51 protein-coding genes and 1 tRNA gene (2 of these 52 only partly in view) are annotated in these 56292 nt (G+C 65.3%); 37 read left to right on the top strand and 15 right to left on the bottom strand.

What is annotated here, in order from left to right; genetic code table 11:
* The 6 genes from cobA to nirB all read right to left on the bottom strand — a co-directional run.
* Nucleotides 1-684, bottom strand: the 5' portion of a protein-coding gene (cobA, locus tag GOQ09_RS18055; protein WP_157614766.1) for a uroporphyrinogen-III C-methyltransferase. Its footprint begins 129 nt before the window's first position; 684 of the gene's 813 nt are visible here — the first part of the coding sequence; the start codon lies at nucleotides 682-684; its stop codon lies beyond the left edge, outside the window.
* On the bottom strand, nucleotides 681-1586 hold the full coding sequence (ybiB, locus tag GOQ09_RS18050; RefSeq protein ID WP_157614765.1) for a DNA-binding protein YbiB: 906 nt from the start codon (nucleotides 1584-1586) through the stop codon (nucleotides 681-683). The genes cobA and ybiB overlap by 4 nt, the downstream gene beginning before the upstream one ends.
* Before the next feature lie 67 nt (nucleotides 1587-1653).
* On the bottom strand, nucleotides 1654-4449 hold the full coding sequence (locus GOQ09_RS18045; RefSeq protein WP_157614764.1) for a nitrate reductase: 2796 nt from the start codon (nucleotides 4447-4449) through the stop codon (nucleotides 1654-1656).
* A gap of 22 nt (nucleotides 4450-4471) precedes the next feature.
* Complete coding sequence (gene nirD / locus GOQ09_RS18040; RefSeq protein WP_157614763.1) at nucleotides 4472-4897, bottom strand: nitrite reductase small subunit NirD; 426 nt, start codon at nucleotides 4895-4897, stop codon at nucleotides 4472-4474.
* Between the two features lie 10 nt (nucleotides 4898-4907).
* On the bottom strand, nucleotides 4908-5687 hold the full coding sequence (locus tag GOQ09_RS18035) for a type IV pili methyl-accepting chemotaxis transducer N-terminal domain-containing protein (protein ID WP_157614762.1): 780 nt from the start codon (nucleotides 5685-5687) through the stop codon (nucleotides 4908-4910).
* Between the two features lie 14 nt (nucleotides 5688-5701).
* On the bottom strand, nucleotides 5702-8158 hold the full coding sequence (gene nirB, locus GOQ09_RS18030; protein ID WP_157614761.1) for a nitrite reductase large subunit NirB: 2457 nt from the start codon (nucleotides 8156-8158) through the stop codon (nucleotides 5702-5704).
* Between the two features lie 84 nt (nucleotides 8159-8242).
* Here nirB and GOQ09_RS18025 point away from each other — a divergent pair, with 84 nt between their 5' ends.
* On the top strand, nucleotides 8243-9943 hold the full coding sequence (locus tag GOQ09_RS18025; RefSeq protein WP_157614760.1) for a bifunctional protein-serine/threonine kinase/phosphatase: 1701 nt from the start codon (nucleotides 8243-8245) through the stop codon (nucleotides 9941-9943).
* Between the two features lie 17 nt (nucleotides 9944-9960).
* Here the strand turns inward: GOQ09_RS18025 and GOQ09_RS18020 are convergent, their stop codons facing one another.
* Nucleotides 9961-11226, bottom strand: coding sequence for an MFS transporter (locus GOQ09_RS18020; RefSeq protein WP_157614759.1), 1266 nt, complete (start codon nucleotides 11224-11226; stop codon nucleotides 9961-9963).
* Between the two features lie 257 nt (nucleotides 11227-11483).
* Here GOQ09_RS18020 and GOQ09_RS18015 point away from each other — a divergent pair, with 257 nt between their 5' ends.
* On the top strand, nucleotides 11484-12776 hold the full coding sequence (locus GOQ09_RS18015; protein ID WP_157614758.1) for an ANTAR domain-containing protein: 1293 nt from the start codon (nucleotides 11484-11486) through the stop codon (nucleotides 12774-12776).
* A 25-nt stretch (nucleotides 12777-12801) separates the two neighbouring features.
* Here GOQ09_RS18015 and GOQ09_RS18010 read toward each other — a convergent pair whose 3' ends face one another.
* The 4 genes from GOQ09_RS18010 to GOQ09_RS17995 all read right to left on the bottom strand — a co-directional run bounded on the left by GOQ09_RS18010 (nucleotide 12802) and on the right by GOQ09_RS17995 (nucleotide 17511).
* Complete coding sequence (locus GOQ09_RS18010; RefSeq protein WP_157614757.1) at nucleotides 12802-13611, bottom strand: ABC transporter ATP-binding protein; 810 nt, start codon at nucleotides 13609-13611, stop codon at nucleotides 12802-12804.
* A 55-nt stretch (nucleotides 13612-13666) separates the two neighbouring features.
* Entirely contained in the window at nucleotides 13667-14605 is a 939-nt protein-coding gene (gene ntrB / locus GOQ09_RS18005) for a nitrate ABC transporter permease (protein ID WP_157614756.1), read from the bottom strand.
* Between the two features lie 22 nt (nucleotides 14606-14627).
* On the bottom strand, nucleotides 14628-15872 hold the full coding sequence (locus tag GOQ09_RS18000; RefSeq protein ID WP_157614755.1) for a CmpA/NrtA family ABC transporter substrate-binding protein: 1245 nt from the start codon (nucleotides 15870-15872) through the stop codon (nucleotides 14628-14630).
* Nucleotides 15873-16230: 358 nt separating this feature from the next.
* Nucleotides 16231-17511, bottom strand: coding sequence for a nitrate regulatory protein (locus GOQ09_RS17995; RefSeq protein WP_157614754.1), 1281 nt, complete (start codon nucleotides 17509-17511; stop codon nucleotides 16231-16233).
* A 76-nt stretch (nucleotides 17512-17587) separates the two neighbouring features.
* Here GOQ09_RS17995 and tsaD point away from each other — a divergent pair, with 76 nt between their 5' ends.
* The gene (gene tsaD, locus GOQ09_RS17990) at nucleotides 17588-18649 is read left to right on the top strand and encodes a tRNA (adenosine(37)-N6)-threonylcarbamoyltransferase complex transferase subunit TsaD (RefSeq protein ID WP_157614753.1); all 1062 of its coding nucleotides are present in this window, start codon (nucleotides 17588-17590) and stop codon (nucleotides 18647-18649) included.
* Here the strand turns inward: tsaD and GOQ09_RS17985 are convergent.
* Nucleotides 18585-19343 carry an alpha/beta hydrolase-fold protein gene (locus GOQ09_RS17985; RefSeq protein WP_157614752.1) on the bottom strand — a complete coding sequence of 253 codons (759 nt, stop codon included), beginning with the start codon at nucleotides 19341-19343 and terminating at the stop codon, nucleotides 18585-18587. The genes tsaD and GOQ09_RS17985 overlap by 65 nt on opposite strands.
* A gap of 196 nt (nucleotides 19344-19539) precedes the next feature.
* Nucleotides 19540-19911, bottom strand: coding sequence for an Hsp20/alpha crystallin family protein (locus GOQ09_RS17980; protein ID WP_157614751.1), 372 nt, complete (start codon nucleotides 19909-19911; stop codon nucleotides 19540-19542).
* 121 nt (nucleotides 19912-20032) lie between these two features.
* Here GOQ09_RS17980 and GOQ09_RS17975 point away from each other — a divergent pair, with 121 nt between their 5' ends.
* The 25 genes from GOQ09_RS17975 to GOQ09_RS17855 all read left to right on the top strand — a co-directional run bounded on the left by GOQ09_RS17975 (nucleotide 20033) and on the right by GOQ09_RS17855 (nucleotide 43978).
* A complete protein-coding gene (locus tag GOQ09_RS17975) occupies nucleotides 20033-21322 on the top strand; it encodes a branched-chain amino acid ABC transporter substrate-binding protein (protein WP_157614750.1) in 1290 nt (429 codons plus the stop codon).
* An 11-nt stretch (nucleotides 21323-21333) separates the two neighbouring features.
* A complete protein-coding gene (locus GOQ09_RS17970) occupies nucleotides 21334-22563 on the top strand; it encodes a pyridoxal phosphate-dependent aminotransferase (protein ID WP_157614749.1) in 1230 nt (409 codons plus the stop codon).
* 115 nt (nucleotides 22564-22678) lie between these two features.
* Nucleotides 22679-22945 (top strand): 30S ribosomal protein S15, encoded by a 267-nt coding sequence (rpsO, locus tag GOQ09_RS17965; protein ID WP_007837783.1) that lies wholly within the window; start codon nucleotides 22679-22681, stop codon nucleotides 22943-22945.
* 215 nt (nucleotides 22946-23160) lie between these two features.
* On the top strand, nucleotides 23161-25476 hold the full coding sequence (pnp, locus tag GOQ09_RS17960; RefSeq protein ID WP_157614748.1) for a polyribonucleotide nucleotidyltransferase: 2316 nt from the start codon (nucleotides 23161-23163) through the stop codon (nucleotides 25474-25476).
* Nucleotides 25477-25560: 84 nt separating this feature from the next.
* Nucleotides 25561-26559: an NAD(P)H-quinone oxidoreductase gene (locus GOQ09_RS17955; protein WP_157614747.1), complete on the top strand. Its 999-nt coding sequence runs from the start codon at nucleotides 25561-25563 to the stop codon at nucleotides 26557-26559.
* On the top strand, nucleotides 26553-27338 hold the full coding sequence (gene tpiA / locus GOQ09_RS17950; protein ID WP_157614746.1) for a triose-phosphate isomerase: 786 nt from the start codon (nucleotides 26553-26555) through the stop codon (nucleotides 27336-27338). Before GOQ09_RS17955 ends, tpiA begins: the two co-directional genes overlap by 7 nt.
* A 39-nt stretch (nucleotides 27339-27377) precedes the next feature.
* Nucleotides 27378-27803 carry a preprotein translocase subunit SecG gene (gene secG, locus GOQ09_RS17945; RefSeq protein WP_157614745.1) on the top strand — a complete coding sequence of 142 codons (426 nt, stop codon included), beginning with the start codon at nucleotides 27378-27380 and terminating at the stop codon, nucleotides 27801-27803.
* 117 nt (nucleotides 27804-27920) lie between these two features.
* Nucleotides 27921-28005, top strand: a tRNA-Leu gene (locus GOQ09_RS17940).
* 65 nt (nucleotides 28006-28070) lie between these two features.
* Nucleotides 28071-28430 carry an NADH-quinone oxidoreductase subunit A gene (locus tag GOQ09_RS17935; protein WP_012748607.1) on the top strand — a complete coding sequence of 120 codons (360 nt, stop codon included), beginning with the start codon at nucleotides 28071-28073 and terminating at the stop codon, nucleotides 28428-28430.
* Nucleotides 28431-28445: 15 nt separating this feature from the next.
* Nucleotides 28446-28925 carry a NuoB/complex I 20 kDa subunit family protein gene (locus GOQ09_RS17930; RefSeq protein WP_012748606.1) on the top strand — a complete coding sequence of 160 codons (480 nt, stop codon included), beginning with the start codon at nucleotides 28446-28448 and terminating at the stop codon, nucleotides 28923-28925.
* A gap of 13 nt (nucleotides 28926-28938) precedes the next feature.
* Entirely contained in the window at nucleotides 28939-29550 is a 612-nt protein-coding gene (locus GOQ09_RS17925; RefSeq protein WP_157614744.1) for an NADH-quinone oxidoreductase subunit C, read from the top strand.
* A gap of 1 nt (nucleotide 29551) precedes the next feature.
* Nucleotides 29552-30805, top strand: a complete 1254-nt coding sequence (locus GOQ09_RS17920) for an NADH-quinone oxidoreductase subunit D (RefSeq protein ID WP_157614743.1) — start codon at nucleotides 29552-29554, stop codon at nucleotides 30803-30805.
* A 10-nt stretch (nucleotides 30806-30815) separates the two neighbouring features.
* Nucleotides 30816-31373: an NADH-quinone oxidoreductase subunit NuoE gene (gene nuoE / locus GOQ09_RS17915; RefSeq protein WP_242630875.1), complete on the top strand. Its 558-nt coding sequence runs from the start codon at nucleotides 30816-30818 to the stop codon at nucleotides 31371-31373.
* Nucleotides 31373-32713: an NADH-quinone oxidoreductase subunit NuoF gene (nuoF, locus tag GOQ09_RS17910; RefSeq protein WP_157616755.1), complete on the top strand. Its 1341-nt coding sequence runs from the start codon at nucleotides 31373-31375 to the stop codon at nucleotides 32711-32713. Before nuoE ends, nuoF begins: the two co-directional genes overlap by 1 nt.
* 17 nt (nucleotides 32714-32730) lie before the next feature.
* Nucleotides 32731-34896, top strand: coding sequence for an NADH-quinone oxidoreductase subunit NuoG (gene nuoG, locus GOQ09_RS17905; protein ID WP_157614742.1), 2166 nt, complete (start codon nucleotides 32731-32733; stop codon nucleotides 34894-34896).
* Nucleotides 34893-35969 (top strand): NADH-quinone oxidoreductase subunit NuoH, encoded by a 1077-nt coding sequence (gene nuoH, locus GOQ09_RS17900; RefSeq protein WP_126749727.1) that lies wholly within the window; start codon nucleotides 34893-34895, stop codon nucleotides 35967-35969. The genes nuoG and nuoH overlap by 4 nt, the downstream gene beginning before the upstream one ends.
* Before the next feature lie 17 nt (nucleotides 35970-35986).
* Nucleotides 35987-36508 carry an NADH-quinone oxidoreductase subunit NuoI gene (gene nuoI, locus GOQ09_RS17895; protein WP_055805171.1) on the top strand — a complete coding sequence of 174 codons (522 nt, stop codon included), beginning with the start codon at nucleotides 35987-35989 and terminating at the stop codon, nucleotides 36506-36508.
* A 38-nt stretch (nucleotides 36509-36546) separates the two neighbouring features.
* Nucleotides 36547-37215: an NADH-quinone oxidoreductase subunit J gene (locus GOQ09_RS17890; RefSeq protein ID WP_157614741.1), complete on the top strand. Its 669-nt coding sequence runs from the start codon at nucleotides 36547-36549 to the stop codon at nucleotides 37213-37215.
* Nucleotides 37212-37520: an NADH-quinone oxidoreductase subunit NuoK gene (gene nuoK, locus GOQ09_RS17885; protein ID WP_012748597.1), complete on the top strand. Its 309-nt coding sequence runs from the start codon at nucleotides 37212-37214 to the stop codon at nucleotides 37518-37520. Before GOQ09_RS17890 ends, nuoK begins: the two co-directional genes overlap by 4 nt.
* 7 nt (nucleotides 37521-37527) lie before the next feature.
* Complete coding sequence (gene nuoL / locus GOQ09_RS17880; RefSeq protein WP_157614740.1) at nucleotides 37528-39564, top strand: NADH-quinone oxidoreductase subunit L; 2037 nt, start codon at nucleotides 37528-37530, stop codon at nucleotides 39562-39564.
* A 25-nt stretch (nucleotides 39565-39589) separates the two neighbouring features.
* Nucleotides 39590-41065 carry an NADH-quinone oxidoreductase subunit M gene (locus tag GOQ09_RS17875; protein ID WP_157614739.1) on the top strand — a complete coding sequence of 492 codons (1476 nt, stop codon included), beginning with the start codon at nucleotides 39590-39592 and terminating at the stop codon, nucleotides 41063-41065.
* A gap of 24 nt (nucleotides 41066-41089) precedes the next feature.
* The gene (gene nuoN / locus GOQ09_RS17870; RefSeq protein ID WP_157614738.1) at nucleotides 41090-42577 is read left to right on the top strand and encodes an NADH-quinone oxidoreductase subunit NuoN; all 1488 of its coding nucleotides are present in this window, start codon (nucleotides 41090-41092) and stop codon (nucleotides 42575-42577) included.
* Nucleotides 42578-42593: 16 nt separating this feature from the next.
* Nucleotides 42594-42908 carry a DUF2818 family protein gene (locus GOQ09_RS17865; protein WP_157614737.1) on the top strand — a complete coding sequence of 105 codons (315 nt, stop codon included), beginning with the start codon at nucleotides 42594-42596 and terminating at the stop codon, nucleotides 42906-42908.
* Complete coding sequence (locus GOQ09_RS17860; RefSeq protein ID WP_157614736.1) at nucleotides 42901-43506, top strand: NUDIX domain-containing protein; 606 nt, start codon at nucleotides 42901-42903, stop codon at nucleotides 43504-43506. Before GOQ09_RS17865 ends, GOQ09_RS17860 begins: the two co-directional genes overlap by 8 nt.
* A gap of 7 nt (nucleotides 43507-43513) precedes the next feature.
* Nucleotides 43514-43978 carry a DUF1178 family protein gene (locus tag GOQ09_RS17855; RefSeq protein ID WP_157614735.1) on the top strand — a complete coding sequence of 155 codons (465 nt, stop codon included), beginning with the start codon at nucleotides 43514-43516 and terminating at the stop codon, nucleotides 43976-43978.
* A gap of 30 nt (nucleotides 43979-44008) precedes the next feature.
* Here GOQ09_RS17855 and GOQ09_RS17850 read toward each other — a convergent pair whose 3' ends face one another.
* On the bottom strand, nucleotides 44009-45793 hold the full coding sequence (locus GOQ09_RS17850; protein WP_157614734.1) for an ABC transporter transmembrane domain-containing protein: 1785 nt from the start codon (nucleotides 45791-45793) through the stop codon (nucleotides 44009-44011).
* A 76-nt stretch (nucleotides 45794-45869) separates the two neighbouring features.
* Here GOQ09_RS17850 and GOQ09_RS17845 point away from each other — a divergent pair, with 76 nt between their 5' ends.
* The 4 genes from GOQ09_RS17845 to GOQ09_RS17830 are packed head-to-tail and all read left to right on the top strand — an operon-like array spanning nucleotide 45870 to nucleotide 50845.
* Entirely contained in the window at nucleotides 45870-46406 is a 537-nt protein-coding gene (locus GOQ09_RS17845; protein WP_157616754.1) for a MarR family winged helix-turn-helix transcriptional regulator, read from the top strand.
* Nucleotides 46399-47880 carry an efflux transporter outer membrane subunit gene (locus GOQ09_RS17840; protein WP_157614733.1) on the top strand — a complete coding sequence of 494 codons (1482 nt, stop codon included), beginning with the start codon at nucleotides 46399-46401 and terminating at the stop codon, nucleotides 47878-47880. Before GOQ09_RS17845 ends, GOQ09_RS17840 begins: the two co-directional genes overlap by 8 nt.
* A gap of 34 nt (nucleotides 47881-47914) precedes the next feature.
* Nucleotides 47915-49252, top strand: a complete 1338-nt coding sequence (locus GOQ09_RS17835) for an efflux RND transporter periplasmic adaptor subunit (RefSeq protein ID WP_157614732.1) — start codon at nucleotides 47915-47917, stop codon at nucleotides 49250-49252.
* Nucleotides 49253-49279: 27 nt separating this feature from the next.
* Nucleotides 49280-50845, top strand: coding sequence for a DHA2 family efflux MFS transporter permease subunit (locus tag GOQ09_RS17830; RefSeq protein ID WP_157614731.1), 1566 nt, complete (start codon nucleotides 49280-49282; stop codon nucleotides 50843-50845).
* 45 nt (nucleotides 50846-50890) lie between these two features.
* On the opposite strand, the gene GOQ09_RS17825 is transcribed toward GOQ09_RS17830, so the two are convergent.
* Nucleotides 50891-52090, bottom strand: a complete 1200-nt coding sequence (locus GOQ09_RS17825) for an AGE family epimerase/isomerase (protein WP_157614730.1) — start codon at nucleotides 52088-52090, stop codon at nucleotides 50891-50893.
* Between the two features lie 223 nt (nucleotides 52091-52313).
* Here GOQ09_RS17825 and GOQ09_RS17820 point away from each other — a divergent pair, with 223 nt between their 5' ends.
* The 5 genes from GOQ09_RS17820 to GOQ09_RS17800 form a co-directional block, all read left to right on the top strand.
* Nucleotides 52314-53084 (top strand): ABC transporter ATP-binding protein, encoded by a 771-nt coding sequence (locus GOQ09_RS17820; protein ID WP_157614729.1) that lies wholly within the window; start codon nucleotides 52314-52316, stop codon nucleotides 53082-53084.
* A gap of 1 nt (nucleotide 53085) precedes the next feature.
* Nucleotides 53086-53793 (top strand): ABC transporter ATP-binding protein, encoded by a 708-nt coding sequence (locus GOQ09_RS17815; protein WP_126749713.1) that lies wholly within the window; start codon nucleotides 53086-53088, stop codon nucleotides 53791-53793.
* A 57-nt stretch (nucleotides 53794-53850) separates the two neighbouring features.
* A complete protein-coding gene (locus tag GOQ09_RS17810) occupies nucleotides 53851-55047 on the top strand; it encodes an ABC transporter substrate-binding protein (protein ID WP_157614728.1) in 1197 nt (398 codons plus the stop codon).
* Between the two features lie 143 nt (nucleotides 55048-55190).
* Nucleotides 55191-56066 (top strand): branched-chain amino acid ABC transporter permease, encoded by an 876-nt coding sequence (locus tag GOQ09_RS17805; protein WP_157614727.1) that lies wholly within the window; start codon nucleotides 55191-55193, stop codon nucleotides 56064-56066.
* A 5-nt stretch (nucleotides 56067-56071) separates the two neighbouring features.
* Nucleotides 56072-56292 carry the 5' end (the start) of a branched-chain amino acid ABC transporter permease gene (locus tag GOQ09_RS17800; protein WP_157614726.1) on the top strand. Its footprint extends 766 nt past the window's final position, so only the first 221 of its 987 coding nucleotides appear in the window; it begins with the start codon at nucleotides 56072-56074; its stop codon lies beyond the right edge, outside the window.

The raw sequence follows: 56292 nt of genomic DNA, 5'->3' as shown, positions 1-56292 counted from the left end.
GTCGAGCGTGGCCGTGACGTGGCGCTGCTGCGGCAGGCTCGCGTGCTGGATGACCGCCACTGGCGTGTCGCCGGGCAGCCCCTGAAGCAGTTCGCGTTCGATGTGGCCCGCGCCCGCCACGCCCATGTAGATCACGAGCGTGAGCCGCGCGCTGTGCGCGGTGGCGGCCAGCGCACGCCAGTCGGTGGCGTCTTCATGCGCGCTGGCACCGGTCTTGGCGTGGCCGGTGACGAACACCACGCCCTGCGCGTGGTCCCGGTGGGTGAGCGGCACGCCCAGCGAGGTCACTGCGGCAAGGCCGGCCGTGATGCCGTTGATCACCGTGCACTCGATGCCGGCTTCGCGCAGGTGCTCGACCTCTTCGCCGCCGCGACCGAAGATGAACGGATCGCCGCCCTTGAGGCGGACCACAGTTTCGCCGTCGCGCGCCGCGGTGATCATGAGCCGTTCGATGAACGCCTGCGGCGTGCTCTTGCAGCCGCCGCGCTTGCCCACGTGCACGATCCGCGCATCGGGCCGCGCATACGAGGCCAGGATGCTCTCGCTCACGAGGTCGTCCACCAGCAGCACGGTGGCGGCCTGGATTGCCTTCACCGCCTTGATCGTCAGCAGTTCCGGGTCGCCCGGGCCGGCGCCCACCAGCGTGCAGCTTCCGGCGGTGAATGGGGAGATGGGTGCGTTCATGCGTGGGCTGCTAGTTGGGTGATGTGCCTGACCTGGGTGGCAATGGCTTCCGGCACGGGAAGCTCGCCATTCAACACGCGGCGCGTGTAGTCGGCCGTGGTCGCGACGTCGATCTCTTTCGGCAGCCCCGGCACCTCGTTCGACGTGCCGGCGGCCTGGGCCTGCAACTCGCTGCGCACGCCGCGCACAAAGCCGTCGATCTGCGCGGTGCGGCGCGGGTCGGAGACCACTTCGCCTTCGAGACCGCGCGAGAGCAGGGCGGTCATGCCCATGAGCTCGAACGTTTCTGCCATGGTGCGCGCGTATTCCGGATGGGTGTAGCTTGCCACGACCACGCAGGGCCCTGTGGTCGGCTGCATCAGCTTGACCACGCTGTGGCCAGGGTTGCGCAGGCCCACCACGCGGCGCACGTCGAGCAGCCGTTTGAGCGCGGGGTTGAGCAGTTCGGTCGGCGCAAAGCCGACCTCGCCGCATGCAATTTTTCGGACGGCCGTGAGCATGGGGATGTCCAATGCCTCCAGCACGTTCGATGCCAGCACGCGCGATGTTTCGGTGGCGCTGCCGTGCACCAGCACCGGCAGTCCCTCGCGGGCGAGCAGCAGCGCGAGCAGCGGCGTGAGCACCGGCAGCTTGCGCGCGCCGTTGTAGCTCGGCAGCACGATGAGGGGGCGGTCGGCGGCCGGAACGTGGTTGAGCCGCGCATGCGTCGCATCGAGAAAACCGGCCATCTCTTCGGGCGTTTCGCCTTTGATGCGCATGGCCAGGCAGAAGCCGCCGATTTCGAGGTCGGTCACGGTGCCGTCCAGCACCTGGCCGAACAGGTCCGTGGCCTGTTCGCGCGTGAGCGGCTTGGCGCCTCGCGCGCCGCGGCCGATTTCCTTGATGTATTGGCTGATTCCCATGGGTGCCCCGATTGTCCCGCAATGCTTATGCCGGAAAGCAAGGCGGCTTATGCCCTCCATGCGCCCTCTAAGCACCCTCCGCGATGACCTCCGCCGGCGTTGCCCGTACCATGCGCTTGAGTTCGGGCAGGCAGGAGCCGCAGTTGGTGCCGCACTTCAGCGAGCCCTGCAGCGAGGCCAGCCGTTCCTCGGGCGTGCCGCTGCAGCGGCCCAGTTCGGCCTGGATGGCCAGGTCGGTCACGTTGAAGCAGGTGCAGACCGTTTGCCCGCGGGACTGCACCGCCACCGGCGCGCGGGCGCCCGGCGACAGCAGCAGCCGGCCGTAGGTTTGGGCCGGAATTTCCTCGCGCAGCAAGGTGCCGATCCAGGCCTCGGCGCTGGTGTCGCCGCCCAGCAGGAACGCGTCGAGCCCGGCGTTGCCGTCGGCGCGGCGCACCAGCCGGGCCACGCGGCGCTGGCCGCGGCGGCGGTCGGCGTAGCGCAGGGCATCGCTCGCGCCAAGGCCCAGCACGCCTTCGATGCGGTCGACCAGGCTGTCGTCCGGCGTGTCGTGCGCGGCCGCGCGAAAGAGGATGCCGCTGCGCTCTTCGCCAGGCGTGTTGCCCGAGAACGGCACGCAGGTGGCAAACGGAAACATCGCCATCAGCGGCTTGAGCGCCTGCTGCGCGGCAAAGGCGACGTCGGGCGGCAGCCAGGCCATGGCGAGCAGCGACCACGGCAACTCGGCCTTGAGGATCTTGACCGGCGTGTGCTTGAGCTCCGGCTGCTTCGACGTGGGGCAGTAAGCCGGCGTGGTCAGCGCATTGATGCCGGCCAGCGGCGTGCCGGTCGACGAGCAGCCGCTCAGGTACTCCTCGCCCCAATGCATGGCGACGAAAGCCTGGCTCAGGCCGATCTCGGCGCTGGCGCGCGCGGGCAGCAGGATGGAGCCGCGCTTGGAGGTGAGGTGCACCAGGTCGCCGTCTTTCAGAAGGCGGCGCGCCATGTCCTGCGCGTTCATCTGCACCACCGGTTCGGCCACGTGGCCGAACAGGCGGCCGACCGTGCCGGTGCGGCTCATGCCGTGCCACTGGTCGCGCAAGCGGCCGGTGTTGAGCGAAAACGGATAGCGCGCCTCGCGCGCCTCGGCCACGGGCTTGTAGACGGTATCGACGAAGCGTGCGCGGCCATCCGGCGTGGGAAAGACGCCGTCTTCGTAGAGGCGGGCGCGGCCGGTGGTCTCGCCTTCCTTCAGCGGCCACTGCTGGGGCCCGGCGGTTTCGAGCATGGCGTAGCTCAGGCCGGTGATGTCGAGGTCGCGCCCGCGCGTGGATTCGCGATGCTCGTTCCACACCTGTTCGGCGCAACCGTAGGGGAACAGCGTGGCCGGGCGGCCGAGCCGCTGTTCGAGCCGGCGTGCAAAGTCGACGGCAATCGACCAGTCGTGGCGCGCTTCGCCGGGGGCCGTTACCGCGGGGCGCACACGCGAGATGCGGCGCTCGCTGTTGGTCACGGTGCCTTCCTTCTCGCCCCAGGTGGTGGCGGGCAGCAGCAGGTCGGCAAACGCGCAGGTCGAAGTGGTCGAAAAAGCTTCCTGCACCACCACGAACTCGGCGCGCTCGAGGGCGCGGCGTACCGTGGCCTGGTCGGGCATCGACTGGGCAGGGTTGGTGCAGGCAATCCACAGCGCGCGAATTTCGCCGTCGGCCGCGGCCTGGAACATCTCGACCGCGGTCTTGCCGGGCTTCTCGGGCACGGAGGGCAGGTTCCATAGCGCCGCCACTTCCGCGCGATGCGCCGGGTTGGCCAGGTCGCGGTGCGCGCTCAGCAGGTTGGCCAGGCCGCCCACTTCGCGCCCGCCCATGGCGTTGGGCTGGCCGGTGAGCGAGAACGGGCCGGCACCGGCCTTGCCGATCTGGCCGGTGGCCAGGTGCAGGTTGATCAGCGCCGCATTCTTGGCGGTGCCGCTCGACGATTGGTTCAGGCCCTGGCAATACAGGCTCAGCGTGGCGGGCGAGGTTGCGAACATGCGCGCCGCGGCAAGCAGGTCGTCCTTGGAGATGCCGCAGATCTGCGCCACCTTGTCGGGCGAGCATTCGCGCACCGTGGCCTTCAACGCATCGAAGCCCGTGGTGTGGGCCGCGATGTAGCGGTTGTCGGTCCAGCCTTCCCAAAGCATCAGGTGCAGCATGCCGTTGAACAGCATGACGTCGGTGCCGGGCTGGATGGGCAGGAACAGGTCGGCAATTTCCACCGTGTCGGTGCGGCGCGGATCGGCCACGATGATCTTCATGCCCGGGTTCGCGGCCTTCGCGTCTTCGATGCGGCGGAAGAGAATCGGGTGCGCCCACGCGGCATTGCTGCCCACGATGAAAAGGCACTCGGCGTGCTTCAGGTCGTCGTAGCAGGCGGGCGGCGCATCGGCGCCCAGGGTCTGCTTGTAGCCCGCCACCGCGCTGCTCATGCACAGGCGCGAGTTGGTGTCGATGTTGTTGGTGCCGATCAAGCCCTTGGCGAGCTTGTTGAAGACGTAGTAGTCCTCGGTGAGCAGCTGGCCCGAGACATAGAAGCCCACGGCGTCGGGCCCGTGGTCGCGAATTACCTGCGCGAACTTGTCGACCGCGCCGTCGAGCGCGGTGTTCCACGCCACGGGCGCCGGCTCGGCGCCGCGCGCGGCGCGCTGCATGGGCTGCAGCAGCCGGGTCTGGCGCGTGACCGTGGCCGTTGCCGTGAGGTGCAGCGTGGAGCCCTTGGTGCAAAGGCGCCCGAAGTTGGCCGGGTGGTCGGGGTCTCCGCGCACGCCAGTGATCTGCGCGCCTTCGGACTCGATGATCACACCGCAGCCCACGCCGCAGTAGGGGCAGGTGGAGCGAGTTTCTTCCATGGGTCGTGCCTTGGTTGTGCGCCTAGCTGCCGTGCGGCGCCTGCACGTCGAAGGTCTCGTCGCCCAGCTTGCCGGCCGTTGCGGCGCCGGGGCCAGCGCGGGGCGGCGCCAGGTCGATCGCATGCGTCTCGAGTTCTTTCGCATCCAGATGCACCACGCCCTCGGCAACCTTCACGGCAAACTTCGGCGTGCATCCTTCATCGGGCGACTTGGCACACCCGTCGTCCAGCCCGATGGCCCAGTTGTGCAGCGGACACGCCACGCTGGTGCCGAACACGATGCCCTGGGAGAGCGGCCCGCCCTTGTGCGGGCAACGGTCGAGCAGCGCGAACACCTGGTCTTCTGAATTGCGGAACACGGCGACGGCCACACCCACGGGGCGCGCCACGCGGCGGGCGCCCAGCACGGGGATGTCGTCGATACGGCAGATGGCTTTCCATTCGCTCATGGTGGGGTCTCTAGGTTTTGAGGTCGGAATACAGGCCGGTCACGCGGTCCATGATGGCCAGCAGGTTCTCGCTGGCCACGAACACGTCGGACATCAGGGCGGGTGAGGTGGCAGCGCCCTCGAGGCGCTGGAGTCCGCGGTTGAAAAACATCCACTGCGCGTCGGCCAGCACCAGTTCCTGGCGGATCTGCGCGGTGGCTTCAGGCGCGTTGCGCAGGGTTTCGAGCGCGGCAAGGAATTCGGCGCGCGCCTTTGCAATTTCTGCCGCGCTGCCGGTGGTGTCGATCTGCATCGCGCCGGCCAGGTAGAACTTGGCCATGCGCTGGGACAGCATGCGCTGCCGGCCCGCGATATTGACCAGCCGGCCCACCGGCTTGCCCGAAGCGGTTTCGTACTGCGTGGTGCCCTGGTTTGCAAGCGCGAGCACGGCGGCATCGAGCTTGACGATTCGAGCGGCTTCTTCCTTGCCGAGCGCGGGGCGGGTGAGCTCGCGCTTGAATTCGCTCCATGCGCCATCGAGCGCATCGTAGGTGCCGCGGATCGCGGGGCTCGGCGCGAAGGCCTTGAGCTCGGTCAATTGCCTTTCGAACAGGGCAATCGACTTGTCGAGCACTTGCTGCGCACTGCGCGTTTCCACTTTCTGCGCCAGCGCGAGGTAAGCCTTGCTCGCACGCTGCGACAGCATGCGCTGGCGGCCCGCCTTGTTGATGGCGTCGTTGAGGTCGGCCACCTGCGCGTGGGCACCCACCGCGGCAAGCGCGGAAGAAGCGATGAAGAGTCGTCTTTTCAAGCAGCGTCCCCCGCTTACGCGGTGAGCGGCGTGAACTGCCGCACATCCACAGACGCCTGGCTCGACTCGAACCACGGATCGGGCTCCCCGTCCAACGCGAACTGCAGCCGCTCCCACAGCGCCGTGCGGCCTTCGGCGTCTTCCAGGATCTTCTTCTTCACATAGTCCAGCCCCACCCGCCCGATGTAGTGCACCGTGCGCTCCAGGTACCAGCCTTCCTCGCGGTACAGCTGCAGGAACGCCCCCGAGTACTCCATCACCTCCTCGGCCGTCTTCACCTTCACCAGGAACTGCGCCACTTCGGTCTTGATGCCGCCGTTGCCGCCCACGTACAGCTCCCAGCCGGAGTCGACCCCGATCACCCCCACGTCCTTGATCCCCGCCTCCGCGCAGTTGCGCGGGCAGCCCGAGACCGCCAGCTTCACCTTGTGCGGCGAATACATCGCCCACAGCGCCCGCTCCAGGTCCTTGCCCATCTGGGTGGAATCCTGCGTGCCGAAGCGGCACCACTCGCTGCCCACGCAGGTCTTCACCGTGCGCAGGCTCTTGGCATAGGCAAAGCCCGACGGCATGCCGATGTCCTTCCACACCCCCTCCAGGTCCTCCTTCTTCACCCCCAAGAGGTCGATGCGCTGGCCGCCCGTGACCTTGACGGTGGGAATCTGGTACTTGTCCGCCGCATCCGCGATGCGCCGCAGCTCATCCGGCGTGGTGTGGCCGCCCCACATGCGCGGAATCACGGAATAGGTGCCGTCCTTCTGGATGTTGGCGTGGCTGCGCTCGTTGATGAAGCGGCTCTGCGGATCGTCCTTGGCCTCCTTGGGCCAGGTGCTGATCAGGTAGTAGTTCACCGCCGGGCGGCAGGTCGCGCAGCCGTTGGGCGTGCGCCAGCCCAGGTGGCGGTACACCGCGTCGTGCGTCAGGTGGTGTTCCTTCCTGATGGCGTCGCGCACCTCCTGGTGGCTCGCGTCGGTGCAGCCGCACACCGCCTTCTTCTTGGGCGTGGCCGAATAGTCGCCGCCGGCGGTGAACATCAGGATCTGCTCCACCAGCCCGGTGCAGGAACCACAGCTGGCGCTGGCCTTGGTGTGCTTCTTGACCTCGTCCAGCGTGAACAGGCCCTTTTCCTTGATCGCCTTGCAGATGGTGCCCTTGGTCACGCCGTTGCAGCCGCACACCTCGGCCTCGTCGGGCATGCTGGCGGCCTTGTTGTGGCCCTCGTGGCCGGTGTCGCCGATGTTGGACTCGCCGAACATCAGCTTGTCGCGGATGTCGTGCACGCTGCGCCCGTCGCGCAGGAGCTTGAAGTACCAGCTGCCGTCCACCGTGTCGCCGTACAGGCAGGCGCCCACCAGCTTGTCGTCCTTGATCACCAGCTTCTTGTAGACCCCGCCGAAGGGGTCGCTCATGACGATCTCCTCGGTGCCTTCGCCGCCCATGAACTCGCCGGCCGAGAAGAGATCGATGCCCGTGACCTTGAGCTTGGTGGAGGTGAGCGAGCCCAGGTAGCGGCCGATGCCGAACTGCGCCAGGTGGTTGGCCGCGACCTTGGCCTGCTCGAAGAGGGGGGCCACCAGCCCGTAGGCGATGCCGCGGTGGGCGGCGCATTCGCCCACCGAGTAGATGCGCGCATCGGTCACGGTCTGCATGGTGTCGTTGACCACGATGCCGCGGTTGCAGTGCAGGCGCATCTTCTCGGCCAGCTCGGTGTTGGGGCGGATGCCCACGGCCATGACGACCAGGTCGGCGGCCACCTCGGTGCCGTCCTTGAAGCGGATGGCACGGACCCGGCCGGCCTTGCCGTCCTCGGCGTCGCCCACGAGCTCCTGGGTCTGGGCGCCGATGAGGAACGCGAGGCCCCGGTCTTCCAAAGACTTCTGCAGGAGCTTGCCGGCCACGTCATCGAGCTGGCGCTCCATGAGCCAGGGCATGACGTGCACCACGGTGACGTTCATGCCGCGCAGCATGAGGCCGTTGGCCGCCTCCAGGCCCAAGAGGCCCCCGCCGATGACGACCGCATTCTTGTGGGTGCGGGCGGTCTCGATCATGTAGTCGGTGTCGGCGATGTCGCGGTAGGCGATGACGCCCTTCAGGTCCTTGCCGGGCACGGGGAGCATGAAGGGGTTGGAGCCGGTGCACATCAGGAGGCGGTCGTAGGCGGCCTCGGTGACGGCGCCCTGCGAGTCGACGGCGCGCACGATGCGCTTGACGCGGTCGACTTCGACGACCTTCTTGCCGGCGTGCAGGGTGATGTGGTTGTCCGAGTACCACTCCCAGCTGTTGAGCACGATCTCGTCCACGGTCTGCTCGCCGGCCAGCACGGGCGACAGGAGGATGCGGTTGTAGTTGGGGTGCGGCTCGGCACCGAAGACGGTGATGTCGTACATGTCCGGGGCGAGCTTCAGGAGCTCTTCCAGGGTGCGCACGCCGGCCATGCCGTTGCCGACCATCACGAGCTTGAGTTTGTGCATGGGGTGGGGCCTTTCAACGTATCAAGCAAAGGAAGCGCGCGGTGCGCGTGCAAAGTGCGTGGAAAGCACATGGAGAATGGCGCCATGAGCTTTGAAGTGGACATCGGCTACAGCAGCCAGCGCGGACCGCGCGAAGTGAACGAAGACTTTGCCGGTGCCGTCAACGCACCGCCGGGGGACGAGTCGCGCGGGCTCATTGCCGCCATTGCCGACGGCGTGTCCACCGGCGGACGCGGCCTGGAAGCGGCGCAGACCACCGTGATGGGCCTCTTGGCCGACTACTTCGCCACGCCCGCCACCTGGGAGCCGACCGCCGCGCTCGACCGCCTGGTGGCGGCGCAGAACGCCTGGCTTGCCGATCACAACCGCCGGCGCCAGGGCAGCGCGACTGCGCTCACCACGCTGACGGCACTGGTGCTGCACGGCCAGAGCTACACGCTGGCCCACGTGGGCGACACGCGCGCATGGCGTGTTCGCGCCGACGGCGAGCCGGCCATGCCGCTCACGCAGGACCATGCCTTCGAGCATCCCGACATGCGCAGCCGCTTGACGCGTGCCATCGGCCTGGACGACCAGGTGCGTGTCGACTACGCGCAGGGAGATGTGCGCGTGGGCGATTGCTTCGTGCTCACGTCCGACGGTGTGCACGGCGTGCTCAAGCCGCAGCGCCTGGCCGCGCTCGCCTTGCAGGGCAGCGCCGAGCAGGCAAGCGAGGCGCTGGTGAATGCGGCGCTCGATGCCGCGACGCGCGACAACGCGACTGCATTGGTCATTCGCGTGGTCGGCCTCGATCCGCGGCAGCTGGACGACGAGCTCGGCGACGGACGCCGCCTGGCGCCGCCGCCCTTGTTGAAGGTGGGCGACGTGCTCGACGGCTACGTGGTCACCGCCCTGGTGGCCGACACCGGCGTGCATCTGCTCTACCAGGCGCGCAACGCCTCCACGCGCGAACTGGTCGCGCTCAAGACACTGCACCCCTCGCGCGCCAGCGATCCGCAGGAGCGCGCGATGCTCGCGCACGAAGCCTGGCTGGGCCAGCGCGTGGGAAGCGGCGGGTTCGTGCGCGTGCACGAGCGTGCCGAGAACGCCAGCGCGCTCTACATCGTGTTCGACTGGCATGGCGGACGCACGTTGGAGCAGATGCGCAAGTCCGGCGCTCGCGGCGCGGTGGCCGATGTGGTTGCCGCGGCCATCGACGTGACCAAGGCCCTGGGCCGGCTGCACCGCCACGGCGTGGTGCACCGCGACATCAAGCCCGGCAACCTGCACCTGGGCGACGACGGCCGCTGGCGCATTCTCGACCTGGGCGTGGCGCTGTCGGGCCGCGAAGGTGCGGCCCAGCGCGAACTGCATGCGGGCACGCCCAGCTACATCAATCCCGAGCAATGGGAGGGCGCGCATGCCGACACCGGCAGCGACCTGTTCGCGCTCGGCGTCACGCTGTATCAGTGGCTCGGCGGACACTTGCCCTACGGAGAGATCGAGCCCTACCAGGTGGCGCGCTACCGCCGCGACCCGGCCGCGCTCTCCCGCCTGCGGCCCGATGTGCCCGTGTGGCTCGACCATCTGGTGCGCAAGGCCGTTGCGCGCGATCCGCGCGAGCGTTTCGAAACCGCGGAGGAAATGCTGCTCGCCCTGGAGCGGGGCGCTTCCCGCCCGGTCGGTGCGCCGCCCGCCACGCCGCTGATCCGCCGCGACCCGGCCGCGCTCTACAAGATCGCGCTCGCCGTGTCGCTGCTGTTCAACGCACTGCTCGTGGTGTGGCTGCTTTTTCTGCCACGCTGACGGCGAACGGAAAAGGGTCATGGCCGCGTCGCCTTCGGTGGAGCGGTGTACTTGGCCGGGGCCGGTGAGGGCGTGGTGCGCGCGCGGCCGCCCTTTTCGGCCCAGGTGCGGGTCCAGCGGATCTGCATCACCCGCATCACGCCCAACATGACAAGCGACAGCGCGCCGAAGAACACGAAGCCCCAGACGTAGCTGCCCAGGTATTGCTTCGACAGGCCCATGGCGTTGGGCACCAGGCCGCCGCCCAGTGCGCCGATCTCGCCGATCATCGAACCGGCCACAGCGGTGCTGGTGGGCCAGCGCAGCGGCACCAGCTGGAACAGCGCGCCGTTGCCTGCGCCCAGCGCGGCAAAGCACAAGATCAGAAGCAGGGTAGTGAGTGCAAGAGAGGACGACGAGATGCCCACCAGCGCCAGCCCGACGGCCACCACCACCAGCACCACCGTGAGCGTGTTCACGCCGCCCCAGCGGTCGGAGATCCAGCCGCCGACGATGCGCACCGCGGCGCCCATGAAGGCCGCCAGCATCGTGAGCTGCCCCGCCTGCACCTTGCTCACGCCGAACTGGTCGTAGTAGTAAGAGGGCAGGAAGGTGGTAAGGCCGATGAAACCGCCGAAGGTCACGCCGTAGATAAGGCTGAACACCCAGCCGTCTTTCTCGAACAGGCAGGCAATGTGCTCGCGAAAGCTCGCGTGGCTGTCGACGTCCGGCGGCTCCTTGGCGAACACCACCATCACGACCATCGGCACCAGGATGGCGGCCGCCGCCACGGCATACACCGCCTGCCACCCGAGCCACTGCGCAAGCGGCGGGGCCACCAGCACCGACACCGCCGTGCCCACGTTGCCCGCACCCACCAGTCCCATGGCCAGGCCCTTGTGCTGCGGCGGAAACCAGCCCGAACCGAGCGAAAGCGCCACGCCGAAGCTGGCGCCCGCAATGCCCAGCAGCACGCCCATGGCGAGCAGGTCGTTGAAGCTCTTCACGAAGAAGAAGCCGAACAGCATCGCCACGGCGATCATGCCCATCTCGACCATGGTGGCGTTCTTGCGGCCGATGTATTGCGAGAGGATGCCCAGCGGAAAGCGCATGAGCGCGCCCGCGATGATGGGCACCGAGAGCATCAGGCCTTTTTGCGCGGGCGAAAGATCGAAGGTTTCGCCGATGAACGGCGCCATGGCGCCGTTGAGCACCCAGATGCAGCAGGAGAACGAGAAGTACAGAAAGGCCGCGAACAGCGTCGGGCCGTGGCCTGAGTGCAAGAAGGTCCTGAAACTGGACATGGCGTTCAATCGTGCGAAATGCCGCGGCGCAGCCTTTGGAGGGCCGTGTCGACGGACAGGGTTGGGGCGGAATGCCGGCAGCGGACGCTGTCGGCGTGGGGGTGCTTCCCGGCCATTGCGCAGCCAGGATGGATGCAGGAGCCTGCAGCCTCACCAAAGCGGTGCTTCGTTACACCGCATCCTGATCGATGCAAGAGACGTGCCTGCGCAAATGCGCGGGCGTGGCCTATGCTTGCCGTGCCTCCAACCGCTTTTTCATGATGTCCCTTCTCGTCGTTCTGCCCAATGATTTCGCCGAATCCGCGCCGCTGCCGGAGCCTCTGCAGCAGGCCCTCGCGACCGCCGGTGTCGCTGCCGTCGAGCGGGTCACCTGCCACACGCTGGTGCAGAAGGTGGGTGCGCTTGCACCGCAACAGGCGGTGGCTTGGCTGCCCGCACCGGCGCAACAGCTGCAGGCGTTGCTCGACGCCGTCGGCGAATGGAAGGGCGCGCCTCCTTGCGGGCTGAGCCTCGTCAGCGCGCCGCTGGACAGCGCGCAGCACGAAGCGCTGGTTGCTCTCGGCGTGCACGCATGGCTGCCGATGCAAGCTTGCGATGGCGTCTCGCTTCGCGCGCTGATGGCGCTGGCGCAAGCCAGGCGGGACCGCGAGGTGGCGCTGCGCACCGAACTCGACGGCCTGCGCACGCGCATGGACGAACGCAAGTGGGTCGACCGCGCCAAGGGCCTGCTGATGTCGTCCCGCGGCATCGGCGAGGACGAGGCCTTCGGCTTGCTGCGCGGGGCTGCCATGCATGCCAACCTGCGGCTGGGCGAGGTGTCGCGCTCGGTGATCGAGGCGGCGCAGTGGGCCGACGCGATCAACCGTGCCGGGCAATTGCGCATGCTGTCGCAGCGGTTGGTGCGGATTGCGGCGCAGATGCTCGCCGGCATCGACGTGCAGCGCGCGCGCGTCTTGCGCACGCAATCGGTCGAGCGGGTGCAGCAGAACCTGGATCATCTGGCCACCCTAGAGCTCGGCGCCCCGGGCGCGGGCGCGCTGGGCGATGTGCAGGACGCGTGGAGCGGGCTTTCCGCCGCGCTGGCGGCGCGCGCGGTGCCGCAGGCACTGGCCGATATCGACAAGCGCGGCGACGAACTGCTTGCCGCTGCCGAGGCGCTGACCGATGCGCTCGAAGCCTCCGGCGCGCGGCGTGCGCTGCGCATCGTCAACATCTGCGGGCGGCAGCGCATGCGCGCACAGCGGCTGGCCAAGGACGCGTTGCTGGCCTCGACGCTTGCCGCGGGTACTTCGCGCGAGCGCCTGTTGCCGACGATGAACGAGTTCGAGGCGGCGCTGCTGGAACTGGAGCGCGCGCCGCTCAGTTCACCCGAGATTCGCGCCGCATTGGCCGCCGCGCGCGACGAATGGCTGCGCCTGGTCGGCGGCGTGCAGGCGCTCGAGAGCCCCGAGGGCCGCGCCACGCTGGTGCGGTCCAGCGAAGCGCTGGTCGACACCTTCGAGCGCCTCACCGCCTGGTACGAGCACAGCCTGCAAGTCATCATGTCCTGACTCCGGTTGTGCCGTGCCGGTGGTGTCAGGCCGCCACCTTCTCCACGTGCGCCTGGCGCGTGTAGAGAAAGTCGATCACAGCCTTGCGGGCGTGCACGTAGGTCGGATCTTCAGCCAGTTCGACGCGGTTGCGCGGACGTGCGATGTCGACCTTCAGCACGTCGCCGATGGTGGCGGCCGGACCGTTGGTGAGCATCACGATGCGGTCGCTCAGCAGCACCGCTTCGTCGACGTCGTGCGTAACCATGACGACGGTGCTCTGGGTCTTCTGCACGATACCGAGCAGTTCGTCCTGCAGCTTGGCGCGCGTGAGCGCGTCCAGGGCGCCGAAGGGTTCGTCCATCAGCAGCACCTTGGGTTCCATGGAGAGCGCGCGTGCAATGCCCACGCGCTGCTTCATGCCGCCCGAGATTTCGCCGGGGCGCTTTTGCGCGGCGGGTGTCAGGCCGACCATCGCAAGCGCCGCATCGGTACGTGCGCGCAACTGCGCCTTGCTCTCGGTGGCGGCAAAGACGCGTTCGACCGCGAGGTACACGTTCTCGAAGCAGGTGAGCCAGGGCAGCAGCGAGTGGTTCTGGAAAACCACCGCGCGCTCCGGGCCGGGGCCCTTGATTTCGCGGTTGGCGCACAGAAGCACGCCTTGCGTGGGCGTCGTCAGTCCGGCAATCAGGTTCAGCAACGTCGACTTGCCGCAGCCCGAGTGCCCGATGAGCGTGATGAACTCGCCCTTGGCCACGTTCAGGTTGATGCCCTGCAGTGCCAGGAAGCTGCCCTTGGCGGTCTTGAAGCGCTGCTCGACGTTGTGGATCTCGATGTACTTCGAATCATCATTCATTGGAAACCTCCGCGCAGCAGCGCTGCGGTATTCGCCTTCGGAACGGCCGTGCGGCTCATGACTTCACCTCTTCGAACGTGAATGCGGTTGCAAGCTTGATGAGCGCGAACTCCAGCACCAGGCCGACGATGCCGATGACGAAGATCGCGATGATGATGTTGGCGACGTTGAGGTTGTTCCACTCGTCCCACACCCAGAAGCCGATGCCGACGCCGCCGGTGAGCATTTCGGCCGCGACGATCACCAGCCAGGCGGTGCCCACGGCCAGGCGAACGCCGGTCAGCATGTAGGGCAGCACGGCGGGGAACAGGATCTTGGTGAAGATCTTCCATTCGCTGAGGTTGAGCACCTTGGCCACGTTCATGTAGTCGCTCGGCACCCGCTGCACGCCCACGGCGGTGTTGATCACCATCGGCCAGATCGAGCAGATGAAGATGGTCCAGATGGCGGCCGGATTGGCGCCCTTGAACACCAGCAGGCCGATCGGCAGCCAGGCCAGCGGCGACACCGGGCGCAGCAGGCTGATCAGCGGATTGAACATGCGCGACAGAAACTCGAAGCGCCCAATGGCAAAGCCCGCGGGAATACCGACCGCTGCCGCGAGCCCGAAGCCCAGCGCCACGCGCTGCAGCGACGAGAGCACGTTCCAGCCTACGCCCTGGTCGTTCGGGCCCTTGCTGTAGAACGGATCGCTGAACACCGTGAGCGCCTGCTGCCAGGTGGCGAGCGGCGAGGGAAAGCCGGTGGTGCTCTTCATGGCGACCAGCTCCCAGATCAGCACCAGCAGGCCGAAGCCCGCGAGCGGCGGCAGCACGCGCATCCAGAATGCGCGCAGGTCGATGGATGTGCGTTGCTTTTGCTCCCTCTCCACTTTGGGCAGTGGGGCGGCGAGGGGGGCGGCTTCGGCGCGGGGCGAACCCTCACCCCGGCCCTCTCCCGCACGCGGGAGAGGGAGCGAGGCATCCAGGGGCGAATGGAAGACGGCACTGACCATGATGTGTTTCTCCTCAGGCGTCTCAGACGTGGATCTTGAAAGAGTCGGCATATTTCTTCGGGTCCTTGCCGTCCCACACGGAGCCGTCGAACAGCTTGCTGGTGCGCATCACGTCCTTGGGGACCGGCGTCTGCGTGGCGGCGGCGGCCTGCTTGTAGATGTCGATGCGGTTGATCTCGGTGGCCACCTTCAGGTAGTCCGGATGCTCCTTCAGCAGGCCCCAGCGCTTGTGCTGCGTGAGGAACCACATGCCGTCCGACAGGTAGGGGAAGCTCACGGCGCCGCCGTTGTAGAACTTCATGTGGTTGGGGTCGTCCCAGCTCTTGCCCATGCCGTTGACGTAGCGGCCCAGGATGCGCTGGTTGATGGCGTCCACGCTGGTGTTGACGTAGCTCTTGTCGGCAATGGTCTCGGCCATCTTGTTCTTGTTCTGCAGGCCGGTGTCGATCCACTTGCCAGCCTCGATGATGGCTGCGGTGACGGCGCGCGCGGTGTTGGGGTACTTCTTGACGAAGTCGCCCGTGGTGCCGAGCACCTTTTCCGGATGGTCCTTCCAGATGTCCTGCGTGGTGATGGCCGTTACACCGATGCCGTCCATGATGGCGCGCTGGCCCCAGGGCTCGCCCACGCAATAGCCGTCCATGTTGCCCACGCGCATGTTGGCCACCATCTGCGGAGGCGGCACGGTGATGTTCTTGACGTCCTTGAACGGATCGATGCCAGCCGAGGCCAGCCAGTAGTAGAGCCACATCGCGTGGGTACCGGTGGGAAAGGTCTGCGCAAAGGTGTATTCGCGCTTTTCGGTGGCGATGAGCTTGGCGAGCGAGGCGGCATCGACCGCGCCCTTGTCCGCGAGCTTTTTCGACAGCGTGATGGCCTGGCCATTGTTGTTGAGGGTCATGAGCACGGCCATGTCCTTCTTGGGGCCGCTCAGGCCCAGGTGCATGCCGTAGACCAGGCCGTAGAGCACGTGCGCCATGTCCAGGTCGCCGTTGGAGAGCTTGTCGCGCACGCCGGCCCAACTGGCTTCCTTGCTGGGCACGATCTTCACGCCGTACTTCTTGTCGATGCCGAGCACGGAGGCCATCACGACGCTGGCGCAATCGGTCAGGGGAATGAAGCCGATCTTCACTTCTTCCTTTTCCGGCTTGTCGGAGCCCTGGGCCCAGACGGCGGCGCGCAGGGCGGGATCGATTCCCACGGCGCCAATGGCGGCGGCTTGCAGTACGCGGCGGCGGCTGAGGCGGGTTTTCAGCAGGTCGGTCATGTGGCGGGCTCCGGTTGAAGAACAACAACAAACAAAAGGAAGAACAAAAACAAAAAAGGCGTCCCGCACCGCGCAGGGGCTGCTCGAAAACGAGCCCTTGCGGGATGGGGGACGCCTTTGTCCAATTTCGGTGGGCAACACCCGCCGTTGGGTGCTGCCTGCCTCGGACCCAGGGGTCCATGTACTACTTCAGCAAACTGCGTGCCAGCTTTGTCGGCCTCTTTTTGCTATCGCCTTGCTATTGAATAGGCAGCAAAAGAGCGACTGCCAGCCGGTGCGCAGGTCACCTGAGGCGGAAAGTGGTTGCCATGCACGCTTGTTGTGCGCCGCACCATTTCGAACGCATGCGGGCGGCTGTTCAGCGCCGTGATGCCGTGTCCAGGGGCAGGTAGTCGGCCATGGCGAGCATCGACTCGGCCACATCCACGAGCCGGCGCTTCTGGTTCATGGCAGTCTGCAGCAGCATCTTGTGGGCTTCGTTCTCGCTCATGCGGCGGTGGGCCATCAGGAGGCCCTTGGCGCGTTCGACCAGCTTGCGCTCGTTGAGCGAGGCGCGAACGGTTTCGAGCTCTTCGCTCATGGCCTGCAGGCGGTGCGATTGCTCCTGCACCATGTCGAGCACCGAGCGTTCGAGGTGCCGTCCGTATTGGGCCGGTGCCGTGGCCTCGGTGCCGGTGTCGTCGAAGAAGACGGCGCCTTCCGTTTGCGGCGCAAGGGTGCCGAGCACCTCTTGGTACTTCTGCAGTTCGCCGCGTGCCTGTGCAATCTTGCGGGCGCAGAGTTCGCGCAGTTCTTCGGCCAACCGATGCTCGACGGTTTTCATGGCGTCGATGCGGCGGGTGCAGCAGTCGAACCACGTCTGGCTCAGCCGGGCGTCGGGCGCGGCCGACGAAGCCGCCTGGGCCGAGGTCACGCTCATGCGGCGCAGGCGCTCGATCTCGGCCATGACGGCGTCGGACTGGCTTTGGTGCCAGAGCGCAAGCACGCCGCTGCTCGAAAAGTCGATGAAGACCTGGAAGCAGCGCTCCTGCAGCTCGATGAGGTGCAGCCATTGCTGGCGCTGCGCCTCGTCGGCACGCCCCACTGCCAACGACGCGGCTCCGAAGGCGCGCTCCTGGCCGGCAAATTCCTTGCCCTGCATGAAGTTGAACATCGCGACGAGCAGGCGCGAAATTTCGGGGTCCGTCGCGCCGTCGGCGGCCTCGAACACCACCGCCAGCAGGCCTGCAACGAGCTTGGCGAAAGCGGCGGTGGCCTGGGCGGGCGTCAGTTCGAGCGCAGCAACGCGGCGGCGTAGCGCGGGCAAGCCGTCCAGGCCGGGAAGCACCCAGGCAATGCGGCTGAAGAGGCGGGCGCTATTGCCCGCGGTGGCGCCCGGTCGGCCTTCGGTTTCGAGCTGGTCGAAGCCAGCGCGCACCTCCTGTTCGAGCGCCAAGCATTCTGCGATCTGCGGATCGCGCTGGTCGGCGAAGCGGACCCCGCGAGAGGCGAGAAACACGTTGGACATGCCGCGCTCCCGCTGCAGCGCATGAACGAGCCGCGCGATCAGCCCGACCAGGTCGCTGGTGCGCGCGAGCTGGTCGAGCTCGTCAATTTCGCACTTTCTGGCGGCGATCAGGAAATTCAGTCCGGATTTCATGGCGGGGAGGGGAGGCAAAAGGCGTGCTGCAACATCCGTGCCGCACGGGCATTCCGTGCCGCCTACACTCCTCTGGATGCTTCTTCTGGGAATCGAATCCTCCTGCGACGAAACCGGCGTGGCACTGGTTGAATCGCACGGCGACGCGCTGCCGCTGTTGCGTTCGCACGCGCTGCACAGCCAGATCGCCATGCACCAGGCCTACGGCGGCGTGGTGCCCGAACTCGCCAGCCGCGACCACATTCGCCGCGTGCTGCCGCTGACCGAAGCCGTCATGGCGGAAGCCGGGCGCTCGCTGGCTGATATCGACGTGGTCGCCTATACGCGCGGCCCGGGCCTTGCCGGGGCCTTGCTGGTGGGCGCGGGCGTGGCGTGCGCGCTGGGGGCGGCGCTCGGCAAGCCGGTGCTCGGGGTGCATCACCTCGAGGGGCACCTGCTGTCGCCCTTCCTGAGCGTGGATCCGCCGGAGTTTCCGTTCGTGGCGCTGCTCGTTTCGGGCGGCCATACGCAGCTGATGCGGGTCGACGGTGTGGGGCGCTACGAATTGCTCGGCGAAACCATCGACGATGCGGCGGGCGAGGCTTTCGACAAGAGCGCCAAGCTCATGGGCCTGCCGTATCCGGGTGGTCCGTGGCTGGCCAAGCTGGCGGAAGAGGGCAATGCCGAGGCATTCAAGCTGCCACGGCCGCTCCTGCACAGCGGCGATCTGGACTTTTCATTCGCAGGGCTGAAGACAGCGGTGCTGACCCAGGCCAAGAAGCTAGGCGCCGGGCTGGAGGCGAGCAAGGCCGACCTGGCCGCGTCCACGCAAGCAGCCATCGTCGAGGTGCTGCTGAAGAAGTCGCTGGCCGCGCTCGGGCAGACCGGCCTGAAGCGGCTGGTGGTCGCGGGCGGAGTGGGCGCCAATCGAAGCCTGCGGGAGCAGCTCAACGCTGCATGTGCCAAGCGGGGCGTGCGCGTGCACTACCCCGAGCTGCACCTGTGCACCGACAACGGGGCAATGATCGCGATGGCGGCCGCCATGCGGCTGCAGTCGGGCTTGGCGCAGGCCAGCGAGCGCTATGCCTTCGATGTCAAGCCGCGATGGCCCATGGCTTCGCTGATGGCATCCGAGACGCAGGGGCAGGTGCCCGCGTAGCAGCAGGGCGTTGCGCGCGGCCGAGCGAGGGCACCGGCAGCACGTCGAGCATGTTGCGCCACAGCTGACGCCATTGCGGCCAGTCGTGGCCACCTTCGGTGGTGAACACCCGGCCTTCGGGCAGCGCATCCGCCAGCAGCTTGTGGTTGCTAGCAAAGCGGTCGCTCAGGCCGAACCCGAGGTAGAGCTGCGGCAGGTTCTTGGACTGTTGGGGTTCCAGGTATTGCTGGAACCAGGGCCACAGCTTGCGGTCGACTTCCTCGTCGGGCTGGGGCCCGGTCGGAGCCTGCCAGGCGCGCAGGCCGCCGGCCTTGTGGATTTCGGCGCCCAGAACGCGGCGCCCCAGGTAGGGTGCCAGCGCGACGATGCCGTCGACTGAGCCCGGCCTGGACAACTCGTGGACCAGCGCACCGAAGCCGCCGATCGAAATGCCCACGAGCCAGATCGACTTGTAGCCCTTGGCCCGCTGCGGTTCGATGACGTCCGCATGCAGGCGCTCGCTGAGCGTCTGGTCGTAGTAGTAGGAAACGTCCGCGTCCACCAGCAGCGAGTCGGCGGCCAGATGGCGCTCTCGCACGGCGCTGATGAAGCCTTCGCGTTCGAATTCGTCGGGTTTCAGGTAGGCGCCTGGCAGGAAAACCAGGAGCGTATCGGACCGTTCATTGTCGTTGGCTGACTTGAGGTGCGTGATCATGGCGTGCCTTAAGGGGCACCCGAATCCGCACCGTCAGCGATTCGGTGCGTCTGCGAGACGCCCACGAAGAAGAAAGAAGAAAAATGTGAATACGTCACATGATGTGATGTTATTCACTGTCCTATTGTGATTAGGGAGCGTCTTCAAAGTCAAAAACAATAGTTAACGACACTTTCCTCTCGTGGGCTTTGCTCGATCAGCTGATCGGCAGCTCCGAAACGCGGCTCACCGGCACTTGCTTGCCCAGCTTGAGCGTGAGCACGCCGTTCTCGAGCTTGGCCTCGCTAGCGCTCACATCGATGTCTTGCGGCAACTCGTAGGCGGCCTTGAACTGGCGCTTGGCTTCGGCCTTGCTCTCGATGCGGACCACGGTGCCTTCGATGCCGATGGAGAGGTCCTCGCGCGAAAGTCCGGGGACATCGATGGAGAGCGTCCAGCTCTTGTCGTCCTGTTCGACGAGCGGCGACTTGCGTGCGCTGGCAAAGGCTTCGTTGACGAAACGCTCGAAGGCGCGGTCGTACGAACGCGGAGCGAAGCGGGCGGTATGAAGGGCGGGTGCGAAAAACATGAAAGAACTCCTGAATGAACACAATGGGGACAAGAATGTGTGTCCCTTACACTGCGCGGCCATTCAATGCTGAGTGCCGCTTGCCACCACATCTAGGCGCGGCCGCAACCGTTTCAAGACAATGAATCCCCCCTTTATTTGGCGTCGCAAGGCCTTGAAATTTGCGGCGCTGGCGCTATGCGCGGCCCCCTTTGCCGCAGCGGCGCAAACGCCGCCGGCGCCCATCCGCCTTGCGCTGATCGAGAGCATGAGCGGCCCCTTCGCCAACACGGGCGAAGCGGTGTTCCGCAATCTGCTGTGGGCGGTGGAGCGCGTGAATGCGCGCGGCGGCGTCAAGCTGCCGGGTGTGCCCGGCGGTGCACGGCCGCTGCAGCTCGATCGCTACGACAGCAAGGGGCAGAACGAAGAAGCGCTGTCGGCGCTGCGCGCGGCCATGGACGACGGTGCGCGCATCGTGCTGCAAGGCAACTCGTCGGCCACCGCCGCGGCGCTGGTCGATGCCATCGAAAAGAACAACGAGCGCGATCCCTCGCGGCGCGTGATCTTTCTCAACTACGCGGCGGTCGATCCGGTGCTCACCAACGAGCGCTGCAGCTTCTGGCACTTTCGCTTCGATGCCCACGCCGACATGCGCGTGGCCGCGCTGATGGACGTTGTGAAGGACGACGCAACGCTCAGGCGCGCGTACCTCATCGGCCAGGACTACAGCTTCGGCCAGGCGGTGCTGCGCGAATCGAAACGCCAGCTGGGCGTGCAGCGGCCCGATGTGGAAATCGTCGGGGACGAGCTGCACCCAATGGGCAGGGTGAAGGACTTCGCGCCTTACGCCAGCAAGATCATTGCAAGCGGCGCGCAGGCGGTGTTCACCGGCAACTGGGGCAACGACCTCACGCTGCTCGTGAAGGCGGCGCGCGAGGGCGGCTTCAACGGCACTTTCTATACCTTCTACGGCAACGCGCTCGGCGCGCCCGCCGCCATCGGCGATGCGGGCATCGGCCGCGTGATAGCGGTGGCCGACTGGCTGCCCAACGTGCAGACCGCGCAGTCGGAGGCGTTCTATCGCGCATTCCGCGCGCGCTTTCCCAAGCCTGCCGACGACTACGTGCACATGCGCATGCAACTGCTCGTGGAGTCGCTGGCGCAGGCCATCGAGCGCGCGGGCAGCGTCGATGCGGCGGCCGTGGCGCGTGCGCTCGAACAGGCCGACGTGAGCCTTTACGGACAGCGCGGGCGTATGCGCGCGGCGGACCATCAGTTCCAGCAGCAGCTCGTGGTGGGCGTGATGGACAGGCAGGGCAGGCCGGGCGTGCAGTTCGATGTCGAAGGCTCCGGCTACGGCTTTCGCGTGATCAAGACCATCGCACCCGAACGCGCCGAACTGCCGACCACCTGCAAGATGAAGAGAAGCTAGGAAACAAATACATGCGTGAAGCCATCCACAACCTCGAAGCCTCCAAGATCCGCGAGGTTGCCAACGCCGGTCTGGGCCGCGACGACGTGCTCGCCTTCTGGTTTGGCGAAAGCGACGAGGTCACGCCCGAGGTGATCCGCCAGGCGGCCATCGATTCGCTGCAGCGCGGCGAAACCTTCTATGCGCACAACCTCGGCCTGCCCGAGCTGCGCGAGGCAATTGCCGGCTACACCAGCAAGCTGCATCCCAAGGTGGATGCTTCGCGCCTTGCCGTGACCTCCGGCGGCGTGAGCGCGCTGATGCTCGCGGTGCAGGCGCTGGTCGATGCGGGTGATGAAGTGGTCGCGGTCACGCCGGTGTGGCCCAACCTCACGGCGCAGCCGGCGATTCTTGGCGCCGTGGTGCGCACCGTGTCGCTGGTGCCTGCCGACGGCCAATGGACGCTCGACCTTGCAGCGTTGTGCAAGGCGGTCACGCCGAAGACCAAGCTCTTGATCGTCAACGCGCCCAACAATCCGACCGGCTGGACCATGACGCGCGAAGAGCAGCAGGCCGTGCTCGACCACTGCCGCGAAACCGGCACCTGGATCCTGGCCGACGAGGTGTACGAGCGGCTGTACTTCGAGCCGAGTCCGGCGCCGAGCCGCCTCGAGGCGGACTCGCCCCCCGGGGGGCAGGGCGAAGCCCATCGGGGGGAACTTGATCCCAACGGCTGCGCGCCGAGCTTCCTGGACATTTCGAGGCCTGACGACCGGCTGGTGGTGACGCACAGCTTCTCGAAGAGCTTTCTCATGACCGGTTGGCGCCTTGGCTGGCTGGTGCTGCCACCCGCGCTGGTCGAGGGCATCGGCAAGCTGATCGAGTTCAACACCTCGTGCGCCAGCGTCTTCACCCAGCGCGCCGCCGTCGTCGCCATCGAACACACCGCCGAGATCACTCCTCGCGTGGTCGCCCACCTGAAACAGTGCCGGGACACCCTGGTGCCGCTGCTGGAAGCCTTGCCCGGTGTGCAGGTGGCCCCGGCCAAGGGCGGCATGTACGCCTTTTTCCGGCTCGACGGCTTCGGCGACTCGCTCGAACTTGCCAAGCGCCTGGTCGTCGAAGCCGGCCTGGGCCTGGCCCCCGGCAACGCCTTTGCCCCGGAAGCCCAGGGGTGGCTGCGCTGGTGCTTCGCTTCCAAGGACCCCCAGCGCCTTGTGCAGGGCGTGGAGCGCCTGAAAACCTGGCTATCCAGACAGTAAACGCGCAAGCCCGGGGCGAGCTATAATCCCGAGGCTTTGCATGCCGCAAGGCGCACGGTAGGGGCAGTTCCAGCGCCTACCGCAAGTCAAACATCCCGGAACAAGGAAATTCAACATGATCGCAGCCTCCATCAAGGCCGAAGTCGTCAAAGACAACGCCCGCGCCGCCAACGATACCGGTAGCCCCGAAGTGCAAGTCGCACTGCTGACCGCCCGTATCAACGAGCTCACCCCCCACTTCAAGACGCACGCCAAGGACCACCATGGCCGTCGCGGCCTGCTGCGCATGGTGAGCCGCCGCCGCAAGCTCCTGGACTACCTCAAGTCCAAGGACGCCGATCGTTACACCGCGCTGATCGCCAAGCTGGGTCTGCGCAAGTAAACCGAATCGCATGAAAAAACGCCTGGGTTAGTCCGCTAGCTCAGGCGTTTTTTACTTCGCGATCCACTTTCGGAGTGCCAAAACAGAGCGAAGCTGTGTCATTCCAATGAAGTTCCCGCCGAGCTTCGCTGGAATGGCATCGTGTTCTGAGAAGCCTCCGTCCCTGCGAAACCTGTGATGAATACAGGTCAATCGCTATCAAAACAGGAGCAAACATGAGCCTCTTCAACAAAGTCACCAAGTCCTTCCAATGGGGCGACAAGACTGTCGTCATGGAAACGGGCGAAATCGCCCGCCAGGCCAGCGGCGCCGTGGTGGTCGACATCGACGGAACCGTGGTCCTGGCGACCGTGGTGGCCTCCAAGTCGGCCAAGCCCGGCCAGGATTTCTTCCCGCTGACCGTCGACTACATCGAGAAGACCTACGCCGCGGGCAAGATCCCCGGCAGCTTCTTCAAGCGCGAAGCCAAGCCGAGCGAACACGAAACCCTGACCAGCCGCCTGATCGACCGTCCGATCCGCCCGCTGTTCCCCGAAGGCTTCCTGAACGAAGTGCACGTGGTCATCCACACGCTGTCGCTCAACCCTGAAGTTGACGCCGACATCGCCGCCATGATCGGCGTGAGCGCCGCGCTGTCGATTTCCGGCATTCCGTTCAGCGGCCCGATCGGCGCTGCGCGCGTGGGCTACATCAACGGCCAGTACGTGCTGAATCCGGGCCAGACCGCCCGCAAGGATTCGCAGATGGACCTCGTCGTGGCCGGTACCGAAGCCGCCGTGCTGATGGTCGAATCCGAAGCACAGCAACTCAGCGAAGAAATCATGCTGGGCGGCGTGGTGTTCGGCCACGAACAAGCCAACATCGCGATCAACGCGATTCATGAGCTCGTGCGCGACGCCGGCAAGCCGGTGTGGGACTGGCAGCCGCCGGCCGAAGACGAAGCCTTCGTTGCCAAGGTCAAGAGCCTGGCCGAAGAAAAGCTGCGCGCCGTCTATCAGATCCGCAGCAAGCAAGCCCGCACGCAAGCCCTGCGCGAAGCCAATGCCAGCGTGATGAACACGCTGAAGGAAAGCGGCGAACCCTTCGACGCCGGCAAGGTCAACGACCTGCTGTTCTCGATTGAATCGAAGATCGTCCGCAGCCAGATTCTGTCGGGCGAACCCCGCATCGACGGGCGCGACACACGCACCGTGCGTCCCATCGAAATCCGCAACTCCGTGCTGCCGCGCACCCACGGCTCGGCGCTGTTCACGCGCGGTGAGACGCAGGGCTTGGTCGTGACCACGCTCGGCACCGAACGCGACGCACAGCGCATCGACGCGCTGGCCGGCGAGTACGAAGACCGCTTCCTGTTCCACTACAACATGCCTCCCTTTGCCACCGGTGAAGTGGGCCGCATGGGCTCGACCAAGCGCCGCGAAATCGGCCACGGCCGCCTGGCCAAGCGCGCGCTCGTCGCCGTGCTGCCGACCAAGGAAGAGTTCCCGTACACCATTCGCGTGGTGTCGGAAATCACCGAGTCGAACGGCTCCTCGTCGATGGCTTCGGTCTGCGGCGGCTGCCTCTCGATGATGGACGCCGGTGTGCCGATGAAGGCGCACGTGGCCGGCATCGCCATGGGCCTGATCAAGGAAGACAACCGCTTTGCGGTGCTGACCGACATCCTGGGCGACGAAGATCACCTGGGCGACATGGACTTCAAGGTGGCCGGCACGACCAACGGCATCACCGCGCTGCAGATGGACATCAAGATCCAGGGCATCACCAAGGAAATCATGCAGGTCGCACTGGCACAGGCCAAGGAAGCACGCATGCACATCCTGGGCAAGATGCAGGAAGCGATGGGCGAAGCCAAGACCGAGGTGTCGCAGTTCGCACCGCGCCTGACCACGCTGAAGATCAACCCCGAGAAGATCCGCGACGTGATCGGCAAGGGCGGCGCGGTCATTCGCGGCCTGCAGGAAGAAACCGGCACGACGATCAACATCGACGAAGACGGCACCATCACCATCGCCTCGACCGACCCGGAAAAGGCCGAGCTGGCCAAGAAGCGCATCGAGCAGATCACCGCCGAAGTCGAAATCGGCAAGGTCTACGAAGGCCCGGTCACCAAGATCCTGGACTTCGGCGCGCTCATCAATCTGTTGCCCGGCAAGGACGGCCTGCTGCACATCAGCCAGATCGCGCATGAGCGCGTCGAGAAGGTGACCGACTATCTGAGCGAAGGCCAGATCGTGAAGGTCAAGGTTCTCGAGACGGACGAAAAGGGCCGCGTCAAGCTGTCCATGAAGGCCCTGACCGAGCGTCCGGCCGGCATGGAATTCCAGGAACGTGCACCGCGTGAAGATCGTGGCGACCGCGGTGATCGCGGCGGCGAACGCCGCGAGCGTTCGGACCGTGGCGACCGTGGTGGTGACCGCGGCGGCGATCGCGCTCCTCGTTTCAACAACGAGCAGCAGCAGCCGCGCAACGAGCAGCCGCAGGCACCGGCCGGCGAGCAGCCGTACGCACCGCGCGAATCGCAAGAGTAAGAAGGGCGCAGCGGCAAGCTTTGCCGTTGCCGACTTTTTAATTGCTAACCACGCCCGGACACGGGCGTTGCAGGCCAAAAGACGATGAAAGCCATTGAAATCACTTCGTACGGCGCCCCTGAGGTGCTGCGCGCCGTGGAGCGTCCCGATCCGGTGGCCGGCGTGGGCGAATTGCTGATCCGCGTTGCAGCGAGCGGCGTGAACCGTCCGGACGTTTTGCAGCGCAAGGGCCACTACCCGGTGCCGCCGGGCGCTTCCGACCTGCCGGGCCTCGAAGTGGCCGGCGAGATCGTGTCGGGCGATGCCGCGGCCCTGGCCGAGGCGGGCTTCAAGATCGGCGACCGCGTCTGTGCGCTGATTGCCGGCGGCGGCTATGCCGAGCTGTGCGTGGCGCCTGTGGCGCAATGCCTTCCGGTGCCCAAGGGCTGGAGCGACACCGAAGCGGCTTCGCTGCCCGAGACGTTCTTCACCGTGTGGAGCAACGTGTTCGAACGGGGCGGCCTGCAAAAGGGCGAAACCCTTTTGATCCAGGGCGGCTCGAGCGGCATCGGCGTGACGGCAATCCAGATTGCCAAGGCGCTCGGTGCGACGGTGATCGTCACGGCCGGCAGCGACGACAAGTGCGAAGCCTGCAAGAAGCTGGGCGCGGACCACGCCATCAACTACCGCACGAGCGATTTCGCCGAAGAGGCGAAAAAGCTCACCGGCGGCAAAGGCGTGGACGTGATCCTCGACATGGTTGCGGGCGACTACGTGGCGCGCGAGATCGAATGCATGGCCGAAGACGGCCGGCTGGTGATCATCGCAGTGCAGGGCGGGGTCAAGAGCGACTTCAATGCGGGCCTGGTGCTGCGCAAGCGGCTGGTGATCACCGGCTCGACGCTGCGTCCGCGGCCCGTGGCGTTCAAGGGCGCCATTGCCAAGGCGCTGCGCGAGAAGGTCTGGCCGCTGCTCGAAAGCGGCGCGATCAAGCCGGTGATCCACAGCACCTTTGCCGCGGGCGGCGAACCCAGCGGTGCGGCGCAGGCGCATGCGCTGATGGAATCCAACCAGCACATCGGCAAGATCGTGCTGACATGGTGACGGGCAACAACACGATGACCACCAAGAAGAAGCTGATCGCCGGCAACTGGAAGATGAACGGCAGCCTGGCTGCCAACGAGGCGCTGGTGAAGGCCCTGCTGCAGGGCCTGGCCGCTGCGCCGGCCAGTTGCGATGTCGCGCTTTGCGCACCGGCTCCGTATTTCGCCCAGCTGCAATCGCTGCTTGCGGGTTCGAAGGCCATTGCACTTGGCGCGCAGGACATCTCGGCGCACCCGCAAGGTGCGTTCACCGGCGAGCAGTCGGCGGCCATGCTGAAGGAATTCGGCGTGCGTTATGCCATCGTCGGTCATTCGGAGCGTCGCCAGTACCACGGCGAAACCGACGAAGCGGTGGCAGCCAAGACGGCGGCTGCGCTCGCGAACGGCATCACGCCGATCGTCTGCGTGGGCGAAACGCTGGCCGAGCGCGAAGCCGGGCATACCGAAGAAGTGGTCAAGCGCCAGTTGGCCGCGGTGATCCATGTCAATGGCCACTGCATCAGCGAAATCGTCGTGGCCTATGAGCCCGTCTGGGCCATCGGCACCGGCAAGACGGCCACGCCCGAGCAGGCGCAGGCGGTGCACGCCGTGCTGCGTGCGCAACTGCACCATGCCGCCAGCGAACACGCGGCCGGTATCTGCATCCTTTACGGCGGCAGCATGAACGCGGGCAACGCCGCCCAGCTGCTGGCGCAGCCCGACATCGACGGCGGCCTGATCGGCGGCGCTTCGCTCAAGGCTGCCGACTTTTTGCAGATCATTTCCGCTGCCGCTCGCTGAACGCGAGGGGCGGCTGACATCAATTAGGAGTAAGAACGAATGAATGTGGTCCTCAATCTCTTGGTCGGCGTGCAGATGCTGTCGGCCCTTGCAATGATCGGGCTGATCCTGATCCAGCACGGCAAGGGCGCCGACATGGGCGCGGCCTTCGGCAGCGGCAGCGCCGGCAGCCTGTTCGGCGCGAGCGGCAGCGCGAATTTCCTCTCGCGCACCACGGCTGTTCTTGCAGCGGTATTCTTTGCATGCACGCTGCTGCTGGCCTACTTCAGCCACGCACGGCCCGTGGGCGGTGGCAGCCTGCTGGAGCGCGCAGCCGTTGGTGCGCCCGCCACGCCTGCTTCCGCTCCCGCAGGGCAAATTCCCGGTCAGATTCCCTCGGGTACCTCGGGCGCTGCGCCGGCCAACGCGCCTGCCTCGGCTCCCGCCGCGCCTGTTTCGGGCCCGGGCCAGATCCCGAACAAATAATCAAGTTGTTTTCATGGAGTCGCCAGTGAGAAACTGCTCCATTTCAGGGTAAACTCTAAAGCTGTTCGGAAAGCCAAACACCTTCACAGGTACCTCATGCCATCCGAACAAAAAACCGCGGTCGTGGTGAAATTGGTAGACACGCTATCTTGAGGGGGTAGTGGCGAAAGCTGTGCGAGTTCGAGTCTCGCCGACCGCACCAAATCTCACCGGCAGAAAACCTCATCCAGAGCGTTTCTGCCGGTGGCAAGCGGTGAAAATCTCCCGATGAACCTCGATTCCTATCTCCCCGTCCTTTTGTTTATTTTGGTCGGTGTCGGTGTAGGTGTCGCACCGCAAGTCATCGGCTACATCCTGGGTCCCAATCGGCCCGACGCAGCGAAGAACGCTCCCTACGAGTGTGGCTTCGAGGCCTTCGAGGATGCGCGCATGAAATTCGACGTGCGCTATTACCTCGTCGCCATTCTCTTCATCCTGTTCGATCTCGAGATTGCCTTTCTCTTTCCGTGGGCCATTGCGCTCAAGGAAATCGGCGCCGTCGGCTTCTGGGCCATGATGATCTTTCTCGCCATCCTCGTCGTGGGCTTTGCCTACGAGTGGAAAAAAGGCGCGCTCGACTGGGAATGACAAGGAATCATCAAAATGGCCATTGAAGGCGTAATGAAGGAAGGCTTCGTCACCACCACCTACGACTCGGTGGTGAACTGGGCGAAGACCGGATCACTCTGGCCGATGACTTTCGGTCTGGCTTGCTGTGCCGTCGAAATGATGCACGCGGGCGCGGCCCGCTACGACATCGACCGTTTCGGCATGCTGTTTCGGCCCAGCCCCCGCCAGTCCGATCTGATGATCGTGGCCGGCACGCTGTGCAACAAGATGGCGCCCGCTCTGCGCAAGGTCTACGACCAGATGCCCGAGCCGCGCTGGGTTCTTTCCATGGGCTCCTGTGCCAACGGCGGCGGCTACTACCACTACAGCTATTCGGTGGTGCGCGGCTGCGACCGTATCGTGCCGGTGGACGTCTATGTGCCGGGTTGCCCGCCCACCGCCGAGGCCTTGCTCTACGGCGTGATCCAGCTGCAGCAGAAGATTCGCCGCACCAACACCATTGCCCGCGCCTGAGAGACTGCCGACGATGACCGACTTTGCAATATCGCCGGAGGTGCTGCGCGCCACCATCGCCGAGACCCTCGGCGCCAAGGCCAGGAGCGTGACGATCGCGCTGGGCGAGGTGACCGTGGTCGTCGGCGCTGCCGACTACATCGAAGCCGCCACGCTGCTGCGCGATGCGCCCGGCTGCCGCTTCGAGCAGCTGATCGACCTCTGCGGCATGGACTATTCAGACTACCGCGAAGGCGAGTGGCAGGGCGAGCGCTATTGCGTCGTCACGCACCTGCTTTCGGTGAGCCTCAACCAGCGCGTGCGCCTCAAGGTGTTTGCACCGAACGAAGACCTGCCCGTAGTCGATTCGCTTCAGCCCGTCTGGAATGCCGCCACGTGGTTCGAGCGCGAGGCCTTCGACCTCTACGGCATCGTGTTCGAGGGGCATGACGACCTGCGGCGCATCCTTACCGACTACGGTTTCATCGGCCATCCGTTCCGGAAGGACTTCCCGGTGTCGGGGCACGTCGAAATGCGTTACGACGAAGAGCAGAAGCGCGTCATCTACCAGCCGGTCTCCATCGAGCCGCGGGAAATCACGCCGCGCGTGATTCGCGAAGACAACTACGGCAGCGGTTTGCACTGATATGGCCGAAATCAAGAACTACACACTCAACTTCGGTCCCCAGCATCCTGCAGCGCACGGCGTGCTGCGCCTGGTGCTCGAGCTCGACGGCGAAGTGATCCAGCGTGCCGATCCGCACATCGGCCTGTTGCACCGCGCAACCGAAAAGCTCGCTGAATCGCGCACCTTCATCCAGTCGCTGCCGTACATGGATCGCCTCGACTACGTGTCGATGATGTCCAACGAGCACGCCTACTGCCTGGCCATCGAGCGGATGATGGGCCTCGAAGTGCCGATCCGCGCGCAGTACATCCGCGTGATGTTCGCCGAGATCACCCGCCTGCTGAACCACCTCCTATGGCTCGGTGCGCACGGTCTCGACTGCGGCGCGATGAACATGCTCATCTATTGCTTCCGCGAGCGTGAAGACCTGTTCGACATGTACGAAGCCGTTTCCGGCGCGCGCATGCATGCGGCGTACTTCCGTCCGGGCGGCGTGTATCGCGACCTGCCGGATGCCATGCCGCAGTACAAGGTCAGCAAGATCAAGAATGCGAAGGCCATCGAGAAGCTCAACGAGAACCGCCAGGGCTCGCTGCTCGACTTCATCGACGACTTCTGCAAGCGCTTCCCGAAGATGGTCGACGAGTACGAAACGCTGCTCACCGACAACCGCATCTGGAAGCAACGCACCGTGGGCATCGGCGTGGTCACGCCGGAGCGCGCGCTGAACCTCGGCTTCACCGGCCCCATGCTGCGTGGCTCGGGCGTCGAATGGGACCTGCGCAAGAAGCAGCCCTACGACGTCTACGACCAGATGCAGTTCGACGTGCCGGTCGGCAAGACGGGCGACTGCTACGACCGCTACTTGGTGCGCGTGGAAGAAATGCGCCAGGCCAACCGGATCATCCAGCAGTGCTCGGCATGGCTGCGTGCCAACCCCGGCCCGGTCATCACCGACAACCACAAGGTTGCCGCGCCCGCGCGCGAATCGATGAAGGCGAACATGGAGGAACTGATCCACCATTTCAAGCTCTTCACCGAAGGCTTCCATGTGCCCGAAGGCGAGGCCTATGCCGCCGTCGAGCACCCGAAGGGCGAATTCGGCATCTACCTGGTGAGCGACGGCGCCAACAAGCCGTACCGCCTGAAGATCCGCGCGCCCGGTTTCCCGCACCTCGCCGCCCTCGACGAAATGTCGCGCGGCCACATGATCGCCGACGCTGTCGCGGTGATCGGCACGATGGACATCGTGTTCGGCGAAATCGACAGGTGAGAAAGAGCGAATGACGACTTCCTCGACCCACCATGACACGGCGCCTACGGCGCCTTCTGCTCCTCTGAAGCCCGCGATTCTCGAGCGCTTTGCGCGCGAGGTCGCCAAGTACCCTGAAGCAGGCAAGCAATCGGCCGTGATGGCCTGCCTGGCCATCGTGCAGCAGGACGAAGGCTACGTGAGCATGCAGCGCGAGCGCGAGATCGCCGAATACCTCGGCATGGCGCCCATCGCCGTGCACGAGGTCACGACCTTCTACAACATGTACAACCAGCATCCGGTGGGCAAGTTCAAGCTCAACGTGTGCACCAACCTGCCTTGCCAGCTGCGTGACGGCGTCACGGCGCTCGTTCACCTCGAGAAGAAGCTCGGCATCAAGATGGGCGAGACCACGGCCGACGGCCTGTTCACGCTGCAGCAGAGCGAATGCCTGGGCGCCTGCGCCGATTCGCCCGTGATGCTGGTCAACGACCGAACCATGTGCAGCTTCATGAGCAACGAGAAGCTCGACCAGCTCATCGACGGGCTGCGCTCGTCCACTGGAACCACCAAAGGGGAGGCCGCATGATGTCGCCCGAACAAGTGCTCCAGCAGTTCCAGGCCACGGGCGTCCAGACCTGCTTCCATGACCGCCACATCGAGCCGCAGATCTATGCCGGCCTCGATGGCACCAACTGGCGCCTGGCCGACTACGAAGCGCGCGGCGGCTATCAGGCGCTGCGCAAGATCCTCACCGAGGGCCTCACGCCCGACCAGGTGATTGCCGAAGTCAAGGCCTCAGGCCTGCGCGGCCGCGGCGGCGCGGGCTTTCCTACCGGCCTCAAGTGGAGCTTCATGCCCCGCCAGTTCCCGGGCCAGAAGTACCTTGTCTGCAACTCGGACGAAGGCGAGCCGGGTACGTGCAAGGACCGCGACATCCTGCAGTTCAACCCGCACATCGTGATCGAAGGCATGGCCATTGCCGCGTATGCAATGGGCATCAGCGTGGGCTACAACTACATCCACGGCGAGATCTTCCAGAGCTACGACCGCTTCGAGGAAGCCCTCGAAGAAGCGCGCGCTGCCGGCTACCTTGGCGACGGCATCATGGGCAGCACGTACAACTTCCAGTTGCACGCCGCCCACGGTTTCGGCGCCTACATCTGCGGCGAAGAAACCGCGCTGCTCGAATCGCTTGAAGGCAAGAAGGGCCAGCCGCGCTTCAAGCCGCCGTTCCCGGCCAGCTTTGGCCTGTACGGCAAGCCGACCACCATCAACAACACCGAGACCTTCGCGGCGGTGCCCTGGATCATCCGCAACGGCGGCCAGGCTTACCTCGAATGCGGCAAGCCGAACAACGGCGGCACCAAGATCTATTCGGTGAGCGGCGACGTCGAGCTGCCCGGCAACTACGAAGTGCCCATGGGCACGCCGTTCTCCAAGCTGCTTGAGTTGGCAGGCGGCGTTCGCAAGGGCCGCACGCTCAAGGCCGTGATTCCCGGCGGATCGTCGTCACCGGTGCTGCCGGCGTCGATCATGATGGAATGCACGATGGACTACGACTCCATCGCCAAGGCGGGCTCCATGCTGGGTTCGGGCGCGGTCATCGTCATGGACGACAGCCGCTCGATGGTCGAGTCGCTGCGGCGCCTCTCGTATTTCTACATGCACGAATCCTGCGGCCAGTGCACGCCTTGCCGCGAAGGCACGGGCTGGCTGCACCGCGTGGTGGACCGCATCCACAACGGGCAGGGCAGGGCGTCCGACATGGACCTGCTCAACTCCGTGGCTGACAACATCCAGGGCCGCACCATCTGCGCGCTCGGCGACGCGGCGGCCATGCCGGTGCGCGCCATGATCAAGCACTACCGCCACGAGTTCGAGGCCCTGATTCCGGGCTACGTCCCGAAAGCGCCCGTCAAGGCCTGAGCGCGAGAAACATATATATGGTTGAAATCGAACTCGACGGCAAGAAGGTCGAAGTGACCGAAGGCAGCATGGTGATGCATGCGGCCGACAAGGCGGGCACGTACATCCCGCACTTCTGCTATCACAAGAAGCTCAGCATTGCGGCCAACTGCCGCATGTGCCTGGTCGACGTGGAAAAGGCACCCAAGCCGATGCCGGCCTGCGCCACGCCCGTCACGCAGGGCATGATCGTCCGCACCAAGAGCGAGAAGGCCATCAAGGCACAACAGTCGGTCATGGAGTTCCTCCTGATCAACCACCCGTTGGATTGCCCCATTTGCGACCAGGGCGGCGAGTGCCAGCTGCAAGACCTGGCCGTGGGCTACGGCGGTTCTTCTTCGCGCTACGAAGAAGAAAAGCGCGTCGTCTTCCACAAGGACGTCGGCCCGCTGATCAGCATGGAAGAGATGAGCCGCTGCATCCATTGCACGCGCTGCGTCCGCTTCGGCCAGGAAGTGGCCGGCGTGATGGAGCTCGGCATGACCCAGCGCGGCGAGCACTCCGAAATCGAAACCTTCCTCGGCGACTCGGTCGACTCCGAGCTGTCGGGCAACATGATCGACATCTGCCCGGTCGGCGCGCTCACGAGCAAGCCGTTCCGCTACAGCGCCCGCACCTGGGAGCTGTCGCGCCGCAAATCGGTGAGCCCGCACGATTCCACCGGCGCCAACCTGATCGTTCAGGTCAAGAACAACCGCGTCATGCGCGTGGTGCCGCTCGAGAACGAAGACGTCAACGAATGCTGGATTGCCGACCGCGACCGCTTTTCGTACGAAGGGCTCAACGGCCCCGAGCGCCTCACGCAACCCATGCTCAAGCAGGGCGGCCAATGGCAGCAAGTCGACTGGCAGACCGCGCTCGAATACGTGGCCAACGGCCTCAAGCAGATCAAGGCCGACCACGGCGCGCAGAGCATCGGCACACTGGTCAGCCCGCACAGCACGCTCGAAGAGCTGCAGCTTGCCGCCATGCTCACGCGTGAGCTCGGTAGCGACAACATCGACTACCGCCTGCGCAATGCCGAATTCACGGCGTTCGAAGGTGTGCGCTGGCTCGGCACCTCGATCGCATCGCTCACGCAGCTGCAGCGCGCATTCGTGATCGGCTCGAACCTGCGCAAGGACCATCCGCTGTTCGCGCAGCGCATCCGCCAGGCCGTGCGCAAGGGCGCCGCGTTGTCGGTGCTGACCTCGTCCAACCTGATGGCGGACCGCGAAGCGTGGGCCATGAGCGTGGCGCAGGCATCGATCGTCGACGCCGGCCAGTGGGTCGAAGTGCTCGCCGGCATTGCCGCCGCCGTGGGCCAGACCACCGGCCAGGCCGCGCCGCTCGCACCGGCAAACGCACCCGATGCCGCGGCACAAGCCATTGCGGCGTCGCTGCTGAGCGGTGAGCGCAAGGCCATCCTGCTCGGCAATGCCGCCGCCCACCACGCGCAAGCCAGCAGCCTGCTGGCCCTTGCAAACTGGATCGGCACGCAGACCGGCGCCACCGTCGGCTACCTGACCGAAGCCGCCAACACCGTGGGTGCGCAGCTCGTCGGCGCATTCCCCAAGAACGGCGGCCTCGATGCCGGCCGCATGCTGGCAGCCGGTTCCGGTCTCAAGGCGGTGATGCTGCTCAACACCGAACCGGTGTTCGACTCGGCTGCGGGTGCCGCAGCCGCCGATGTCATCGGCAATGCGCAAATGGTCGTCACCTTGAGTCCCTTCAAGGCCAACCTCGAGTTCAGCGACGTGCTGCTACCCATTGCGCCGTTCACCGAAACGCCCGGTACCTTCGTCAATGCCGAAGGCCGCGTGCAAAGTTTCCATGCCGTCGTCAAGCCGCAAGGCGAGACGCGCCCGGCCTGGAAGGTGCTGCGCGTGCTGGCCAACCTGCTCGGGCTGCCCGGCTTTGCTTTCGAATCGACCGCTGAAGTGCTCCGCACCATCGGCGACAACGGCGCCGTGCCGGCAGATGCGCTTCGCAACGCAACCGCCGCGAAGGCCGTGGCCTCGAATGGTGCGGTTTCCGCACCCGTGGTGGCGAGCATCTATCAGCTCGACTCCATCGTGCGCCGCGCACCGTCGCTGCAACTCACCGCCGACGCGCGCAACGCAATGACGGCAGCACCGGCCCGCGCCGAGGAGGCATTGGCATGATCGACGCAGTGCATGCTTTCGGCCAGGGGCTGATCAACGCCGGCTGGTGGACGTCCGCGGGCTGGCCCGTGATCTGGACGCTGATCAAGATCATCGTGGTCGTGCTTCCGCTGATGGGCGCCGTCGCCTACCTCACGCTGTGGGAGCGCAAGGCCATCGGCTTCACGCAGATCCGCGTGGGCCCGAACCGCATCGGGCCCCTGGGCCTGCTGCAGCCCATTGCCGACGCGCTCAAGCTGATGACCAAGGAGATCATTCTTCCGACGGTCGCCAACAAGGGCCTGTTCCTGCTCGGCCCGATCATGACCATCATGCCGGCGCTCGTCGCATGGGCCGTGATTCCGTTCGGCCCTGAAATGGCGCTGGCCAACATCAATGCCGGCCTGCTGTTCGTCATGGCCATCACCTCGCTCGAGGTATACGGCGTGATCATCGCGGGCTGGGCTTCCAACTCGAAGTACGCCTTCCTGGGCGCGCTGCGCGCCTCGGCACAGATGGTGAGCTACGAAATCGCGATGGGCTTCTGCTTCGTCGTGGTGCTGATGGTCTCGGGCAGCCTGAACATGAGCGAGATCGTGAATGTGCAGGGCAAGGGTACCTTTGCCGAAATGGGCCTTGGCTTCCTGTCGTGGAACTGGCTGCCGCTGCTGCCGATCTTCGTCGTCTACTTCATCTCGGGCCTGGCTGAAACCAACCGCCACCCCTTCGACGTGGTCGAAGGCGAGTCCGAAATCGTCGCGGGCCACATGATCGAGTACTCGGGCATGAGCTTTGCCATGTTCTTCCTGGCCGAGTACGCCAACATGTGGCTGGTCTCGATCCTGTGCGTGGTGCTGTTCCTCGGTGGATGGCTGCCGCCGTTCGAGTTCCTGAGCTTCATTCCCGGCTGGATCTGGCTCGGCGCCAAGACCTTCTGCGTGGTCACCATGTTCCTGTGGGTTCGCTCGACGTTCCCGCGCTTCCGCTATGACCAGATCATGCGTCTGGGCTGGAAGATCTTCATCCCGGTCACGCTCGTGTGGCTGGTCGTGGTCGGCGCCTGGATGCAGACCCCGTTCAATATCTGGAAATAACTGGAAGCGCCAACATCATGTCTGCTGCGCATACCGCAACAACGTCCGCTCCGTTCTCGCTCAAGGACTTTCTGGGCAGCTTCATGCTGTTCGAACTGTTCAAGGGCCTGGCCATCACCGGCAAGTACGCTTTCGCCCGCAAGATCACGGTGCAGTTCCCGGAAGAGAAGACGCCGCTGTCGCCGCGTTTTCGCGGCCTGCATGCGCTGCGCCGCTACGAAAACGGCGAAGAGCGCTGCATTGCCTGCAAGCTCTGCGAGGCCGTTTGCCCCGCACTCGCCATCACCATCGAATCCGATGTGCGCGACGACGGCTCGCGCCGCACCACGCGCTACGACATCGACCTGACCAAGTGCATCTTCTGCGGCTTCTGCGAAGAAAGCTGCCCGGTCGATTCGATCGTCGAAACCCACATCTTCGAATACCACGGCGAAAAGCGCGGCGACCTGTACTTCACCAAGGACATGCTCCTTGCCGTGGGCGACCGCTACGAAAAAGAAATTGCAGCGAACAAGGCGGCCGACGCCAAGTACCGCTGATCCCGGCCAGCCCGAACCCCGTACCAATTCGAATTCCAATGGACGTCAAGACCGGTCTGTTCTATCTGTTTGCCGCGGTGCTGCTGTTCGCGGCCTTCCGCGTCATCACCGCCCGCAATCCCGTGTACGCGGCGCTGTACCTGGTGCTCGCCTTCTTCCAGGCGTCGGCCATCTGGCTGCTGCTGCGCGCCGAGTTCCTGGCGATCTCGCTCGTGCTCGTCTACGTGGGGGCGGTGATGGTGCTGTTCCTGTTCGTCGTGATGATGCTGGACATCAACGTGGACGGCTTGCGGCAGGGGTTCTGGAAGCACTTTCCGCTGGCAGCTGGCGTGGGCGCGCTCATTGCGCTTGAAATGGCTGCCGTGCTGATGGGCGGCTTCCGCCTGGCGGAGCCGCCGCGCGCCGGGGCTGCCGCTGCAGCCAACAGTTCCAACACGCTCGAGCTCGGCAAGCTGCTGTACTCCGAGTACCTGTACCCGCTCGAAATTGCGGCTGTCATCCTGCTCGTGGCCATCGTGGCCGCCATTGCACTCACGCTGCGTACCCGCAAGGACAGCAAGTACGTCAACCCGTCCGACCAGGTGCGCGTGAAGGCACGCGACCGCGTGCGCATCGTGCAGATGCCGGTCACGCGCGCTGCCGAGCCCGTGGTCGAAGCACCCGCAGATGCAGGCACAGCAGCGGCGGCAAAGGAAAACAAGGCATGACGCTCACGCTCGGACACTTTCTTTCGCTCGGCGCAATGCTCTTTGCGCTTTCGGTGATCGGCATTTTCCTGAACCGCAAGAACCTCATCGTGCTGCTGATGGCGATCGAGCTGATGCTGCTCGCGGTAAACATGAACTTCGTGGCGTTCTCGTACTACCTGGGCGACATGCACGGCCAGATCTTCGTGTTCTTCATCCTGACGGTGGCTGCGGCCGAGTCGGCAATCGGTCTCGCGCTGCTGGTCTTGTTGTTCCGCAACAAATCCAACATCAACGTAGACGAACTCAACTCGCTCAAGGGTTGAAAGCAGTATGAGCGCAACCCTTTCCGCATCCACCCTGCTGGCCGTGCCGCTGGCACCCCTGGTCGGCGCCGCCGTTGCCGGCCTGTTCGGCACGAAGTTCGGCGGCAACCACATCGGCCGCAAAGTCACGCATTCGCTGACCATCCTCGGCGTGCTGGTCGCCTTCATCATCTCGGCCATGACGCTGAAGTCGGTGGTCGTCGACGGCGCCCGCTTCAACGCCACCATCTACGAATGGATGATGGTCGGCGGCCTGAAGATGGAAGTCGGCTTCCTGGTCGACGGGCTCACGGCCATGATGATGTGCGTGGTGACCTTCGTCTCGCTGATGGTGCACATCTACACCATTGGCTACATGGAAGAAGACGAGGGCTACAACCGCTTCTTCGCGTACATCTCGCTCTTCACCTTCTCCATGCTGATGCTCGTCATGAGCAACAACATGCTCCAGCTGTTCTTCGGCTGGGAAGCGGTGGGCTTGGTGTCGTACCTGTTGATCGGCTTCTGGTTCAACAAGCCCACGGCCATCTTCGCCAACATGAAGGCCTTCCTGGTCAACCGCGTGGGCGACTTCGGCTTCATCCTGGGCATCGGCCTGATCGCGGCCTACGCCGGCACGCTGAACTACGGCGAAGCCTTCGCCAAGGCCAACACGCTGGCCGGCATTACCTTCCCCGGCACCGAGTGGATGCTGGTGACCGTGATCTGCATCTGCCTGTTCATCGGCGCCATGGGCAAGAGCGCGCAGTTCCCGCTGCACGTGTGGCTGCCCGACTCGATGGAAGGCCCGACGCCCATCTCCGCGCTGATCCACGCGGCAACCATGGTGACGGCCGGCATCTTCATGGTGGCGCGCATGTCGCCGCTGTTCGAACTCAGCGATACCGCGCTCTCGTTCATCCTGGTGATCGGTGCCATCACGGCGCTGTTCATGGGATTCCTGGGCATCATCCAGAACGACATCAAGCGCGTGGTCGCGTACTCGACGCTCTCGCAGCTCGGCTACATGACGGTGGCGCTTGGCGCGTCGGCCTATTCGGTCGCGGTGTTCCACCTGATGACGCACGCCTTCTTCAAGGCGCTTCTCTTCCTGGGCGCAGGATCGGTGATCATCGGCATGCACCACAACCAGGACATCCGCTGGATGGGCGGCGTGCGCAAGTACATGCCCATTACCTGGATCACGTCGCTGCTGGGGTCGCTCGCGCTGATCGGCACGCCGTTCTTCTCGGGCTTCTACTCCAAGGACAGCATCATCGAGGCGGTGCACGAAAGCCACCTGTGGGGTGCGCAGTTTGCCTACTACGCGGTGCTGGCCGGCGTGTTCGTCACGGCGTTCTATTCGTTCCGCATGTACTTCCTGGTGTTCCATGGCAAGGAGCGCTACGACCAGAACCCCGATGCACACCACGACGACCATGCAGCGCATGGCGACGACCACGGCCATGGCCATCAAGACCACAAGCCGCATGAGTCACCGATGGTGGTGTGGCTGCCGCTGGTGCTGCTGGCCATTCCGTCCGTGGTGATCGGCTTCATGACGATCCAGCCGATGCTCTTCGGCGAGTTCTTCAAGGACGCGATCTTCGTGGACGCTACCAAGCACCATGCGATGAAGGAACTCGGCGAAGCGTTCCACGGCCCGGTGGCCATGGCGATCCACGGACTGCAAACCCCGCCGTTCTGGCTGGCGCTCGCGGGTGTGGTTGTTTCGTACCTCATGTACATGCAGTTCCCGGCAGTGCCCGCCGCGATCAAGCGCGCGTTCGGCCCGGTCTACCGCCTGCTCGACAACAAGTACTACCTCGACTGGATCAACGAGAACATCGTCGCCCGCGGCGCGCGTGCCCTTGGCACCGGCCTGTGGAAGGGCGGCGACCAGGCGCTGATCGATGGCGCCGTGGTCAACGGTTCGTGGAAGGTCGTCGGCCGCATCTCCGGTGTGGTGCGGTGGCTGCAGTCGGGCTACATCTATCACTACGCCTTCGCGATGCTGCTTGGCATCTTCATCCTGATGACGTACTTCGTCTGGTTCAAACGCTGAGCCCGAACGCTGGAGAAAAAGAAAAATGGGTTTGTTGAGCCTTGCCATCTGGGTGCCGATCGCATTCGGTACCGCGCTGCTGGCGTTTGGGCGTGACGAGAACGCCAGGGGCGTGCGCTGGGTCGCGCTGGTCGGCGCGATCGTCAGCTTCCTGGTCACCGTGCCGCTTTACACGGGCTTTCAGAACGGCACTGCCGCAATGCAGTTCGTCGAGAAGGCCAGCTGGATATCGCGCTTCAACGTCAACTACCACCTCGGTGTCGACGGGTTGTCGCTCTGGCTGGTGCTGCTGACCTCGTTCATTACCGTCGTGGTCGTGATCTCGGCCTGGGAAGTGATTACCGAGCGCGTCAACCAGTACATGGGCGCGTTCCTGATTCTTTCCGGCTTCATGATTGGCGTGTTTGCCGCGCTCGACGGCATTCTGTTCTACGTGTTCTTCGAAGCCACGCTGATCCCGATGTACCTGATCATCGGCATCTGGGGCGGTCCGAACAAGATCTACGCAGCATTCAAGTTCTTCATCTACACCTTGCTCGGCTCGCTGCTGATGCTGGTGGCGTTGATCTACCTGTACAACAAGTCGGGCGGCAGCTTCGACATCCTGAGCTGGCACAAGCTGCCGCTCGGCTCGACGGCGCAGACCTTCCTGTTCTTCGCGTTCTTTGCCGCCTTCGCGGTCAAGGTGCCGATGTGGCCGGTCCACACCTGGCTGCCCGACGTGCACGTCGAGGCGCCGACCGGCGGCTCGGCGGTGCTGGCCGCCATCATGCTGAAGCTCGGCGCCTATGGTTTCCTGCGCTTCTCCATGCCGATCGCTCCCGATGCATCGCACGAATGGGCCTGGCTCATGATCGCGCTGTCGCTCATCGCGGTGATCTACGTCGGCCTGGTGGCGCTGGTGCAGGAAGACATGAAGAAGCTCGTCGCTTATTCATCCGTCGCGCACATGGGCTTCGTGACTCTCGGCTTCTTCATCTTCAACGAGCTGGGCGTGTCCGGCGGCATCGTGCAGATGATTGCGCACGGCTTCGTCTCGGGCGCCATGTTCCTGGGCATCGGCGTGCTTTACGACCGCGTGCATTCGCGCCAGATTGCCGACTACGGCGGCGTGGTCAACACCATGCCCAAGTTCGCCGCGTTCGCGCTGCTGTTCGCCATGGCCAATTGCGGCCTGCCGGGCACCGCCGGTTTCGTGGGCGAGTGGATGGTCATCCTGGGTGCGGTCAAGTCCAACTTCTGGATCGGCCTGGGCGCCGCAACGGCACTGATCTTCGGCGCGGCGTACACCCTCTGGATGTACAAGCGCGTGTACCTTGGCCCGGTCGGCAACGACCACGTCAAGGAGCTCACCGACATCAACGCCCGCGAGTTCCTGATGCTCTCGCTGCTTGCCATTGCCGTGCTGTGGATGGGCATCTATCCGAAGCCATTCACCGATGTGATGGACGTTTCCGTGATGGAGCTCCTGCGCCATGTGGCAACTTCCAAACTGCCCTGATTCCACGCTGAAGAAGAGAACGAGATGATTGACAAACTCAGCTGGGTCGCGATCTACCCCGAAATCGTGCTGCTGGTCATGGCCTGCATCATTGCGCTCGTCGACCTGTCGACCACCAGCGCCCGCCGCACGCGCACCTACATCCTGACGCTGCTCACGCTGGCCGTGGTGGCTGTGCTCACTGGCATGGCCGCCAACGACGGCAAGACGATCTACGGCTTTGGCGGCATGGTCGTGAGCGACCCCATGGGCAACTGGCTCAAGTGCTTTGCCACGGTCGCGCTGATGGTCACGCTGGTCTACGGCCGTCCCTACGCGGCAGACCGCGAAATGCTGCGCGGCGGCGAACTGTTCACCATCAGCATGTTCGCGCTGCTGGGCATGTTCGTGATGATCTCGGGCAGCAACTTCCTCCTGATCTACCTGGGTCTCGAGCTGCTCACCTTGTCCAGCTACGCCTTGGTGGCGCTGCGCCGGGACAACGCGGTGGCCAGCGAAGCGGCCATGAAGTACTTCGTGCTCGGCGCGATGGCCAGCGGCTTCTTGCTCTACGGCCTATCGATGCTCTACGGCGCCACCGGCTCGCTCGACGTGAACGAAGTGTTCAAGATCATCGCCAGCGGCAAGGTGAACCATCAGGTGCTGGTGTTCGGCCTGGTGTTCATCGTTGCGGGCCTGGCCTTCAAGGTAGGGGCGGCGCCTTTCCACATGTGGGTGCCTGACGTGTACCAGGGCGCACCGACCGCGGTCACGCTGCTGATCGGCGCGGCGCCCGAGCTGGCCGCCTTTGCCATCATCATCCGCCTGCTGGTGGAAGGGCTGCTGCCGCTCGCCATCGACTGGCAGCAGATGCTGGCCCTGCTGGCGATTGCTTCGCTGCTGGTGGGCAACCTGGCCGCCATTGCGCAGACCAACCTCAAGCGCATGCTGGCCTACTCGACCATTGCGCAGATGGGCTTCATGCTGCTCGGCTTGGTGGCGGGCGTGGTCAACGGCAATACCTACAACGCGCAGTTCGCATACAGCGCGTCGATGTTCTACATCGTGACCTACGTTCTGACCACGCTGGCGAGCTTCGGCATCATTTTGCTGCTGGCGCGCGAAGGCTTCGAAAGCGAAGAAATCACCGATCTTGCCGGCCTCAACCAGCGCAGCCCGCTGTATGCCGGCGTGATGGCTATTGCGATGTTCTCGCTCGCCGGTCTGCCGCCGCTGGTCGGGTTCTACGCCAAGCTCGCGGTCCTGCAGGCGCTGATCGCCTCGGGCCAGGCGATCTACATCGGCTTGGCGGTGTTCGCGGTGATCATGTCGCTGATCGGCGCTTTCTACTACTTGCGCGTGGTCAAGGTCATGTACTTCGATGCACCCGTTACCGTCAGCACCGTGTCGGCGCCGCGCGACGTGCGTGCCGTGCTCTCGGTCAATGGCCTGCTCATTCTCGTGCTGGGCATCGTTCCCGGCGGCCTCATGACGCTGTGCGCCAAGGCGATCGTGGCCACGCTGGCCAACTGATCCCGGTTCACTCACGGTGTCGCAAACCGCATCGGTCTGGGTCGTTCTGCTGGTAGCGCTGGTGGCGGCCAACCTGCCGTTCTTCAATGAACGGTTGTTCGGCGTCGTGCCGCTGGCCACGCGGCCCAAGCCGCTCGCAGTGCGGCTCGCCGAATTGGTGGCGCTGTATTTCGTGGCCGGCGGCATCGGCTTTCTGTTCGAAAGCCGGGCAGGGCAGATTGCTCCCCAAGGCTGGGAGTTCTATGCGGTGACCGGCGCGCTTTTCATCGTGCTGGCTTTTCCCGGGTTCACCTGGCGCTACCTGATGAAGCATAGGCACTCACATGACTGATCCGGCCATCGACTCGCATCTGAAGGAAGAACGCACCGCCAGCGAGGTGCTGCTCAAGGGCAACTTTCTCAAAGTGTGCCGCGATACGGTGCGTCTGCCCGATGGCCATACCGCCACGCGCGAGTACGTGATTCACCCGGGCGCGGTGGTGGTGGTTCCTCTTCTGGACGACGGCCGCGTGGTGCTGGAGCGGCAATACCGCTATCCGGTTGGACATGTGATGGTCGAGTTTCCGGCCGGCAAGCTCGACGCGGGCGAAGATCCGCTGGTTTGCGGCCAGCGCGAACTGCTCGAGGAAACCGGCTACACCGCGCGTGAATGGGCCTATGCCGGCGCCATGCACCTGGCGGTGGCGTACTCCACCGAAATCATCCACATCTACTTTGCGCGCGGCCTCTCGCTCGGCACGCGCCAGCTCGACCACGGCGAGTTTCTCGACGTATTCACGGCCACGCCGCAGGAAGTGGCCGGCTGGTGCCGCGAAGGCAAGATCACCGACGCCAAGTCGCTCACCTGCACGCTGTGGCTGCAGAACGTCCTTTCGGGCGCATGGGCACTCGATTGGCAGGGCACCGCTTCGCAAGGCGGCGCGGGATAATCCGCGCATGAAGGTTCTCGATCTCCGCTGCTCGCACGGCCACGGCTTCGAAGGCTGGTTTGCGTCCAACGAAGCTTTTGAAAGTCAACTCGCCGATGGCCTGGTTGAATGCCCGGTCTGTGCCGACACGCGCATCGTCAAGCTGTTGAGCGCACCGCGCCTCAACCTGGGCAATGCCAAGGCGCCCGCAGAGGCCGCCGCATCGCCGGCACCAGCAGCATCGTCAGCCCAGGTGCCCGCCGAACAGTCTCCAGAAGCACGCTGGATGCGCGCCGTGCGCGAAGTTCTTGCAAAGACCGAGGACGTCGGCGACCGTTTTGCCGACGAGGCGCGCAAGATGCATTACGGCGAAACCGAAGAGCGCGGCATCCGCGGCCAGGCAACGCGCGAGCAGACCGAAGCGCTGATGGACGAGGGCATTCCGGTCATGCCGCTGCCGATTCCCGCAGCCCTCAAGGAAACGCTGCAGTAGCAGCAATCTGCTGCCGCCCGTCGTGGCGGCTCAGGCAGTGAATTGAAGGGCGGCCAGGCGGGCATACACCCCGCCTTGCGCCACCAGCGTGGCATGCGTCCCTTGTTCCACGATGCCGCCATGGTCGAGCACGATGATGCGATCGGCCTTTTGCACCGTGGCGAGCCGGTGTGCAATGACCAGCGTAGTGCGGCCTTCCATGGCCGATTCGAGCGCGGCCTGCACCATGCGCTCGCTCTCCGCATCGAGCGCGCTCGTGGCTTCGTCCAGCAACAGGAGCGGCGGGTTCTTGAGAATGGCGCGCGCAATCGCAATGCGCTGGCGCTGTCCGCCCGAAAGGCGCACCCCACGTTCACCAAGGAAGGTGTCGTAGCCCTCTGGCAGCGCTTGCAGAAAGTCGTGGGCAAAGGCTGCGCGGGCAGCGGCGTGCACTTCGTCGGCCGTTGCCTCGGGGCGGCCATAGCGGATGTTCTCGAAGGCGCTGGCCGAGAAGATCACCGCGTCTTGCGGCACCAGTCCGATACGCGTGCGCAGGTCTGGCAAGGCCAGTGAAGCCAGCGGCGCGCCGTCGAGCAGCAAGTGGCCCGACTGCGGATCGTAGTAGCGCAGCAGCAGCTGGAAAACCGTGCTCTTGCCTGCGCCGCTCGAACCCACCAGCGCCACCGTCTCACCGGGTGCGACGTCCAGGCTGAAGTCTTTCAGCGCCGGAGTGCCGGGCCTGGAAGGGTAGTGAAAAGTGACGGCCTCGAACTTGACGGCACTGCCCGCCACCGGAACGGGCGCAGCCGCGGGTGCGGCCGGCGAAACGATGGCGGCCGGCGCGTGCAGCAGTTCCATCAGGCGCTCGGTGGCGCCCGCTGCCCGAAGCAGATCGCCGTAGACCTCGCCAAGCACGGCGGTCGCGCTTGCAAGAATGGCCACATAAACGACCGTCTGGCCGAGATGGCCGGCCGTGATGTCGCCGCGCAGCACGGCTTGCGTGCCCTGGTACAGGCCCCAGAGCAGCGCCGCCGACGTCGCGATGATGATGAAGGCCACCAGCACCGAGCGCGCCTTGGTGCGCCGCACGGCGGTTCTGAAGGCGTTCTCGGTCGACGCATTGAAGCGGCCGGCCTCACGCGCTTCGGCGGTGTAGCTTTGCACCACCGGAATCGCATTGAGCACCTCGGCCGCGATGGCGCTCGAATCGGCCACGCGGTCCTGGCTGGCGCGCGAGAGCTTGCGCACGCGCCGGCCAAACCACATGCTCGGCAGCACCACCAGCACCAGAATGCCCAGCACCTGCACCATCACGTAGGGGTTGGTCCAGATCAGCACCGCCAGCGCGCCAACGCCCATGACGGCGTTGCGCAGCCCCATGCTGAGGGACGAGCCGACCACCGTCTGTACCAGCGTGGTGTCCGCCGTCAGGCGCGACAGCACTTCGCCGGTTTGCGTCGTCTCGAAGAACGCCGGGCTCTGGCGCAGCACGTGTCCGTAGACCGCATTGCGCAGGTCGGCTGTCACGCGCTCGCCGAGCCAGCTCACCGTATAGAAGCGCGCCGCCGAGAAAACCCCCAGTGCCACGGCCACAGCGAAAAGGGCGCCGAAATGCTCGCGCAATGCCATGGTTTGTGCACCCTTGTCGGCGCTGATCAGTCCGCCGTCTATGAGGCTGCGCAGCGCCAGCGGAAACACCAGCGTAGTGACGGCAGCCATCACCAGAAAAATTCCGGCCAGCACGATCTGGACGCGGTAGGGCCGAAGAAAAGGGCTCAGGCCCGACAGGGATCGGGGCGAGCCCTTGGCCGGCGAGGACAGGGGAGAGGAAGCCATGAGACCGATTCTAGCGACCCTTGCCGCCGCAAAGGCGGCCTTGACAATAATTGCTTGGGCAATTAATATTTGGGCCATGAGCGATGCAGACACCCCGCAAGTCCCTTCCGCCTTCGGTGACCCCGAACGGCGGCCGGCCGACTTCTACCGAGCCGAGACCTACAAAGCCGAGGAAAGCATCGGGTATTTGATGCGGCGCATATTGAGTGCGGTGGCCCAGGCCGTGGAAACCCGCATGTGCGAGCCCGGCAGCCCGACCTTTCCCCAATGGTTGCCCCTGTACAAGTTGCACGTCGGCGCCGCCACAACGGTCGCCGAACTGGCCCGGGCTTGCGAGCTCGACGCCGGTGCCATGACGCGCCTGCTCGACCGCCTGGAAGCCAAGGGCCTGTGCCGCCGCGTCCGGTCGCTCGAAGACCGTCGCGTGGTCAATATCGAACTTACCGAAGAAGGCCGTGCCGCCGCCAAGGAAGTTCCGCACGTGCTCAGCCGCGTGCAGAACGAGCACCTGGCGGGTTTCACCAACGAAGAATGGGAGCAGCTTAAGGGTTACCTGCGCCGCATCCTCGAGAACGCGCAGGCCCTCGCAGCCCGTGGAGAAAAGAATGACTGAATCCCTTGCCGCGCGCGCCATGCGCCGCACCCCTGTTGTTGCCGCCGCGCTCCTCATGGTTGCGCTGGCCGGCTGTGCTGACATGGCCGGCATCAACTCGCACGCCAAGCTGCGCGATGCGTCGTCTCTCGGCATTGCCGCCGACACCAATGCGGCGGTTGTGCCCAGCGTCGACAGCCAGTGGTGGCGCACTTTTGGCGACGCGCAACTCAACACGCTGATCGACCGGGCCGTGGACGGCAACCCTAACCTCCAGGTGGCACGTGCGCGCCTCGCGCGGGCGCAAGCCTCGGCGGACATTGCCGAGTCGGCCCTCAAGCCAAAGGTAAACGGCGAGCTGAACCTGAACCGCCAGAAGTTCAACAGCAACTACATCTATCCCGCACCGCTAGGCGGCTCGACCCAGAACATCGGGCTGCTGCAGCTCGGCGCAAGCTGGGAGCTCGACTTCTTCGGCAAGAACCGCACCGCGCTCGAGGCCGCCATCGGCGCCGCCAATGCAGCTGCGGCCGACGCCGATGCCGCCCGCGTGCTGCTGGCCAGCAACGTGGCGCGCAGCTACTTTCAATGGGCCCGGCTGAACGAACAGCTCGGCGTGGCCCAGCGCACGCTGGCCCAGCGCGATGAAACGCTCAAGCTGGTACGCGACCGCGTGTCCGCCGGCCTCGACACCCGCCTCGAGCTGCGCCAGAGCGAAGGCGGCCTGCCCGAGGCGCGCCAGCAGATCGAAGCGCTCAGGGAGCAGATTGCGCTGCAGCAGCACGCGCTCGATGCACTCGTGGGCCAGCCCAACGTGTCCGCATCGCTCAAGCCGCCGATGCTCGAAGCAGTCAAGCCGATTGCGATGCAAGCCAATATTCCGGCCGACCTGCTCGGCCGCCGCGCCGACATTGCGGCCGCGCGCTGGCGCGTCGAAGCAGCCACGAGCGACGTGGCCAATGCAAAGACGCAGTTCTATCCCAACGTGAACCTCACGGCCTTTGCCGGCTTCCAGAGCCTGGGTTTCGGCAAGCTGCTCAAGTCGGGCAGCGAGCAGTGGGGCGTGGGCCCCGCCATCCATCTGCCGATCTTCGAAGGCGGCCAGCTGCGCGCCAACCTGCGCGGCAAGGCCGCCGATCTCGACGCAGCCATCGAGAGCTACAACGCCACGGTGATCGATGCGGTGCGCGACGCGGCCGACCAGGCGTCGAGCGCGCAGTCGATCGCACGCCAGCAGGCCGAACAACGCGACGCGCAGACCGCGGCCGAAGGCGCCTACGACATTGCCGTGCAGCGCTACCGCGCAGGCCTCGGCAACTACCTCAACGTGCTGACCGCGGAGACCGCCGTGCTCGCACAACGCCGGCTGGCCGTGGACCTTGCCGCGCGCGCCCTCGACACGCAGGTGGGCCTGGCGCGCGCCCTCGGCGGCGGCTGGCAAGCGCCAGCCACGGCCACGGCCAATGCGCCGGCCTCATCGGCCGCACTGAACTGAACCGACATTTTTCGTCTTCGGAAAGAACTTCATCATGAGCGATAACAACACTCCGACGCCCGCTGCCACTGCAGCCTCTGCAACACCCGAAGCCCCTGCCAGCAACGGCAAGCGCCGCCGCGCACTCACAGCGCTTGCCGCGGTGGTCATCGTCGCCGGCGGCGGCTGGGGCCTCTACGAATGGCTGGTTGCCAGCCACTACGAGAACACCGACAACGCCTACGTGCAGGGCAACGTGATCCAGATCACGCCCCAGATCGGCGGCACCGTCATGGCCATCAACGCCGACGACACCGACTTCGTGAAAGCCGGCCAGCCGCTGGTGCAGCTGGACCCCGCCGATGCGAAGGTGGCGCTCGAACAGGCCGAGGCCGCGCTCGCCCAAGCGGTGCGCCAGGTGCGCACGCTGTACGCCAACAACGGCTCGCTCGCGGCGCAGGTCAGCTTGCGCCAAGCCGACATCGTCAAGGCGCAGAGCGACATTGCCAAGGCGCAGGACGACCTGCAGCGCCGCCGCGCGCTGTCGGGCAACGGCGCCGTCTCCAAGGAAGAACTCAACCACGCCGAAACCGCGCTCGACAACGCCAAGAGCCAACTCGCAGCGGCGCAAGCCGGCGTGGTGGCCGCGCGCGAGCAGCTTGCAAGCAACCAGTCGCTGACCGAAGGCACCAGCGTGGCCCAGCACCCGAGCGTGCTGGCCGCCGCCGCCAAGGTGCGCGAGGCCTACCTCGCCACGCAGCGCGTGGCCATGCCCGCGCCGGTGGACGGCTACGTCGCCAAGCGCACGGTGCAGCTCGGCCAGCGCGTGGCGGCCGGCACGCCGATGATGTCGATCGTGCCGCTGAACCAGCTGTGGGTCGACGCGAACTTCAAGGAAGTGCAGCTGCGCAACATCCGCATCGACCAGCCCGTGAAGCTCACCGCCGACGTGTACGGCAAGAAGGTCGAGTACACCGGCAAGGTTGCGGGCCTGGGCGTGGGCACCGGCAGTGCGTTTGCGCTGCTGCCCGCGCAGAATGCCACCGGCAACTGGATCAAGGTGGTGCAGCGCGTGCCCGTGCGCATTGCGCTCGACCCCGAGCAGCTCAAGGCCAACCCGCTGCGCATCGGCCTTTCGATGGACGCGGAGATCGACATCACGCAGAAGGGCGGCAAGATGCTGGCCGATGCGCCGCGCGCCACGGCCATTTCGCAGACGCAGGTCTACAGCAAGCTCGACGACGGTGCCAATGCAGAAGTCGATCGCATCGTGGCCGCCAACCTCGGCCGCAGCGCGCCCGCAGCGGCCGCGCAGCCGGCGGGCCGTGCCGCAGCAACGTCCGCAACCGCAGGCAACGCGGGTCACACGGCATCGCAGTCGCACCCCGGCTGATCGCCGCCGGTCTTCAAGGCAAAGCCAATGGCCACTGCTGCCGCTTCCGCTTACGTAGCGCCGCCGCCGCTCGAGGGCTCCGCCCGCGTGTGGGGCACCATCGCGCTTTCTGCGGCAACGTTCATGAACGTGCTCGATTCGTCGATCGCGAACGTGTCGCTGCCGGCCATCTCGGGCGACCTGGGGGTGAGCACCACCCAGGGCACCTGGGTCATCACCAGTTTCGCGGTGGCCAACGCCATTGCGGTGCCGCTCACGGGTTTCATGACCCAGCGCTTCGGCCAGGTGCGCCTGTTCATGGCGAGCGTGATCCTTTTCATGGTCAGTTCGCTGCTCTGCGGGCTGGCACCCAACATGACCATGCTGATCGCGTTCCGCGCGCTGCAGGGCTTCGTCGCGGGCCCGATGATCCCGCTGTCGCAGACGCTGCTGCTCTCGAGCTACCCGCGCGCCAAGGCCGGCCTGGCCATGGCCATGTGGTCGATGACCACGCTCGTGGCGCCTGTGATGGGGCCGCTCCTTGGCGGCTGGATCACCGACAACATCTCGTGGCCGTGGATCTTCTACATCAACATTCCCGTGGGCATTGTTGCGGCGGCCATCACCTGGGCGCTTTACCGCGACCGTGAAAGCACCACGCGCAAGGTGCCCATCGACGCCATCGGCCTCGCACTGCTGGTGCTGTGGGTCGGCGCGATGCAGCTCATGCTCGACAAGGGCAAGGAGCTCGACTGGTTCCATTCGCCCGAGATCATCACGATGGCGGTGGTGGCCGTGGTCGGCTTCGCGTTCTTCCTTATTTGGGAGCTGACGGACAAGCACCCGGTGGTCGACCTTTCGCTCTTCAAGCGGCGCAACTTCTGGTCGGGCGCGGTGGCCACCGCCGTGGCTTACGGCCTGTTCTTCGGCAACGTGGTGCTGCTGCCGCTGTGGCTGCAGCAGTGGATGGGCTACACCGCCACGCAGGCCGGCATGATCATGGCGCCCGTGGGGCTCCTGGCCATCTTCTTCTCGCCGGTGGTGGGGCTCACCGTGTCGAAGATCGATCCGCGCCGCTACGCGACCTTCTCGTTCCTGGTGTTTGCGCTGGTGCTGTGGATGCGGTCGAACTTCAACACGCAGGCCGACTTCGTGACGATCATCATCCCGACGATCATCCAGGGCATTGCAATGGCGTTCTTCTTCATTCCGCTGGTGACCATCACGCTGTCGGGCCTCACGCCCGACCGCATTCCGGCTGCCTCGGGCCTGTCGAACTTCCTGCGCATTACCGCGGGCGCCATGGGCACTTCGATCACCACCACGCTGTGGGAGAACCGCGCCGCGCTGCATCACTCGCAACTGGCCGAATCGGTGAACCTGGGCAACGGCGCGGCAACCAGCGCGATGAACGGGTTGGCGAGCAGCGGCTTGAGCAGCGAGCAGGTGCTGGGCCAGATCAACCGGCTGGTCGACCAGCAGTCGTTCATGCTGGCCGCGAACGACATCTTCTATGCGTCGGCCATTCTGTTCCTGCTGCTGATACCGCTGGTATGGTTGGCACGGCCGCAAAAGGGCGGAGCGGGCGGCGACGCCGCGGCAGGCGCGCACTAGGCGTCGAGCAAAGCCGCGCACCACCGGGGGCACTGCGCGCGCTGGTCACGCACCCAGCGCGCGCAGCACGTCGTAGCACGCGCCCATGGTGTGATAGTCCGTCTTGCCGGCGGGGCTCTTCTCGTCGCTGATCTTGCGGTTGTCCGGCGTGAGAATGCGGTACCACGCCCCGTGCCGGTGGTCGACGAAATGCTCCCAGCTGTAGGCCCAGATGCGGTCGTACCAGCTCCAATAGCCCGCATCGCCGGTGCGCGCGGCCAGCAGCGCCGCGGCGGCGAAGCTCTCGGCCTGCACCCAGAAGTACTTGTCGCCGTCGCACACTTTGCCGTCGGGGCCGAATCCGTAGACGAGGCCGCCATGTTCCGCGTCCCAGCCGCGCAGCATGGCGGTGTCGAAGAAATGCCTGGCACGCGGCACGATCCAGTCCGCTTCGCGGCCCGCGGCAACAAGCGCTCGCTCCAGCTGCAGCAGCAGCTTGGTCCACTCGGTGAGATGGCCCGTCTGAAAACCCCAGGGCCGGAAGATGTTGGTCTTGTCGCCGCGGTTGTAGTCCCAGTCGATCGACCAGTCTTCGCGGTAGTGCTCCCACACGAGTCCGCCGGCCAGCGCGGCGAGCTTGCCCGTTACCGATGCTGCAAGCGCCCGCGCACGATCGAGATAGCGCGGCTCCTGCGTTGCTTCGTATGCGGCAAGCATCGCCTCGCAGGCATGCATGTTGGCGTTCTGTCCCCGATACGGCCCCACGTGCCAATCAGGAGTGGCTTCGTCGGCATACAGCGCATGTTGCGGCTCCCAGAAACGCTGTTCCATCAACTGCCAGGTTTGCTCGAGTCCCGCGCGCGCTTCGCCGATGCCCGCCATCAGCGCGTGCGCGTGAGCAAGCAGCACGAAGGCGAGGCCGTAGCAATGGTGCGTGCCGTCTTGCACGCCGGCTTGCGCATCGTGCCAGTCGATCTGCCATGCATAGCCGCCTCCCGGCTGCGCATGCGCATGCTGCACGAACGCGAGGCCGTGGCGTGCCGCCTCCAGATCCTGCGGCTTGCCGAAGCGCCGGTACGCCATGGCATGGTTGAAGACGAAGCGCGTGCTGCTTACCAGGTGCCGCGTGCGCCGGTCGTACACCGCGCCGTCGTCCTTGAAGAAATGAAAGAAGCCGCCTGACGGGTCGCGGCTGACCGGCGCATAGAACGCCAGCGTGTTCAGGATGTGGTCAGCAAGAAAGTCGGGTGAGCGGAAGTTCGGCATGGGAAACACGGGGTAAGGGTTCGAACCGATAAGCCATTGTCATTGTGACGACAGTCGCCCGATGCCGGAACCGCCGGCGCGGGCAGGTTGCACTGCAGCATAGGCATTTGCCCCAGTATGCAAGTGCGAGGCGCCCACCAACAATCAGGCCGCGCTCGGTAGTGGCGCATGAGATGGACCGCATGACCGACATATCTTTCCTGAACCCGGGCGACTTCGCGAGATGAGCGACGTCATCCTCGAAACACGCCAGCTCACCAAGGAATTCAAAGGGTTCACCGCGGTCAGCAAGGTCAACCTGTCGGTGGTGCGCGGCTCCATCCATGCGCTCATCGGTCCCAACGGTGCCGGCAAGACGACCTGCTTCAACCTGCTCACCAAGTTTCTCGAGCCGACCAGCGGCACGATCCTGTTCAACGGGCAAGACATCACGGGCGAGCAGCCCGCGCAGATCGCCCGGCGCGGCATCATCCGCTCGTTCCAGATCTCGGCGGTGTTTCCGCACCTCACGCTGCTGGAGAACGTGCGCCTCGGCCTGCAGCGCGCGCTCGGCACTTCGTACCATTTCTGGAAGAGCGAAAAGACACTCACGCCGCTGGATGCACGCGCCCGCGAACTGCTGGCCGAGGTCGGCCTGGCGGACCAGGCGGACGAACTCACCGTGAACCTGCCCTACGGCCACAAGCGCGCGCTCGAAATTGCCACCACTCTGGCCATGGACCCCGAGCTGATGCTGCTCGACGAACCCACGCAGGGCATGGGCCATGAAGATGTGCACCGCGTGGCTGAACTCATCAAGCGCGTGTCGGCAGGCCGCACCATCCTCATGGTCGAGCACAACATGAGCGTGGTCTCGACCATTGCAGACACCATCACCGTGCTTCAGCGCGGCGCCGTGCTGGCCGAAGGGCCGTACGCTGAAGTCTCGAAGAATCCGCAGGTGATGGAAGCCTACATGGGCACCACCGAAGGTCAACTGCAGGGGGCGCATTGACATGACCGCCGCGCTTGAGATCAAGGACCTCCACGCCTGGTACGGCGAATCGCACGTGCTGCACGGCGTCAACATGGTGGTGCAGCCCGGCGAGGTGGTTACGCTGCTCGGGCGCAACGGCGCAGGGCGCACCAGCACGCTGCGCGCCATCATGGGCCTGACCGGCTCGCGCAAGGGCAGCATCGAAGTGAACGGCGTGCAGACCATCGGCATGGCCACGCACCGCATCGCGCACCTGGGCATCGGCTATTGCCCCGAAGAGCGCGGCATCTTCGCGAGTCTTTCGGCCGAGGAAAACCTGCTGCTGCCGCCCGCGCTCAAGGGTGCGGGGCAGGGCATGTCGGTGGCCGAAATCTACGAGATGTTTCCCAACCTGGCCGAGCGCCGCAACAGCCCGGGTACGCGGCTTTCGGGCGGCGAGCAGCAGATGCTCGCCGTGGCGCGCATCCTGCGCACCGGCGCCAAGCTGCTGCTGCTCGACGAGATTTCCGAAGGGCTGGCGCCCGTGATCGTGCAGGCCCTCGCGCGAATGATCCACACCCTGCGCGGCAAGGGCTACACCATCGTGATGGTGGAGCAGAACTTCCGCTTTGCCGCGCCGCTGGCCGACCGCTTCTACGTGATGGAGCACGGCCGCATGGTCGAGGCTTTCGGCGCCAAGGAGCTCGACGCCAAGATGCCGGTGCTCAGCGAACTGTTGGGCGTGTAGCCAAGCCCTGGCCAATTGTTTTTTCCGTTGACTCTCTCAAATCATCCAGGAGACACCATGCAAACCAAGCTCAAAATCATTGCACTCATGCTCGGCGCCGCGGGTCTTGCAAGCCATGCCGTGCAAGCGCAAGAGAAGGTCGTCATCGGCTACATCAGCGACCTGTCGGGCCTGTATGCCGACCTGGAAGGCAAGGGCGGCGCAACCGCCATCCAGATGGCCATCGACGACATGGGCGGCAAAGTGCTCGGCCAGCCGGTGGAGGTGCTGAGCGTCGACCACCAGAACAAGCCCGACATCGCCGCCTCCAAGGCCCGCGAGTGGATCGACACCGCCGGCGCCACGATGATCTTCGCTGGCACCAATTCGGGCGTGGCGCTGGCCACCGCCAAGGTCGCGCAAGAAAAGAAGCGCGTGTTCTTCACCAACGGCGCGGCCACCTCGGCGCTGACCAATGCGCAGTGCAGCCCCTACACCGTGCACTATGCCTACGACACCGTCGCGCTCGCCAAGAGCACCGGCGGCGCCGTGGTCGACACGGGTGGCAAGAGCTGGTTCTTCCTGACGGCCGACTACGCCTTCGGCCACGCACTCGAGGCAGACACCGCCAAGGTCGTCAAGGCCAAGGGCGGCTCGGTGGTGGGCACGGTGCGTGCGCCGCTCAACGCGTCGGACTTCTCGTCCTTCCTGTTGCAGGCGCAGAACTCCAAGGCCCAGGTGCTCGGCCTGGCCAATGCCGGCGGCGACTTCATCAACTCGATGAAGGCATCGAAGGAATTCGGCATCGACAAGTCGATGAAGGTCGCGGGCCTGCTGGTGTTCCTGACCGACGTGAAGAGCCTGGGCCTGCCGGCCACGCAAGGCCTGCTGCACACCACCAGCTGGTACTGGGACGCCGACGACGAGTCGCGCAAGTGGGCCGCCCGCTACGAAGCCAAGACCAAGAACAAGCCGACCGACATTCAGGCCGCCGACTACTCGGCCACCATGGCCTACCTCAAGGCCGTGGAAGCCGTGAAGAGCACCGATGCCGACAAGGTCATGGCACACCTCAAGAAGACGCCGATCAACGACTTCTACGCCAAGGGCGTGATCCGTCCCGACGGCCGCATGGTGCACGACATGCTGCTGGCCGAGGTCAAGAAGCCTTCGGAATCCAAGGGCCCATGGGACCTGCTGAAGATCGTCAAGAAGGTGCCGGGCGACCAGGTCTATACAACGAAGGAAGAAAGCACCTGCGCCCTCTGGAAGTGAATGTTGCTCGCCCCCCAGTCTTCGCGCACTGCGTGTCGCTTCGCCAACCCCCCTGACCGGGGGGCGGTCCGGCCGCTTCGGGCGGCCGTGCGCGGCGGCCCCCACGTGAAGTCATTGCTATTTTTCCGAACCTCGTCGATACGATGAACATCTCTATGCCTGCCCTGTTGAGCCAGCTCCTGTTGGGGCTGGTCAACGGGTCGTTCTACGCGATCCTGAGCCTGGGGCTGGCGGTGATCTTCGGGCTGCTCAACGTCATCAACTTCGCGCATGGCGCGCTGTTCATGATGGGGGCGGTGCTGTCGTGGATGGCGATGAACTACTTCAACGTCAACTACTGGGTCATGCTGGTGGCGGCGCCGCTCATCGTCAGTGTGTTCGGCGTGCTGATCGAGCGGCTGCTGCTGCGCTGGATCTACAAGCTCGACCACCTCTACGGCCTGTTGCTCACGCTGGGCCTCACGCTGCTGATCGAAGGCGGCTTCCGCTCGGTGTACGGCGTATCGGGCCTGGCCTACAACACGCCGGAGGCGCTGAGCGGCGGCACCAACCTCGGCTTCATGTTCCTGCCCAACTACCGCGCGTGGGTGGTCGTGGCGTCGCTGGTGGTGTGCTTTGCCACCTGGTATGCCATCGAGAAGACGCGGCTCGGCGCCTACCTGCGCGCGGGCACCGAGAACCCGCGGCTGGTCGAGGCCTTCGGCGTCAACGTGCCGTTGATGGTGACGCTGACCTACGGCTTCGGCGTGGCACTGGCCGCATTCGCGGGCGTGCTTGCCGCGCCGGTGATCCAGATCTCGCCGCTCATGGGGCAGAACCTCATCATCATCGTGTTCGCGGTGGTCGTCATCGGCGGCATGGGCTCGATCATGGGAGCCATCCTCACGGGCCTGGGGCTCGGCGTGATCGAGGGGCTGACCAAGGTGTTCTATCCGGAGGCCTCGGCCACCGTGGTGTTCGTGATCATGGTCGTGGTGCTGCTGATTCGTCCGGCCGGCCTCTTCGGCAGCGAGAAGTAAAGTCCATGAAGAAAATATCGCTCGTCGTCTACGGGGTGCTGCTGCTGGCGCTCATCGCCGCACCTTTCATCGGCTTCTACCCCGTGTTCGTGATGAAGGTGCTGTGCTTCGCACTGTTCGCCTGCGCCTTCAACCTGCTGCTGGGCTACACCGGCATGCTGTCTTTCGGCCACGCCGCGTTCCTGGGCGGCTCGGCCTATCTCACCGGCCATGCGCTGAAGGTCTG

It is taken from the genome of Variovorax paradoxus (assembly GCF_009755665.1).
GTDB classification, from domain to species: Bacteria; Pseudomonadota; Gammaproteobacteria; order Burkholderiales; family Burkholderiaceae_C; genus Variovorax; species Variovorax paradoxus_G.
This window is presented reverse-complemented; position numbering and strand designations above follow the sequence as displayed.

Excerpts from the sequence above, each read along its gene's own strand:
- ybiB (WP_157614765.1), bottom strand. The coding sequence starts at position 1,586 with ATGGGAATCAGCCAATACATCAAGGAAATCGGCCGCGGCGCGCGAGGC.
- GOQ09_RS18045 (WP_157614764.1), bottom strand. The coding sequence starts at position 4,449 with ATGGAAGAAACTCGCTCCACCTGCCCCTACTGCGGCGTGGGCTGCGGT.
- nirD (WP_157614763.1), bottom strand. The coding sequence starts at position 4,897 with ATGAGCGAATGGAAAGCCATCTGCCGTATCGACGACATCCCCGTGCTG.
- nirB (WP_157614761.1), bottom strand. The coding sequence starts at position 8,158 with ATGCACAAACTCAAGCTCGTGATGGTCGGCAACGGCATGGCCGGCGTG.
- GOQ09_RS18025 (WP_157614760.1), top strand. The coding sequence starts at position 8,243 with ATGAGCTTTGAAGTGGACATCGGCTACAGCAGCCAGCGCGGACCGCGC.
- GOQ09_RS18020 (WP_157614759.1), bottom strand. The coding sequence starts at position 11,226 with ATGTCCAGTTTCAGGACCTTCTTGCACTCAGGCCACGGCCCGACGCTG.
- GOQ09_RS18015 (WP_157614758.1), top strand. The coding sequence starts at position 11,484 with ATGATGTCCCTTCTCGTCGTTCTGCCCAATGATTTCGCCGAATCCGCG.
- GOQ09_RS18010 (WP_157614757.1), bottom strand. The coding sequence starts at position 13,611 with ATGAATGATGATTCGAAGTACATCGAGATCCACAACGTCGAGCAGCGC.
- ntrB (WP_157614756.1), bottom strand. The coding sequence starts at position 14,605 with ATGGTCAGTGCCGTCTTCCATTCGCCCCTGGATGCCTCGCTCCCTCTC.
- GOQ09_RS18000 (WP_157614755.1), bottom strand. The coding sequence starts at position 15,872 with ATGACCGACCTGCTGAAAACCCGCCTCAGCCGCCGCCGCGTACTGCAA.
- GOQ09_RS17995 (WP_157614754.1), bottom strand. The coding sequence starts at position 17,511 with ATGAAATCCGGACTGAATTTCCTGATCGCCGCCAGAAAGTGCGAAATT.
- tsaD (WP_157614753.1), top strand. The coding sequence starts at position 17,588 with ATGCTTCTTCTGGGAATCGAATCCTCCTGCGACGAAACCGGCGTGGCA.
- GOQ09_RS17985 (WP_157614752.1), bottom strand. The coding sequence starts at position 19,343 with ATGATCACGCACCTCAAGTCAGCCAACGACAATGAACGGTCCGATACG.
- GOQ09_RS17980 (WP_157614751.1), bottom strand. The coding sequence starts at position 19,911 with ATGTTTTTCGCACCCGCCCTTCATACCGCCCGCTTCGCTCCGCGTTCG.
- GOQ09_RS17975 (WP_157614750.1), top strand. The coding sequence starts at position 20,033 with ATGAATCCCCCCTTTATTTGGCGTCGCAAGGCCTTGAAATTTGCGGCG.
- GOQ09_RS17970 (WP_157614749.1), top strand. The coding sequence starts at position 21,334 with ATGCGTGAAGCCATCCACAACCTCGAAGCCTCCAAGATCCGCGAGGTT.
- rpsO (WP_007837783.1), top strand. The coding sequence starts at position 22,679 with ATGATCGCAGCCTCCATCAAGGCCGAAGTCGTCAAAGACAACGCCCGC.
- pnp (WP_157614748.1), top strand. The coding sequence starts at position 23,161 with ATGAGCCTCTTCAACAAAGTCACCAAGTCCTTCCAATGGGGCGACAAG.
- GOQ09_RS17955 (WP_157614747.1), top strand. The coding sequence starts at position 25,561 with ATGAAAGCCATTGAAATCACTTCGTACGGCGCCCCTGAGGTGCTGCGC.
- tpiA (WP_157614746.1), top strand. The coding sequence starts at position 26,553 with ATGGTGACGGGCAACAACACGATGACCACCAAGAAGAAGCTGATCGCC.
- secG (WP_157614745.1), top strand. The coding sequence starts at position 27,378 with ATGAATGTGGTCCTCAATCTCTTGGTCGGCGTGCAGATGCTGTCGGCC.
- GOQ09_RS17935 (WP_012748607.1), top strand. The coding sequence starts at position 28,071 with ATGAACCTCGATTCCTATCTCCCCGTCCTTTTGTTTATTTTGGTCGGT.
- GOQ09_RS17930 (WP_012748606.1), top strand. The coding sequence starts at position 28,446 with ATGGCCATTGAAGGCGTAATGAAGGAAGGCTTCGTCACCACCACCTAC.
- GOQ09_RS17925 (WP_157614744.1), top strand. The coding sequence starts at position 28,939 with ATGACCGACTTTGCAATATCGCCGGAGGTGCTGCGCGCCACCATCGCC.
- GOQ09_RS17920 (WP_157614743.1), top strand. The coding sequence starts at position 29,552 with ATGGCCGAAATCAAGAACTACACACTCAACTTCGGTCCCCAGCATCCT.
- nuoE (WP_242630875.1), top strand. The coding sequence starts at position 30,816 with ATGACGACTTCCTCGACCCACCATGACACGGCGCCTACGGCGCCTTCT.
- nuoF (WP_157616755.1), top strand. The coding sequence starts at position 31,373 with ATGTCGCCCGAACAAGTGCTCCAGCAGTTCCAGGCCACGGGCGTCCAG.
- nuoG (WP_157614742.1), top strand. The coding sequence starts at position 32,731 with ATGGTTGAAATCGAACTCGACGGCAAGAAGGTCGAAGTGACCGAAGGC.
- nuoH (WP_126749727.1), top strand. The coding sequence starts at position 34,893 with ATGATCGACGCAGTGCATGCTTTCGGCCAGGGGCTGATCAACGCCGGC.
- nuoI (WP_055805171.1), top strand. The coding sequence starts at position 35,987 with ATGTCTGCTGCGCATACCGCAACAACGTCCGCTCCGTTCTCGCTCAAG.
- GOQ09_RS17890 (WP_157614741.1), top strand. The coding sequence starts at position 36,547 with ATGGACGTCAAGACCGGTCTGTTCTATCTGTTTGCCGCGGTGCTGCTG.
- nuoK (WP_012748597.1), top strand. The coding sequence starts at position 37,212 with ATGACGCTCACGCTCGGACACTTTCTTTCGCTCGGCGCAATGCTCTTT.
- nuoL (WP_157614740.1), top strand. The coding sequence starts at position 37,528 with ATGAGCGCAACCCTTTCCGCATCCACCCTGCTGGCCGTGCCGCTGGCA.
- GOQ09_RS17875 (WP_157614739.1), top strand. The coding sequence starts at position 39,590 with ATGGGTTTGTTGAGCCTTGCCATCTGGGTGCCGATCGCATTCGGTACC.
- nuoN (WP_157614738.1), top strand. The coding sequence starts at position 41,090 with ATGATTGACAAACTCAGCTGGGTCGCGATCTACCCCGAAATCGTGCTG.
- GOQ09_RS17860 (WP_157614736.1), top strand. The coding sequence starts at position 42,901 with ATGACTGATCCGGCCATCGACTCGCATCTGAAGGAAGAACGCACCGCC.
- GOQ09_RS17855 (WP_157614735.1), top strand. The coding sequence starts at position 43,514 with ATGAAGGTTCTCGATCTCCGCTGCTCGCACGGCCACGGCTTCGAAGGC.
- GOQ09_RS17850 (WP_157614734.1), bottom strand. The coding sequence starts at position 45,793 with ATGGCTTCCTCTCCCCTGTCCTCGCCGGCCAAGGGCTCGCCCCGATCC.
- GOQ09_RS17845 (WP_157616754.1), top strand. The coding sequence starts at position 45,870 with ATGAGCGATGCAGACACCCCGCAAGTCCCTTCCGCCTTCGGTGACCCC.
- GOQ09_RS17840 (WP_157614733.1), top strand. The coding sequence starts at position 46,399 with ATGACTGAATCCCTTGCCGCGCGCGCCATGCGCCGCACCCCTGTTGTT.
- GOQ09_RS17835 (WP_157614732.1), top strand. The coding sequence starts at position 47,915 with ATGAGCGATAACAACACTCCGACGCCCGCTGCCACTGCAGCCTCTGCA.
- GOQ09_RS17830 (WP_157614731.1), top strand. The coding sequence starts at position 49,280 with ATGGCCACTGCTGCCGCTTCCGCTTACGTAGCGCCGCCGCCGCTCGAG.
- GOQ09_RS17825 (WP_157614730.1), bottom strand. The coding sequence starts at position 52,090 with ATGCCGAACTTCCGCTCACCCGACTTTCTTGCTGACCACATCCTGAAC.
- GOQ09_RS17820 (WP_157614729.1), top strand. The coding sequence starts at position 52,314 with ATGAGCGACGTCATCCTCGAAACACGCCAGCTCACCAAGGAATTCAAA.
- GOQ09_RS17815 (WP_126749713.1), top strand. The coding sequence starts at position 53,086 with ATGACCGCCGCGCTTGAGATCAAGGACCTCCACGCCTGGTACGGCGAA.
- GOQ09_RS17810 (WP_157614728.1), top strand. The coding sequence starts at position 53,851 with ATGCAAACCAAGCTCAAAATCATTGCACTCATGCTCGGCGCCGCGGGT.
- GOQ09_RS17805 (WP_157614727.1), top strand. The coding sequence starts at position 55,191 with ATGAACATCTCTATGCCTGCCCTGTTGAGCCAGCTCCTGTTGGGGCTG.